Below are 57,671 nucleotides of genomic sequence, written 5' to 3' on the forward strand. Positions count from 1 at the left end.
GGAACATGTGCTCCGCGACTATCATCTTTTTGAGGTGAACGAGGAACGGCAAACTTTTCGGGCTCCTTATCTGGACAGGGTGATGAAACGGCTTGAAGAGAAGTGGCGCATGGATACCGAAAATGGTAAAAAAGGGGGGCGTCCGAGGAAGCCTGTGAAATCTTCTGAAACGCCCGCCAGCAAGGGGCAAAAACCCAACGAAACCCAAGAGAAGAGAGAAGAGGAGAAGAGAAGTATTACTACTGTTGTAACCAACAGCAGTAATACGCGGACGATGCCGGTGGCGGAGACTGTTGCTGCTGTTGTCACTACCTGTATTTCCCCGGTGGAAGTTGTCGATGCTCCTGTCGCCAATGCTTGTGTTCCGATAACGAAGACCGTCACTACTCCTGTCTCCACCTCTGTTCCTGCTACGTCCGGGATACGAATCCGTTCGGTGGATGAAGAAGGGCAACGCCCATTGCAGCCTGTTGTGCCGTGGGAAGTCTTGGTGGACAGGCTTGCCGATTCGCAACTGTATATGGAACTGGCAGGGCAACGTTCCGGCTTGGGACGGCTTTTTCTCGATCATCAGAAAGAGATTATCAAACTGTTCAAAGGTCATATCCGGCTCTACGGGAAAGAAAACGAACTGCTGTTCTACGATGACGTGAAGCGTTATTTCTCTAATTATATCGCTGCCGGTTCCATCACCTGCGGCAAGTTGCGTGAAGCGTTATTGCAGGAAATCAAACTGCGGGAAAACAAGAACATGAACCGTTTTGAGAGCACGGTGGACGGGCAGCGGACGTATCTGGGACATCTCATCCCGAATGACGCACCGCCACGGCCGGACGGCTCGGCGGTGTGGGATGAGGTGAGGAAAAGATGGGGACATTGACGTTGGTTTTTGTCTGTTCATGGACGTAGGCTTATCGTTGTTGCGCCCACGCTTGGCGTATGCTGTGCCCACGCTTGGCGTACGTTGTGCCCACGCTTGGCGAACGCTGTGCCCACGCTTGGCGAACGCTGTACCCGCACTTGGCGTACGCTGTGCCCACGCTTGACATATGCTATACCCATGTATGGCGTATCTTTCCTCTATGTTCAATGGTATTCCAAGCCGATGCCCTGAATCTATTTACTTAGACTTTCATGTTTGTCCGTCCCATTGCCCTCTTGCTTTTAGCATCGGACAAACAACTAAAAATATATTGAAAACGAATAAAAAATTATGAGAAATTTTGCCAGTTATGATGTCGATATTCGCCGAAGAACGAGCGGTGTCGTGAAAACAATTTGTAATAAATGTCTCCCTACAAGGCACAATAAACGCGACCACTCTCTGCGTGTCAATATCGACACAGGGCATTGCCACTGTTACCACTGCGGAGCCGACTTCTACGTCCCCGACGATAACGAAGAACGCGAAAAAGCCGAACACCGTGCAGCCCGCCAGCGTCGTGCGGCCGCTATCCCGCAACACTTTCAGCGTCCTGTATTTGATTCCTCTAAAACCGTGCTTTCCGAAGCCACGGAGCGTTGGCTGGTCGAAACCCGCTGCATCCCGCAATCCGTTATCGCTGCGCTGCGTATCACAGAGCAGGATGAATATATGCCACAATCTGCCAAGAACGAACGTTGTATCTGCTTCAACTATTTCGAGGGAGAGCAACTGATAAACACGAAATTTCGTGGCATCAACGAAAAGCATTTCAAAATGGTGCAGGGAGCCGAACTGATTCCCTACAACATCGACTCCGTATTGGGGCAGACTTCCTGCATTATCCATGAAGGTGAACTGGACGCCGCCTCTTCTATCGCCGCCGGATTCAAAAGCGTAATCTCCGTTCCCGCCGGTGCCAACTCGAACCTTTCCTGGCTCGACCGTTTCATGGAAACCCACTTTGAGGATTTGAAAGAAATTATCATTGCCGTAGACACGGATTCTGCCGGACTGAAACTGCGTGACGAGCTTATCAACCGCCTGGGGGCTGAACGATGCCGCGTCGTGACTTACGGCCCGGAGTGCAAAGATGCGAATGAACATCTCTGCAAATATGGGATTTCGAGTCTTCGTATCGCCATCGAACAGGCTGCGGAAGTCCCTCTCGAGGGTGTTTTCACGGCTGCCGACCTGCATGGTGACTTGCTGGCTCTTTTCGACAATGGTTTCGGTCCCGGTGCGGATACGGGTTGGAAGGAAATGGATGACATCTGCACGTACGAGCGTGGACGTTTCGCAGTAATCACAGGAATGCCCGGTGCAGGAAAATCCGAATGGCTCGACGAACTGGTATTGCGGCTTTGCCTGCGCCATCAATGGAAAATTGCTTTTTTCAGCCCGGAGAATATCCCTATCGTCTATCATCACCGAAAGTTGATTGAGAAACTGACCGCCCATCGTTTTCAGCGAAGTTACGGTATGTCGGAAGGGCTTATGATGCAGGCGGAAGAATTTCTGACCGAAAATGTATCGCATATTTCCTTGAAGGGGAATGTCACGCCGGAACGGGTACTTGGCAAGGCACGTGAGCTTGTTGTCCGCCGGGGATGCCGCATCCTCGTGCTCGACCCTCTGAACCGCTTTGACCATGCTCCGCAACCGGGGCAGACGGAGACGCAATACCTTTCCAACTTGTTGAATAAATTCACGGAATTTGCCGTGCAGTATAATTGCCTGGTGATACTCGTTGCCCATCCCCGAAAGATGAACCGCAACCCGGTGACAAATTCTACTCCGCGTGTGGAGATGTACGACATCAATGGTTCGGCCGACTTTTACAATAAGGCTGACTATGGTATTGTGGTAGAGCGTGATAAGGAAGTCGGCGTCACCCGTGTGTATGTAGACAAAGTGAAATTCAAGCATCTCGGACTAGGCGGCATGGTTACTTTTGCCTATGATCCTGTGAGCGGTCGCTATCTGCCTTGCACGGAATCACATGACCCTGCTGTTCCTGTGGACAGGCGTGTCGGGGGCGTGACGTACGATTCGACTTGTTGGCTGCCGGAGAAAGAGCTGTTTGATTAATCACTAAATCAAGGTTCTTGGAGTACTTCCACGATTAGATGTACTTGGGCAGGGGTATAGTGCCTGCTTCGTGGATTCATGCCGGTGGCGATGAGTCGTTCTTTCAGTCCCGGAGCAGCGTCTATCCATTCGTTGAATCGGTCTACTGCGCTTTGTTGTTGTACGTTGGGAATGTATAGCATGGCTAGTTCGCCTTTCCCGTAGCTGCGGTATTGGAATGTTTTTTCTTCCATTTTCAGTTGTATTTAGTGGCGTTGTAATTGGTATAAAGTTACGCATTTTTACCGGATTTGGCAAGTTTTGTATATACAATTTTCGCTCTAATCCTCTTTAATCCGCCCTCTTTTGCTTTCTTCCATTTTAGTCCGTCTTATCCAGTCTTATCCCGTTTTATTCCGTCTTAATCCGGCGTAGCCCGGTGTAATCCGTTAAGTCGCTATCCTCTTGCCGTACCTTTGTTTCACCATCAGAAAGGGAGAATGTCCTTCCTTTCGTAGAAACAAATAGTTAAGGTATGGCAACAGTTACTGTGGTGCGCTATAAGCGCAGAAAGCGAATCGGAGATGAAGAATCGCCGATGGTATTTGCCCTCAAACCCAAATCGGGGGAAGCGAAAATCTATTCCATTGAATCTTTGGCACGTGAGATTGAGTCTATCGGAGCGCTTTCGGTAGAGGATGTGTCGCACGTTATGAAGTCTTTTGTCCGCGCGATGAAAAAGGTTCTTGTGGCGGGCAATAAGGTGAAAGTGGAGGGGTTGGGTATCTTCTACACTACGCTGACTTGTCCCGGCGTGGAAGTGGAAAAGGAGTGTACCGTGAAGAATATCACCCGTGTCAATCTTCGTTTTAAGGTCGATAATTCCCTGCGGCTGGCCAATGACAGTACGGCAACCACTCGTGGCGGAGATAATAATATGACCTTTGAGTTGTACACGGACAAGAAGTCCGCTTCCGGTGGAAACGGAAGTGGTGATTCCGGTGATCCCGATGATTCGGGCAAGGGAGATGGCGGTGAAACACCGGATCCGGCAGCTTAGTCCGGTTCACGCAGCTTAGTTCTGCTCATGCAGATTAGTCCTGCTCATGCAGTTCAGCCCTGCTCACGCAGTTCAGTCCTGCTCATGCAGCTTAGCGTCTCCCACAAAGAACGTGAATAATAACCTATTAAAAATGCAGAGAAATGATTGACAAAATCTTAGACATTGTATTGGAAGTCCTGTTCTTCTTTCGCAGAAAGAGAAAGGGCAAAAAGAGCGAAAGGACAGGTCGATGAGGAAGATTGACCTGATTGTGATCCACTGTTCCGCCACCAGGGCGGACAGGGATTTCACGGAAGATGATTTGGAAGTGTGCCATCGCCGGCGTGGCTTCAACGGGACAGGTTACCATTTTTACATCCGCAAGAACGGGGATATAAAGACGACCCGTGCGATTGAACGGATTGGCGCGCACGCAAAGGGACACAACCTGAGCAGTATCGGCATCTGCTATGAGGGTGGGCTTGACTGTCACGGGCGCCCTGCGGATACACGTACCGAGTGGCAGGTTCATTCCATGCGGGTACTCATTCTTGCATTGCTCCGTGACTATCCCGGTTGCCGCATTTGCGGACATCGCGACTTGAGTCCCGACCTGAACGGGAACGGGGAGATTGAGCCGGAAGAGTGGGTGAAGGCTTGCCCGTGTTTTGAGGTGAAAGCGGAATGGGGCATGTGTAAAAACATCGGATAAATAAAAAGAGCGAATCTTTCTTTAGATGGAAGTTTCGCTCTTTTTTTATTGGTATTCGTTTTACTTTTTCTGCTTATATGGCTTTTCTGCCCGTTTGATATTTCTATCCTACTTGTTTACTCTTTCTATTTGGCAAATTCTTTATATATCTCCAGCAATGACTCTGCGGTATTTCGCCATGAGAACATTTGGCTGCGTTTGAGTCCGTATTCCACTTGTTGCTGATAGAATGTTTCGTCATCTTCTAATTGCAGAATTTTTGCCGTGATGTCCTCAGAACTGTATGGGTCGGCGAGTAAAGCGCCTTCACCTGCTATTTCGGGCATAGCGGAAGTGTTTCCTGCGATGATGGGTGTTCCGCAGGCCATCGCTTCAAGCATCGGGATGCCGAAACTTTCGCGGAGCGAAGGATACAGGAATGCGAATGCCCCACCATATAGAGCTGCAAGGTCTATATTCGCAATATATCCGGGAGAGCGGAGATAACTCTTGATGCCGGTTATCTTTTCTTCTTCCAATATCCGGTCGATGGCGTCTTCCTTGAGGTCGGCAATGAGTAACGGCAATTTTTGAGTGGATTGTTTCAGGTAGTCGCTGTAAGCCTTCAATACTCGTGGCGTATTCTTTTTCGGATCAGTGTTCCCTAAAAAGAACAGGTAATTATCTGCATCAATATACTTCCGGGTTATTTCGGGAGATTTGGGTTGCAGACGGAAATGGTTGCTGAAACCATTGTACACAGCTACCAGCTGCTCTTCAGGCAACTGAAGTACATCCAGTATTCGTTTTCGCTCAAACTGCGATACCGTAATGATTTTTTTGCATTTAGGGAGTATGCGCGGAACGACAAGGCGACGATAATGCCACCCCATTTCCTGATACCATGAGAAATTGGATGATTGTCTTTTTTCCAGGTAAATGATGTCATGCAATGTCAGTACCAAAGGTACAGAGCAGTGTATGGGAGCTGTATTGCTGGTACAATGCAGCATATCCGGTTGAATACGATTCACAGCACGCGGAAGAACCACTTGTTCCCATAGCGGGTAAGTGGGACATTTCAGTTCGATGATGTGCATGTTGTCCGACTCTTTGAGACATTTGTCCTCGCCGGGACTGACGAATATAAAATATTCGTTTTCGTGGTCTATCTTTTGTAACTCCCGAATACTCTCGAGTGCTACAAAGTCCATTCCATGTTTATTTGTGCGGAAGATACGTTGGGCTTCAATAGCGATTTTCATAAATCTTCTTTATTAGGTCTTTATTGATGGTGTTCGCCATGTTCTGTATGGATAAATTTTTTGTTTGCTCCTTTTAACTTGAATAAATTGCCTACCATGGTGACGGCAAGCATAGGCATTTTCATAATTGCTTTTCCCACCTGCTTGGTGAAGAGTTGTCCGCCCGGTACGGGCAGTGTCATGGCTGCCACTTGGGCTGCCGACAATATCCACCATTTGATGGCCATTGTCCATTCGTATCCGCCATTACGTACACTTAGGATGATGCCAATGGCGGTGAATACAAATGTCAGTCCGAAGACTCCGGCAAGTTGTATCAGGCGTGGTGGAAGCATCCACTGGAGTATCTTGTCGCAATAGTCGAAGTTTCCTTGCAGCAGTGCTTTCGGCAGGTGTGGCAGTGAAGCCCGGAGAGCACCGAATTGTGCGGCTATCCAGCGTTTACGCTGATTGCTGATAGCTTCTTTCTTCTGTGTCTTTTCATCAAATACGGGCAGGTCGGCCAGATATGCAATATAAATGCGTTGTTGTAAAAGCATGGCTTCCAACTCTTTATCCTCACCTGCCGTCTGGAGGTATTTTACATGCTGATGGAACCATTCGGCTTCAAAAGCCATCCCCGAACCTGATAACCCGGCAGAAAGTCCCACTGCATTGTGTCCGCTACGGAAGAAGCCATTGTTTATTTCTTCACTGGCACCGTCGAGAACAGAAATGTCCGTGTTCAGATTCTTGCCGGTGCGATGAGCCTGAATGGCTTTCACGCCGCTGTCGAATGCGCGGTTGATGGTGGACAGAAACTCGGGGGTAGTCAGATTGTCGGCATCCATGATGACTACGATGTCATAGACATTGGTATCTACATTGTCCATTGCCATAGCTAGCGCCTTGGCTTTGGAGCTTTCTGTGTAGTCAGCCATCAGCAGGCGGATGGGAAGCGCACGCAGGGCTTCGTTTGTCTCCGGTTGCATCTGGTCGGAGATGACTATAATCTCGAAGAGCTCTTGCGGGTAGTCCTGTTCGAGGAAACTGCGTATGGAAGAAAGGATCACGCGATCTTCCTTGTAGGCAGGAAAAAGCACGGCAAAACGCCGGAGTGTGCGGGCTTCAGGATAATGGGGAGCCCGGTAAAACTTGGATGCAATAGCGTATAGCAGCAGATAGCCCACGCAAAACACAAGAGGAATGTAAAGAATCCAGTCAATGATGTTCATAGTATTTAGAATTTATGCATTATACAATTAGGAGAAGTCGAAGGCATGAACAGCCCTCTGTTTACTCCGCAATAAACGGCAAAAAACAGGTCGAAACGACCTTTCAGTGCGTATGTCAGACTGTTTTTTCCGGCAGCGACCGTACTTTGGTAGAGTACGGAGAGAAAACGGTCTGTTCCTTTCAGGTTGCGGCGGGCATAGAGCAGGCGGTTGCGCGTCAGGTAATACGTGCGCAATTTGCTTAATTGCCCGGTGCTTTGGCTTTCTTTATGAAAAACGGTGCAGCGTGGTTCGTACCATAGCTCGTAGCCGGCACGTGTCATGCTTGTGCTCCAATCCAGTTCTTCATAGTAAAGGAAGAAGATTTCAGGCATCATTCCGGCCTTTTCGATTACTTCGCGTTTTATCATCATGGCTGCTCCATGTAGATAAGGGGTAGGGTGGGGAGTGTCGTGACTTCCGTCGTCGGGACAGTCGAACCCTAGCATAGTATTGCGCAAGGTAATCTGCGACAAAGGTGTGAATCCCGCAAACTGTATGTGTTGCGGTGGGAAGGCGAAACGTATCTTCGGTGATACACCGCCAATGTCAGGACGGCTTTCCAGGCGTTCTATCAGGCTGGGCATTTCGTCCGATTCGATATACGTATCGTTGTTTATCAGGAAAAGATATTTGCCTTTTGCCGCACGGATTCCGATGTTGTTGCCACCGGAAAATCCTCCGTTTACGTCGCTGCGGATAGCAATGACGGTGGGATACAACTTCTGTATCTTTGCTGCTTCATCTTCATGCGAAGCATTGTCTACTACTATGATTTCATAGCTCACCGACTGCAAGTGCTTATGCAGTGATTCTATCAGTCCACAGGTGTCTTTGAACCCGTTGTAACAGACCGTGATGAATGATATGTCGGGAATATTGTTTGTCATTCTTGTTCGTCAGTTTTTTTGTTGAGTATGCCTGGTTCTTTTTCTTCACTGATCCGCTTGTCAATATGCGGAGCGGCAAAACAGAGTGCAAAACCTATATAAACAGGTAATTGGTTGGGATATTGCATTATATCGTTGACATAGGTGGCTATAAAGAATCCGGCGTCCATACAGAGCCATGCTGCTATCAATCCTCGCAAACTCTTGTTGCGTACTTTAAACATAAGTATCCATGAGCACCAAGCAAAGAGGATGCCATGTATGGAAAGATAGAGTATTAATCCGACAATGCCTGTCTCTACCCATACACTGACCAACCATGAGTCGGGAGGGTAGGGCATCTGTTCTCTTGATTCGAAATTACCGGCTTTGGAAAGACCTATGCCATAGCCGAGGGGCTTTTTAGCCATTAGCTCCTTCATCCTCTGCCGGTTTTCGACGCGGACAAGATAGGACGCGTCTTCAGACGGATGAAAGGAGGAGCGCATCTTATGAATATATTGGTTGCCGCTTCCGATATTGGTAAAATAGAAAAAACAGAATACGGAGATGGATATGAAAATACCTCCCAGCAGGGCTTTCCAGTTTTTTGCGATAATGGTCACCATTAACATTCCACCCATAATAACTCCCATGGCGGCACGAGTTCCGGAGATTCCCATTCCGTAAAGTCCGCACACCGCAATAAAAATAAAATAAATACGCAACCATTTGGAATCCACGAAAAAGGCGGAGATAGCAAACACCACGGCTGACATGGCAGCGTGTACTCCATAATTTGCCGCGTCGGAGAAACAGGCGAAGTAACGAATACCTGACCAAATGATGTGGGTACGCCATCCACCTAACGTAAACAGAAAGTAGAGGTCTTTTGAACTGAAACCGTAATTTTTCTGCCAATAACCTTTTATGGTAAAGATGAGAACGAATACCGACCAGATAATCAGCAGTAGTTCGATGTCTTTTTTACTGCGGACGACAAGCGGGACGACAAAGGCGCATATCAACGGTATGAGTGCATACGGCGTGATATTGATATTCCACGCTGCCATCACATTGTTGGGATTCAGAATCTCGAGAAGATAAAAGAACAGCCAGGTGGAAAACATATAAGTCATAATGTTTTTTCCTGCTTCCCAGTGGGTGTTTTCGTCATTGCTGAGCTGTATCAGGCAGATAGTAGTAAACAACAAGATCATCACCATGGAAAATAGTCCTATCTTGATATTTACTAACATACCTGCTGCCACCAATGTGAACTGTATGGCGAGCAGGATATGGAAAGTCACTATCCTTTTACTCATCGTCGTCCTCTTCTGCCTCCTTTTCTTTTCCTTTCAGATTGAATCTGATTTTTTCGGTGAGCGATAGCTGGCTGAAACGATAGCTGAGTCTGCGTAACAGAGTGTATGGCGGAAGTTGTCCGGTGAAGTCTTCTGTTGCTTCACGGTTGGCATTCGTGAGGCATATACGGAATGGGACATCCGTCTTGCCCAACTGTAACATGAGTTGTTCGCAGAGTTGCTTGTCAATTGTTTTCCACCCGCGATTTGCCGGTGCTACCAGAATGTTTGCATTGGCATCGTGCAATAAGGCACTAGGTATGTTACTGCTTGACAATGGCGGATAGGCAACGATTAGTATATCTTCTCCTTGCAGAGCGTAAAAATCGGTGATCTGCTTAGCCAGCAGATATTGAGTGGAATTGGTATTGAAATCCTCTTTGTAGGTGATGAATCTTGTGTTTAACATACGGCTTTGCATATACCCGCATATCAAGTTTCCCACTTCTTCTTCCCCGGAGTTTTCGCAAGTGCTGAATAGGTTGATTATGAACACACCGGAAGATTTCCGCTTGGTGAGGAAGCGGAGCAGGGAATTGCTCAACTCTCTTACGGAAAACTGTACGTATGTTTTTGCCAGTCCGCCATATCGGGAGGAAGAGGTACTGGGAACGGCACCTATTACTTTGAATCCTGTCACCCGTTTGGTACGGCCGGCATCACGCAACGTTCTGTCAAGCATTTCTATGAGTAGAAGTAATGCTATGATTATTAAAAAACTACCTACGCAAGCCGCGATAACGATCTGCTTCCGGTTGGTAGAGTTAGACGCGATCGGATAGGTCGGCTCATTGAGAACTTTTAGTGTGGCGGAAGTCATCTCCAGATTTTTCTTTCTCAATAAGGCTTCGTTGTAGCTTTGCAACACAGTGAGGTAGCTTCGTTCCGTAAAGTTGATAAGGCGTTCTTTTTGCTTGATAGTAGTTCCTACAGGCGCAAAGAATACATACCGGTTGTTCAACTCTCGGCGGGCGTCTTGTACAATTTGAAGCTCGGCCTTGGCTTTTTCAAACAGCAGTGTCTGTTCAAGCCATTGGTCGATGATGTTTGTTCGTGACGCTCCTTCTTTTGTATATTTGTGACCTATATAAGAGGTGGTCAAGTCATTCAGCTCTTGCTTGAGTTCGCCCAGTCGCTTTTTGTCTCCTGCCAGGGATTGACTGTCTTTCTGCTTGGAATCGGTCATAGCTTCAACCTCAGAGATTTTGCCGGTGATATTGGAGGCTTCTCTCAGTTTGTCTACAAATTCCATATTTTTGAGCACTTGTTTGGCATTGCTGTCCATATGCTTCTCCAGCTCTTCAAGCATGGATTTGGTACTGTTGAACGCAAAAAGTGCATCCTGCTCTCTCAGTTCGTATTCTTTACTGATAGCGGCTATTTCTTTGGTTTCATCAACGTAATTGATAATACGTTTTTCGACATTATACTTGGTCAGGTCATCTTCTTCTGAATTAAGCTTTTTTCCGATGCGTTTCAGTTCTTCTTCGAAGTATTTGATTACCTTATCTGTCTCTCCATAACGAATGCGGCGGTATTCTTCAACAAATTCATCCATCAGGATGCTTACCGTGTTGAAGGCAATGCCGGGATCGCCGGATGTATAGCTGATGTCGAGCAAATCACTGGTTAGCCTACGCTGCACCTTGATACCTTTCAATGCGTTATAGCTATAAAAAGGATGGTTATAGTAGAACATTTCATAGATATAGTTGCCTTTTTTGGGGCGCATATATGCTTCCAGATTGGCTACTGTTTTTTCTTCACTTGACTTGTCGATCAGCTTTAATATCTCTGGCCCGTGTGGGCTGTTTTTCAGGTGATTATAGGTGTAATTGTAGCTTGAAGGAGTGATGCCGTCAGTTTCTTTTTCCGGATTTCCTAAAATAAGGACGCGGGCAAACAGCCGGAGGAATACTCTTTTCAATGTACTTTCGGCTTGCATGATACTTATCAGGTTGTCCATTGAATTTTGCACTGTTGCCCAGTCTGTACGTTTGTCGCTCTCCAGATTGTATCCGGAGGCTACACCTGTGTATAAGGTAGCTTTCACATCATATCCGCCTTGCATGTGGCGGGTATAATAGAAGACAAGTAAGGTAAAGAGTGAGGTGCCCACTAATATCAGCCAGCGATGGCGAAATAGGGTTCGTATGATGGAAATGATAAAATTCATATCTAATGCTTTTATTTTCGTATAATGGGAGTTCGTGAAATAATTTCAAGAATCATCAAACTCTTTGTTAGCTCAAACTTACTATTCTCATATGATTCGCGTGCCGTTGATTGTCTTTCCTTATCAACAGCCAAATCGGAGGATTCTATAGTCCCATTAGCGAAATTCTTTTCAGAAATCTCATACTGCACATTGGCAAGTACCAGGTTCTCACTTCGCATTTTCAGAACTTTCATTTGAGCGGTAGCCATCGCGTACATCTCGATAATGTTTTTCTTTATCTCGTCATACTTAACTTCACGCTCCAGTTCTGCGGTTCTAAGTGTGAGCTTTTGACGACTGACACGTCCTTTCAGATCAAATAAATCATTTAATGGAATATTGACTCCGGCACCCACCGTATAACCGTTCTGTGCCTGGGTGGAGTAGGTGAGGTAAGGGGCAAGTGCTACATCGGTATATGTGGACTCATTGCCGAACATACCATATTGGTAACTCCCTCTCAAACTGAAGAAACCAAGAAATGACCATTTTTCTTTTTGTAGTAATTTGCGCTCTATCGCTGCCTTGACGTCTGCCATCTCATAGGCCGGACTGTTTTTGGCATTCTCGAAGAGTACAGATAATGGTGGAAGGTCAATCTTGCTATACTCAGCGTCGCTTAATTGAGAATAGTCGCTGACTTCCTGTGCTGCCACATGAGTAGTGGAAGTGAATAAAAGTAATAATCCTGAGAAAAGATATATAAATTGCTTCATAAAAAAATCCTATTATTTGCCCTTGCTGTGTTATAGCTTGCGCAAATATAAGGATTAATTTCATTTATGTGCAGACTTTTACTATCTATTTTACATTCTTTCCCTTTAATTGTATGCGAATACTAGCTTGAATTTCTTTCGTTGCACCGGGATGGAATAATTTTCATACCGAACAGGAACGCTTCTCGCTTATGGAATAGAACGCTTCTGTCCTTATGACCTGGGTTTCCATCATTCGGATCAGAATGCCTCTGCCATCCGAATCAGAACGCCTCCGTCATATTAAAGTAGAACAAATTCTGCTTATTCACCATATCTCTACCGAAGTCGAGACGTATATTCATTCGAGGTTGCACCTCAACGCGCAAGCCTAAGCCAAGATTAGGAAGAACGCCCTCTATCTTGCCCGGAGTAGGTCCCATGAATCCGCATCCGCCCCAAGCCACATAACCTACGTGATTGAGCATTCTTTTCACCCATGTACTCTTGTCCGTATTTATCATCTGGCGATATTCTGCCATCATTACATGAGACGACTTGTCGCGAAACTGTCCCATATAATATCCGCGAAGGTCGAAAGGTGTTCCGCTAAGTGCATATTTCGTCAACGGCACATCTCCAAACACATTTTTTGTCTGCACCGTCCATGCGATTACTTTACGTAAACCAACAGTTTTATATTGGCGGTAATCAAACTCCAAACGGTAAAAATTATCATCACTACCGAACACTTTATTATACATCATTCCACGAAAATCCAAGTACATTCCCCGGTAAGCATTCGCCGGAATATCACGTGTGTCATACGTCAGCAGAAAGCCGAGTCCCGAACTGAAATTCTTATATCCATGCTCCGTTCCGCCTGCCGCAATATAGGATGGTTGGTTAATCATTCCTTCTGCCGGTTTAGTAATCTTATCATAATTCAAATCGACTTGAGGACCTGCGAAAAAGTCGCTTTCGCCCAAACGGAAAAGGAACCACGGGTTCACCTGGATACCGCTATAACGATATTCACTGGTATCTTCACCACGAGGATAGTCTTTATTGGTACTATATCCGATACCATAGAAATTCTCAATCGTGTTTTTATAGGAGAATGTCCCGAAGATGCGGAAACGGTCGCCTTTGAAGAATAATTGTGGCTTCGCCATCAAATTCAATCCACCCTTAAACATAAGCGCGATAGCCATCGGCACCACAGACCGTCGCTGAGTGGTATCGCTTGGATTCATCCGGAACGTCATCAACGCACTACCACCTACCAACAAACCGAAATCCGGCGTATAGCTGGGTCCACCTAATATATTATAGTGAAGATTTCGCTTTGCCACACGTTGGCGACGTAATTCGCGTTTGGAGAGGGTAGTCACTGTATCCGACGGAGCGTCTTCAATATTCATTGTCGTATCATCACTGATAGAAATTGCAGACATTGGCAGTTCGTCGCTTCTTACTGCTGTGCTATCGACCGCAGCCGATACAATATTGATAGATGAAAACATCATCAATACACCTATTATATATTTTTTCATAATTTCTTTCTGAGGAATTCGACTGCAAAGAAAACTCTTTTATTTTAATTAGTTTTGATACTCTTAGATAATAATTCTAAAAAAGAATCGTAAATTTGCGATTTTACATTACCATAAATGAACTGTAAGTCCATTAACAAACTATTTATACTAATGAATAAACGAATTTTATCAGTTTTTGTTTTCTGTGCTTTCTATTATTCTACACAAGCGCAAGAAGTGAAAGGCGGCATCAGCGACGACATGATGCAGCAAATCAAACAGAGTTACCAGAACACCCCGAGTGACAAGGCTATCCGCAACGCCATCGGCAACAACGACATCCGCAAACTGGCTCTGAACCAGGACAACCTGAAGGGCATGGACACGCACTTCTCCATCAAAGTGAATTCCAAAGGTATCACCGACCAGAAATCTTCCGGCCGTTGCTGGCTCTTCACTGGTCTGAACGTGATGCGTGCCAAAGCCATCGCCCAGCACAACCTCGGCTCATTCGAATTCTCACAAACTTACCCTTTCTTCTTCGACCAACTGGAAAAGGCGAATCTTTTCCTCCAAGGTATCATCGACACCAGCGACAAGCCGATGGACGACAAAATGGTGGAATGGCTTTTCCGCAACCCATTGAGTGATGGTGGAACTTTTACCGGCGTAGCCGATATCGTAAGTAAATACGGGCTTGTCCCCAAGGACGTCATGCCCGAAACCAACAGCAGCGAGAGCACTTCCCGCATGGCGAGCCTGGTAGCCCTGAAACTCCGTGAACAAGGTCTGCAACTCCGTGACCTCGTCGCCAAAGGTACTAAACCCGCCGCCCTCGAAAAGACTAAGACTGAAATGCTTAGTACCATCTACCGTATGCTTGTCTTAAACTTAGGCGTTCCCCCCACTGAATTTACTTGGACGGAATACAACGCCCAAGGCAAAGCCGTATCAACCGAGACTTACACCCCGCTCTCTTTCCTGAAGAAGTACGGTGACGAAAACTTGATCGGAAATTACGTCATGCTCATGAATGACCCCAGCCGCGAATTTTACAAGTGTTATGAAATAGACTACGACCGCCATCGTTACGACGGCAAAAACTGGACGTATGTCAATCTCCCCATCGAAGACATCAAAGAGATGGCAATAACCTCTCTCAAAGACAGCACCATGATGTATTTCTCTTGCGACGTAGGCAAATTCCTCAACTCCGACCGTGGTCTGCTCGATGTTAAAAACTACGACTACGAATCTCTCATGGGCACTACTTTCGGCATGAACAAGAAGCAACGCATCCAAAGCTTTGCTAGCGGCTCAAGCCACGCCATGACTCTCATGGCCGTAGACCTCGACAAAAATGGAAACTCAACCAAATGGATGGTTGAAAATAGTTGGGGTGCCGGCTCCGGTTATCAAGGACATCTCATCATGACCGACGACTGGTTCAACGAATATATGTTCCGCCTTGTAATAGAAACAAAATACGCCACGAAGAAAGTCTCTGAAATCCTCAAACAGAAACCGATACGACTGCCGGCGTGGGATCCAATGTTTGCGGAATAACAATGTTCTTTCTTTTGTCTTGAAACAAAAGAAAGAACCAAAGAAAAATTCAAGGCTGACTTTTTTCTCCTACTCGTTCCCTTCACTGCGCTAAAGGGCAGAAACTCGCTTCGCTCAAACAGTCTGCCCTTCTTAACGCTCCGTTCCGGTCTCTCGCTTAACGGAGAAAAAAGTAGGCCGGGAACCCTTGCGGCGTGGATGCCCTTGCAGGGTGAATATTTTTGCGGCGTAGAAACCCTATTCTCCAGGGATATTTATCGTAAAAGCTACTCAACTCACCTTGTTTTGACTTTATACTGCACAGGCTTACATGCCGAATGGGGATCGGCCTCGTTTTTCCGGCGTCAAGCGCAGGTGTTTTCTCCGGCGTTAAAAAGGGCAGACTGTTTGAGCGTAGCGAGTTTCTGCCCTTTAGCCGGAGAAAACACCGGAGTAGCCGGAAAAACGCAGCCTTGATCCTTTCTTTTTGGTTCTTTTTCTTTCGTATCAAGACGAAAGAAAAAGAACGTGCACGAACACGACAAGGAATTACGGATTTTTTTCCGTAATTCCTTTCTTTTTTCCTCCCGAATCACATTATTATTTATTACTTTTGCGGCAAATTTATGAAACCATTATTTTATTTATAGCATGGCAAATGTAATAAAGTTACGCAAAGGCCTTGACATAAACCTGAAAGGTACAGCTGCTGAGACGTACACAACAGTGAAAGAGCCGGGATTTTACGCACTCGTACCCGATGATTTTCCTGGAGTGACGCCGAAGGTAGTCGTGAAAGAGCAGGAATATGTGATGGCTGGTGGACCCTTGTTTATCGACAAGTATCATCCTGAAGTAAAATTTGTTTCGCCCGTGAGCGGCGTAGTGACAAGTGTAGAGCGTGGAGCACGTCGTAAGGTACTGAACATTGTGGTAGAAGCTGCTGCTGAGCAGGACTACGAAGAGTTTGGTAAGAAGAATGTTGCGACGATGGATGCAGAAGCAGTAAAGACCGCTTTGTTGGAAGCCGGTATTTTCGCATTTATCAAACAACGTCCTTATGACATCATTGCAGATCCGACAGTGACGCCGAAAGGCATCTTCGTATCCGCATTCGATAGCAATCCGCTGGCACCTGACTTTGAATTTGCGCTGAAAGGCGAAGAAACAAACTTCCAGACAGGACTCGATGCCCTCGCCAAGATGGCAAAAACTTACCTGAACATTAGCGTGAAGCAGAACGCTGCCGCGCTGACACAGGCAAAGAATGTTACAGTTACCGCATTTGACGGGCCGAACCCTGCAGGAAACGTAGGCGTTCAGATCAACCATCTTGATCCCGTATCCAAGGGCGAAACAGTATGGACAATTGATCCGCAAGCTGTAATCTTCATCGGCCGTCTATTCAATACAGGCCGCGTAAACTTCACACGCACAGTAGCCGTGACAGGTTCCGAAGTGTTGAAACCTGCATACTGCAAACTTCAGGTAGGCGCACTGCTCACCAACGTGTTTGCCGGCAACGTGACAACAGGCAAAGACTTACGCTACATCAGCGGTAACGTGCTGACAGGAAAGCAAGTATCTCCGAACGGATTCTTAGGCGCATTCCACAGCCAGGTGACAGTCATCCCCGAAGGAGACGACATTCACGAAATGCTTGGATGGATTATGCCCCGTTTCAATCAGTATAGCGTCAACCGTTCATACTTTAGCTGGTTGATGGGAAAGAAAGAATACACACTCGACGCACGTGTCAAGGGTGGCGAACGCCATATGATTATGTCAGGCGAATACGACAAAGTATTCCCGATGGACATCCTGCCCGAATATCTGATTAAAGCCATCATCGCCGGCGACATCGACCGCATGGAAGCACTTGGCATCTATGAAGTAGCTCCTGAAGACTTCGCACTCTGCGAATTTGTCTGCTCCTCAAAGATGGAACTGCAACGCATCGTTCGTGCCGGACTCGACATGCTTCGCTCAGAAATGGCATAATCTTAGTAAATAGTAATCAGTAATTTGTAATTATATTAATGAAAGCGTTAAGAAATTATCTCGATAAGATAAAGCCGAACTTTGAAGAAGGCGGCAAATTCCACGCATTCCAGTCGGTGTTCGACGGCTTCGAAACATTCCTGTTCGTGCCCAGCAAGACTGCGAAAACGGGAACGCATATACACGACGCGATTGACAGCAAACGCATCATGTCGATTGTGGTTATTTCGTTAGTACCGGCATTGCTGTTCGGTATGTACAATGTAGGTTACCAGCATTTCACTCACACAGGTGCCGCAGGCAGCTTCTTCGAAATGTTCATCTACGGATTCCTGGCAGTACTGCCCAAAATTATCGTATCTTATGTAGTAGGTCTTGGCATTGAGTTCGTCGTAGCCCAATGGAAGAAAGAAGAAATTCAGGAAGGATTCCTTGTTTCAGGTATCCTGATCCCGATGATCGTTCCGGTAGACTGCCCGCTGTGGATTCTTGCCGTAGCTACTGCATTCTCTGTAATCTTCGCTAAAGAAGTATTCGGTGGTACAGGTATGAACATCTTCAACGTTGCGTTGATTACCCGTGCATTCCTGTTCTTCGCATACCCGACCAAGATGTCCGGTGATGCCGTTTGGGTATCAGGCGACAGCATCTTCGGCCTGGGACAGTCAGTAGACGGACTGACCGTTGCCACTCCGCTGGGAGAAGCCGCTACAACAGGCGCTGCCCCTGCATTCAACATGGATATGGTGACAGGTCTTATTCCCGGTTCTATCGGTGAAACAAGTGTGATTGCCATCCTGATAGGTGCCGTTATCCTTCTGTGGACAGGCATAGCAAGCTGGAAGACAATGATTTCTGTATTTGTCGGTGGTGCATTCATGGCTTGGGTATTCAATGCCATCGGCATGGAAAACAACGCTATGGCTAACATGCCTTGGTACGAACACCTCGTTCTCGGTGGTTTCTGCTTCGGTGCCGTGTTTATGGCTACCGACCCTGTAACTTCCGCACGTACGGAAAAAGGTAAATACATCTTCGGATTCCTGATTGGTGTGATGGCTATCGTCATCCGCGTTCTGAACCCGGGTTATCCTGAAGGTATGATGCTTGCCATCCTGCTGATGAACATCTTCGCTCCGCTGATTGACTACTGTGTAGTACAGGGCAATATCGGTCGCCGCGAAAAACGCGCTATCAAGTCTAACCAATAAATACCGAATGAAAATGAATACAAATAGTAATAGTTATACTATCATTTATGCTTCGGTAATGGTTATTATCGTAGCATTCCTGCTGGCATTCGTTAGTTCTTCACTGAAAGAGATACAAGATACGAATGTGCAGCTTGACACAAAGAAGCAAATCCTTGCTGCATTGAACATCAAGAATGTGGAAGATGCGGATGCTGAATATCAGAAATATGTAAAAGGTGACATGCTGATGAACGTAGACGGTACGCTGACTGAAAATACAGGCGAATTTGCTACCAACTACGAAAAAGAAGCAAAAGAACAACAACGTCTGCACGTATTTGTATGCGAAGTAGACGGTCAGACTAAATATGTAGTTCCTGTTTACGGTGCCGGTCTGTGGGGCGCTATCTGGGGATACGTTGCACTGAACGAAGATAAGGATACTGTTTACGGTACTTACTTCTCTCATGCAAGTGAAACTCCGGGTCTGGGTGCTGAAATTGCGACTGACATGTTCCAACAGGAATTTGTTGGTAAGAAGACACTGGAGAATGGCGCTGTCACTCTGGGTGTTGTAAAACATGGTAAGGTAGAAAAAGCTGATTATCAGGTGGACGGAATCTCTGGTGGTACGATCACTTCAGACGGAGTAGATGCCATGTTGAAGGTTTGCCTGAATAGTTACTTGAGTTTTTTAACTAAATAATAAAGGAGAAGAAATAAAGAATATGGGACAACTGTTTTCAAAGAGAAATAAAGAAGTATTCTCTGCTCCGCTGGGAATAGATAATCCGGTTACCGTACAGGTGCTCGGTATCTGTTCTGCACTTGCTGTTACCGCAAAACTGGAGCCTGCTATCGTAATGGGACTTTCAGTAACGGTCATTACAGCTTTTTCTAACGTGGTTATTTCACTGTTGCGCAAGACCATTCCTAACCGTATCCGTATCATCGTTCAGTTGGTGGTGGTAGCTGCTTTGGTTACTATCGTAAGTGAGATTCTGAAAGCGTTTGCTTATGACGTAAGCGTTCAGCTTTCTGTATATGTAGGTCTGATTATTACCAACTGTATCCTCATGGGACGTTTGGAAGCATTTGCCATGCAGAATGGTCCTTGGGAGTCTTTCCTGGATGGTGTTGGTAATGGTTTGGGATATGCCAAGATTCTGGTGATCGTCGCTTTCTTCCGCGAACTGCTGGGTTCGGGAACTCTGCTCGGTTTCAACATCTTGAACTATGAGCCTATTCAGAATATAGGATATGTGAACAACGGTTTGATGTTGATGCCGCCGATGGCGTTGATTATCTGTGCTTGCATCATCTGGTATCAGCGTGCACGTCACAAAGAACTGCAAGAAGAAAGTAATTAATAAAGATGAAGAACTCTTCATTCTTAATTCTTAATTGAAGATATGGAACATTTATTAAGTTTATTCGTCCGCTCTATCTTTGTGGACAACATGATATTCGCATTCTTCCTGGGTATGTGTTCATACCTGGCCGTATCGAAGAATGTGAAGACCGCCGTAGGACTGGGTATCGCCGTAACTTTCGTGTTGCTGGTGACGTTGCCGGTCAACTATCTGTTGCAAACCAAGGTGCTGGCTGCCAATGCTATCATCGAAGGCGTTGACCTCAGCTTCCTGAGTTTTATTCTTTTCATTGCCGTTATTGCCGGTATCGTGCAGTTGGTGGAGATGGTGGTAGAACGTTTCAGCCCGTCGCTGTACGCTTCACTGGGTATCTTCCTGCCGTTGATTGCCGTAAACTGTGCTATCATGGGTGCTTCTCTGTTCATGCAGCAACGTATCAACGTGGGTCCGAGCGACCCGAAATACATTGGTGATATCTGGGATGCGCTTTCTTATGCACTGGGTTCGGGTATCGGTTGGTTGCTGGCTATCGTTGGTCTGGCTGCTATCCGTGAAAAAATGGCTTACTCTGACGTACCTGCTCCGTTGAAGGGCTTGGGTATCACATTTATCACAGTAGGTCTGATGGCAATCGCATTTATGTGTTTTTCTGGTTTGAACATCTAAAAAGAAAGGAATAAAGACAATGGATATGAATTTAATATTAGCGAGCATTGGGGTATTCCTTGTGGTTATTCTGTTGCTTGTTGTAATCTTGTTGGTTTCCAAGAATTTCTTAGTACCATCAGGAGACGTTAAAATAACAATCAACGGTGAAAAGGATTTGGAAGTGGCTTCCGGTTCCACTTTGCTCAATACGCTGGCTGTAAACGGAGTATTCCTGTCATCCGCTTGTGGTGGTAAGGGTTCTTGCGCACAGTGCAAATGCCAGGTGCTCGAAGGGGGTGGCGAAATCCTTCCTTCCGAAGCTCCTCACTTCAGTCGCAAACAGCAACAAGACCACTGGCGTCTGGGCTGTCAGGTGAAAGTGAAAGGTGACATGGCTATCAAGATAGACGAGTCTATACTTGGCGTGAAAGAGTGGGAGTGCGAGGTTATCTCCAACAAGAACGTGGCTACGTTTATCAAGGAGTTTATCGTGGCTCTGCCTAAAGGCGAACACATGGACTTCATCCCGGGTTCTTACGCACAGATTAAGATTCCTAAATATTCAATGGACTATAACAAGGATATTGATAAGAGCCTGATTGGTGATGAATATCTGCCTGCATGGGAAAAATTCGGTTTGATGGGCTTGAAATGTAAGAACGATGAGGAAACCATCCGTGCTTACTCTATGGCCAACTATCCTGCCGAAGGTGACCGTATCATGTTGACAGTACGTATCGCTACTCCACCGTTCAAGCCGAAAGAACAAGGTCCCGGATTTATGGATGTTCCGGCTGGTATCGCTTCTTCTTATATCTTTACCCTGAAACCGGGTGACAAGGTAATGATGAGCGGCCCTTACGGAGACTTCCATCCGATCTTAGATTCCAATAAAGAAATGATGTGGATTGGTGGTGGTGCAGGTATGGCTCCGTTGCGTGCGCAGATCATGCACTTGACGAAGACTTTGCACATTACTGACCGTAAGATGTCTTACTTCTACGGTGCCCGTGCATTGAACGAAGTATTCTATCTGGAAGATTTCTTGCAGATTGAAAAAGACTTCCCGAACTTCACCTTCCATCTGGCACTCGACCGTCCGGATCCTGCTGCCGATGCTGCAGGCGTGAAGTATACTCCGGGCTTCGTTCACAACGTAATCTACGAGACTTACTTGAAGAACCACGAAGCTCCTGAAGATATTGAATACTACATGTGTGGTCCTGGCCCGATGTCGAAAGCTGTTGAGAAGATGCTCGACGATCTCGGTGTACCGGCTCAGAACTTGATGTTCGATAACTTTGGCGGATAATTCTCCGAAAGTTAACTTCCGGTCGACGAAATGAACGGAAAGATAACATAAGAACAGAGCGGGAAATCTGAAAAGCATATCAGCTTTTTCAGATTTCCCGCTTCTTTTTTGTCGTTTTTCCTATGTGTCTTTCCGCTATGCCATACAGCTTTTTTATGTCCGTTTTGAAGATAATTTCCTGTTTTTACCTATACGTATTTATTATATTCGTATATTTGACTGCACAATAGAATTTAAATACATTACAGGTTATGGAATACCATCGTATATCTTTTATTCACAACGATACAGAGTACACGTTTGTCAAAGCTATGAGCTCAGAATTGATCGGATATGCTTTAATATCAGCTTGCCGGGCGGAAGTCACCATTTACATGAGAGAAAATAATCTAAAAGGACGTTATATCTTGACCGGTATGGCTAAAGTTTAACCGCGTTTTCGCCTTCTTACTCTTCCTTTTCGTATCTTTGCCACCATGTTAGAGAAAAATGAAATTATACAGTCGGCTCTTCGCAACCTGAAGATTGAGGAGCTGAACCCGATGCAGGAAGCATCACTTGAACAAGCAACCGGAAGGAAAGACGTTATATTATTGTCTCCGACAGGGTCGGGCAAGACACTGGCTTATCTATTGCCTTTATTACTTACCCTGAAACCGGATGACGGAAATGTGCAGGTCTTGATTCTCGTACCTTCGCGTGAGTTGGCTTTGCAGATTGATACTGTCTTTAAGACAATGGGAACTTCCTGGAAGACCTGTTGCTGCTATGGCGGTCATCCCATTGCGGAAGAAAAGAAGAGTATTCAAGGGAATCATCCCGCTATCATTATCGGTACTCCGGGGCGTATCACCGACCATTTGTCGAAAGGAAACTTCAATCCCGAAACGATTGAAACTTTAATCATTGATGAGTTCGACAAGTCTTTGGAGTTTGGTTTCCATGATGAAATGGCGGAGATTATCACGCAGCTTCCGGGGCTGAAAAAGCGTATGCTGCTCTCGGCTACGGATGCAGAAGAGATTCCCGAATTTACAGGATTGAACCGGACGGTCAAACTGAATTTCCTGCCGGACGTTTCTGAAGAACAGGAATCCCGCTTGACATTAATGAAGGTGATGTCTCCTGCGAAAGACAAGGTTGATACTTTATATAACCTGCTTTGCTCATTGGGAAGCAGCTCAAGCATCGTCTTTTGTAATCACAGGGATGCGGTAGACCGTGTGCAGAAGCTGTTAGCAGATAAAAAATTGTCAGCCGAACGTTTTCATGGCGGCATGGAACAACCGGACCGGGAGCGTGCTTTATACAAATTCCGTAATGGTAGTTGCCATGTACTGATTTCTACCGATTTGGCAGCGCGTGGGCTGGATATTCCGGAGATTGAACACATCATTCATTATCACCTGCCGGTGAATGAAGAAGCCTTTACGCACCGGAATGGACGTACGGCGCGTTGGGACGCTACCGGAACATCTTATCTGATTCTCCATGAAGAGGAAAAACTGCCTGCTTATATTCCCGAAGATATGGAAACAGTCGTTTTGCCTGAAAATCCGTCCCGCCCGCCGAAATCTCTTTGGGCTACTATATATATAGGTAAGGGAAAGAAGGAAAAACTGAACCGGATGGATATTGCCGGATTCCTATATAAAAAAGGAAATCTGACTCGTGAAGACGTAGGTGCGATTGATGTGAAGGAACATTATGCTTTCGTTGCCGTTCGTCGGGCAAAGGTGAAACAACTCTTGAACTTGATTCAAGGAGAGAAGATTAAAGGAATGAAGACCATTATTGAAGAAGCGAAGTAAAGCTCTTTTTGCAGGCTTGCACTAATCGCTCTTGTCAGAAATAATAATCCCCGTGCTCAAAATGAATGAGCTGTACCTCAAAAGTTGGATACAAAACTTTAGAAGTGCAGTTCAGAATCGTGAGCCGGGGATTATTGTTTTTAGTCGGAGAATATTTTGTTTGTCGTCCGATTTACCTGTTATTCTTGCCTAAACCCGCCTTTTTCTTTATAAATATACATTTTTATTGCATTTTACTTTCACTTTATAATCAACTCCCCCTTTCAATATTTATTTTTCGACTATTATCCCTTACTTGACATCTATGGATAACAATATGGTGTATATATCCTGTATAAACCAATAAAAAGAAAGGAAAATCTGCTTTAAAACAGTATTTTTATAAGGAAAGATTTGTGCGCCGGAAATAAATTCGTAAATTCGCAAGGTCAAAAGACAAAAGTAACGAAATTGTTAAACCAAAAACAAACTTCAAATGAAAAAGCATAATTTCAATGCAGGACCTTCCATTCTTCCGCGTGAGGTGATAGAGGATACAGCGAAGGCTATTTTAGATTTCAACGGCTCTGGTCTTTCTATAATGGAAATCAGTCACCGCGCCAAAGACTTCCAACCTGTGGTTGACGAGGCCGAAGCATTATTCAAGGAATTACTTAATATCCCCGAAGGTTATTCGGTGCTGTTCCTTGGTGGTGGTGCTAGTCTGGAATTCTGCATGGTGCCTTTCAACTTCCTTGAGAAAAAGGCTGCTTACCTGAACACAGGTGTATGGGCAAAAAAAGCAATGAAAGAAGCTAAGGGGTTTGGTGAAGTTGTAGAAGTTGCTTCATCCGCTGAAGCTACATATACTTATATCCCAAAAGATTACACAATCCCGACAGACGCAGATTATTTCCACATCACTACTAATAATACGATTTATGGCACGGAATTAAAGAAGGACCTCGATTCTCCGGTTCCAATGGTTGCCGATATGTCTTCTGATATTTTCTCACGTCCGATCGACGTTTCTAAATATATCTGTATCTATGGTGGTGCACAGAAGAACCTGGCTCCTGCAGGTGTTACATTCGTTATCGTGAAGAATGACGCATTGGGCAAGGTGTCACGTTACATTCCGTCAATGCTGAATTATCAGACTCACATTGATAATGGTTCTATGTTCAACACTCCGCCGGTAGTACCTATATATTCTGCAATGCTGAATCTTCGTTGGATTAAAGCACAGGGTGGTGTGAAGGAAATGGAACGTCGTGCTATCGAAAAGGCTGATATGCTGTATGCAGAAATCGACCGCAACAAAATGTTCGTAGGTACTGCTGCCAAGGAAGACCGTTCACGCATGAACATCTGTTTCGTAATGGCTCCCGAATACAAAGACCTTGAAGCTGACTTCATGAAGTTTGCTACTGAAAAGGGTATGGTAGGTATCAAGGGACACCGTTCAGTAGGTGGTTTCCGTGCATCTTGCTACAACGCTATGCCGAAAGAAAGCGTACAGGCTTTGATTGATTGCATGCAGGAATTTGAAAAACTTCATTAATAATATTTTCACCACAGATTACACAGATGGACACAGATTTTTTAATTCTGTGAGAATCCGGGTAATCTGTGGTGAGTCTTTATAAACAGAATTAAATTATGAAAGTACTTGTAGCTACCGATAAACCGTTTGCAAAAGTAGCAGTAGACGGAATCCGTAAAGAAATAGAAGCAGCTGGATATGAGTTTGCTTTACTCGAAAAATATACTGATAAAGCCCAGTTGCTGGATGCAGTGAAAGACGCTAACGCTATCATTATCCGTAGTGATATTATTGATGCCGAAGTGCTTGACGCTGCCAAGGAATTGAAGATTGTAGTTCGTGCTGGTGCTGGATACGATAACGTAGACTTGGCTGCTGCCACAGCTCACAATGTTTGTGTGATGAATACTCCGGGACAGAACTCGAATGCTGTTGCCGAACTGGCTTTGGGCATGATGGTGTATGCTGTCCGCAACTTCTATAACGGAACTTCCGGTACGGAATTGATGGGCAAGAAACTGGGTATCCACGCTTATGGAAACGTAGGCCGCAATGTGGCTCGTGTTGCCAAAGGCTTCGGAATGGAAGTGTATGCTTACGATGCATTCTGCCCGAAAGAAGTAATCGAAAAGGATGGTGTGAAAGCACTTGATTCGGCAGAAGAACTGTATAAGACTTGTCAGTTCGTATCTTTGCATATTCCTGCAACTGCTGAAACTAAGAATTCTATCAATTATGCTTTGCTGAAAGATATGCCGAAGGGTGCAATGTTGGTAAACACTGCCCGTAAGGAAGTTATCAATGAAGCCGAACTGATTAAGTTGATGGAAGACCGTGCCGACTTCAAATACATCACGGACATCATGCCTGCTGCCAACGCAGAATTTGCAGAGAAGTTTGCCGGACGTTATTTCTCAACTCCGAAGAAGATGGGTGCACAGACTGCCGAAGCAAATATCAATGCCGGTATTGCTGCTGCCCAACAAATCGTTGGTTTCTTGAAAGACGGTTGCGAAAAATTCCGCGTGAATAAATAATATTCATAGAAATAGTAGTATATTTGAGCCACAGATTTTCAATAAGTCTGTGGCTTTTATTTTTTACATATTAAATACTAATATCATGGCAATAATTAAACCTTTTAAGGGCATTCGTCCACCGCAAGAATTGGTGGAACAGGTTGCTTCCCGTCCTTATGATGTCTTGAATTCAGAAGAAGCCCGCGTTGAAGCGGAAGGTAACGAAAAGTCTCTTTATCATATCATTAAACCTGAAATTGATTTTCCCGTTGGCACGGACGAACATGACGAGCCGGTATATGCCAAGGCTGCCGAGAACTTCCGGGCGTTCCAGGACAAAGGCTGGCTAGTGCAGGATACGAAGGAAAACTATTATATCTACGCTCAAACGATGAACGGGAAAACACAGTACGGACTGGTTGTCGGTGCTTATGTTCCCGATTATATGAATGGAGTTATCAAGAAGCACGAACTTACCCGTCGTGACAAGGAAGAAGACCGTATGAAGCATGTCCGTGTGAATAATGCGAATATCGAGCCTGTTTTCTTCGCTTATCCTGATAACGATAAGCTGGATACCATTATCAAAAAATATACCGCGGAAAAGCCTGTCTATGACTTTATCGCTCCGGGTGATGGTTTCGGCCATACTTTTTGGATTGTTGACCAGGATGAGGATATTGCTGTCATTACTGCTGAATTTGCGAAGATGCCGGCTCTGTATATCGCCGACGGACATCACCGTTCCGCTGCCGCCGCATTGGTAGGGGCAGAGAAAGCGAAGCAGAATCCGAATCATCGCGGTGATGAAGAATATAATTACTTCATGGCCGTTTGCTTCCCCGCCAATCAACTGACTATCATTGATTACAACCGTGTAGTGAAAGACCTCAACGGATTGACTCCCGAGCAGTTCCTTGCTGCATTGGAAAAGGACTTTGTCGTAGAAGAGAAAGGTGCGGATATTTACAAACCATCCGGTTTGCATAACTTCTCTCTTTACCTGAATGATAAATGGTATAGTCTGACTGCCAAAGCCGGAACATACAATGATAATGACCCTATCGGTGTACTTGATGTCACCATTTCTTCTAATCTGATTTTAGATGAAATCCTGGGAATAAAAGACTTGCGTTCGGATAAGCGTATCGACTTTGTTGGCGGTATCCGTGGATTGGGCGAACTCAAGAAACGTGTGGACAGCGGTGAAATGAAAGTAGCTCTGGCACTTTATCCTGTGTCTATGAAGCAACTGATGGATATTGCAGATACCGGTAATATCATGCCGCCCAAGACCACCTGGTTTGAGCCTAAACTCCGCTCGGGACTGGTTATTCATAAACTGGATTAAAGAATAAATCTAATTTAATAAAATCAAGCGGTCGAACCGTTACAATCATACAGTCGATTGTAGCAGTTCGACCGCTCGTTTGTAATAGAATAACCGTTCGTTTGCAGTAAAACGACCGCTCATTTATACTGAAACGACCGCTCGTTTGCATCAATTCGACCGTATATTGATGAATGAACATCACTTAATATTTCCAAATGATAGATTGAATTTTCTCAATAAAGCCGTATCTTTGCGCCATGACTGCTGAAGATACTTATAAAACCATCACAGAACCTTCCGAAGGTATTTATACAGAAAAGCGAAGCAAGTTCATTGCTATCGCCCTTCCTGTGCGTACTATCGATGAGATAAAGGTACATCTTGAAACGTATCAGAAGAAGTATTATGATGCCCGCCATGTATGTTATGCTTATATGTTGGGTGCGGCACGCAAGGATTTTCGTGCTAATGACAACGGAGAACCTTCCGGCACGGCAGGTAAGCCCATTCTCGGACAGATTAATTCCAATGAACTGACGGATATTCTGATTATTGTAGTCCGTTATTTCGGTGGAATCAAGTTAGGAACCAGCGGATTGATTGTAGCTTATAAAGCTGCTGCTGCCGAAGCTATCGCTACCGCTACGATTATAGAGAAAACGGTAGATGATGATGTGACAGTCATGTTCGAATATCCTTTTATGAATGACATCATGCGCATTGTGAAGGAAGAAGAACCGGAGATTCTCAATCAGTCGTATGACATGGATTGCAGCATGACACTGCGGATTCGCCGTTCGATGATGCCGAAACTGCGTGCACGACTGGAAAAAGTGGAGACGGCACGCATCTTGGATGATGAAGGGAACTAACGTATGGAAAGTAGTTATAGTTGAGACTGAGTGATTAGATTGAATTTGAATGAGAAAGAAATACTATATATTTTTGATCCTGCTTTCGGGCTTCTTTGCATGGAATGGTACTCAACTTCGTGCACAGGACACGAAGAAGCTAGCTCCCAATAATATTCCCGTTCCCTGGTATTCGCAGAAAATCGCGGGATGTCCTTATTCGCATTGTTCCCTGGCTTCTTCTTTAATGGTATTCGATTACTTCAAGGGGATGACTACTGACAAACAACGGTCGGCTCAAGATGCGGAAAAGAAACTGGTAGAATATCAACGGAATTACTTCCTGAAGAAACATGCTCCTTTCCGTCGCCGTACTTCGATAGGGCAGGGCGGTTATTATTCTTTCGAGATAGATTCACTGGCGCGTTATTACGAAAATATGGTAAGTGCCGAGCATTTCCAGCAGAAAGATTATCGGGTATTAAAAGATTATATCGACCGTGGTATTCCTGTGTTAGTGAATGTGAGATATACAGGCGCGGTACGTGGTTTGCGTCCCGGGCCGAGAGGGCATTGGATGGTGCTTCGCGGCATTGATGATAAACATGTGTGGGTGAATGATCCAGGCCGTTCGCCGGAGATGCGGAGTAAAGGAGAAAATATCTGTTATCCTATAAAGAAGCAACCGGGTAATCCCTCTTATTTTGATGGCTGCTGGACAGGGCGTTTTATTGTGGTCACTCCCAGGGAATGGATACGCAATTCGCTCTTTGCACAAGTGGGAAAATTGCCGCCATTGGAAGAGGTGACTTATGTAGTTCCTCCTTTTGTTTCGTCTGTAGAGCTGCCACGGGTTATCAGTCAATAGAAGCAACGCATTTATAAAACATTATTAGTAAAATAAAGAAGAACAAGATATATGGCATTTGAAGCAACTAAAAAAGAATGGTGTGAAATCTATACTTTCTTTCGCTTATTGGCAGACGGAAAGGTTGTATTAGGTACGGCAGAGGTGAAAGCAGGAGAAGTTTCCTGGCCTGTTGCAATGATTCAACGGGAAGAACATGACGGAACACGCCGGTATTATATTGAAGAAGAAACGATTCGCATCGAAGGAGAAACAGGGATTAAGTCCATGCCTCGTGAGGATTTCGGTATTGTAGCCGGACTGATATTGCAGGCCGTTAAATCTTCTTCGGTCAATGACGTTACCTCACCGGACGGAGTGGAAGAGTTTTTGGACGAAGCTGGTATCTTCGATTTGGAAGCAAAGACGGAAGACCGTACAGACTTCTCTGTCGCTTTTTGGCATCCGGAAGCACCGTTGAGAGGATTTAATGTCCGTTCCCGATTGAGTGCAATGAATCCGTTGTTGGATGGCGGACGTGCCGCGAATCTTAAACTGGAACAGAGTGGAGTAAAATTTGCTACTCCGACAGTGAACAAGATTAATGCTTTGCCTGAATCTCCTAATGAGGTAGCCGAGCGAATGATGATGATTGAACGTTTGGGCGGTGTACTCAAATATTCGGATGTGGCCGACCGTGTATTTCGTAGCAATTTGCTGATGATTGACTTGCATTTCCCGCGCGTATTGACGGAAATGGTGCGTATCATGCATTTGGATGGCATATCCCGCATCAGTGAACTAACGGAGATTATCAAACAGATAAACCCATTGAAGATTAAAGACGAACTGATAAACAAGCATAAGTTCTATGAATTTAAGATGAAGCAGTTCTTGATGGCACTGGCATTGGGCATGCGTCCTGCGAAAATCTATAATGGACTGGATTCAGCGGTAGAAGGTATGCTGTTGGTAGATGGAAACGGCAATATACTCTGTTATCATAAATCGGAAAAGCAGGTGATGGAAGACTTCTTGTTCTTGAATACTCGACTGGAGAAAGGTTCTTTGGATAAAGATAAATATGGTTTCCTGGAAAGAGAGAACGGAGTATATTATTTCAAGCTGAATGCGAAGATTGGCTTGGTCAAAAGATAAGTTCTAAACATAGGATAGTATGAAAACAAATGAGATTTTAGAAAACATCAAGGCACGTCGTAGTGTACGGGCTTATACAAATCAGCAAGTCTCTGAAGAAGATTTGCAGGCGATTTTGGAAGCGGCGACTTATGCTCCGAGTGGAATGCATTTGGAAACCTTTCATTTCACGGCTATTCAGAATACCGACAAACTGTCGGAACTGAACGAACGCATTAAGGGAGCTTTTGCAAAAAGTGATGATACTCGTTTGCAGGAACGTGGTCATAGCAAGACTTATTGCTGTTATTATCATGCTCCGGTTTTGGTGATTGTCTCTAATGAACCTACTCAATGGTGGGCGGGAATGGATTGTGCTTGTGCAATTGAGAATATGTTCCTAGCAGCTCAATCTTTGGGAATTGGTTCTTGTTGGATTAATCAGTTAGGTACAACGTGTGATGATTCTGAAGTCCGCGAATTTATTACCTCACTAGGAGTGCCGGAGAATCATAAAGTTTATGGTTGTGTAGCTTTAGGATATGCTGATTTGAAGATTCCGATGAAGGAGAAGAAAGTAAAAGAAGGCATGGTAACCATCGTGAAATAGAAATATCCGGTAACTTACCATTTTTGATACGGCATCTCATCATTCTTGAGACGACACTCCAATACTATTAAGGCAGTGCTTTATACCATGTAAAGCGGCGCTTTAGGACTCCTAAAACGCCGCTTTATTTTTTATAAATCAGGATACTGTCTGCCCTGCTTCAAAAGGACATATTAGTCAAAAGTTCCATATCGGGTTGGCAACAGTTTACGGTCACCCAACGTATTATCTACACGTGCTACATTTATCCAGAATTTATTGTCACGTACACTTGTTATCGGATAAGCAGCCTTTTCACGTGTGTATGAATGTTCCCAACGGTCATTAACCACTTCATATTCGGGATGCGGGGCATTAATCAATACATTGTCATTCTTGTCCGCTTCTCCATTCTTTACTTCTTGGATTTCTTTCCAGATATTCAGCATGACATCTACAAAGTTATCCAGTTCGGCAAGACTCTCGCTTTCTGTTGGTTCAATCATCAATGTACCGTGAACAGGGAAAGATAGGGTAGGAGCGTGATAACCGTAGTCCATCAGACGCTTTGCGATATCATTCTCCGAAATACCGGTTTCTTCGTGTACTTTGCGACATTCCAAAATCATTTCGTGTCCTACAAAACCATTTGCTCCGCAATAGACGACGCCATAAGTATCCTTCAGGCAAGCGGCCAGGTAGTTGGCATTCAGAATAGCAATTTTAGTTGCCTGTGTCAAACCTTCCGTACCCATCATCCGGATATATCCATATGTGATAGGCAGAATACCTGCGCTACCGAACGGGGCGGAAGAAACCTGATTCTGTGAATTGCCGAAGATACCATGTCCGGGCAGGAAGGGCACCAAGTGGTCCACCACACAGATAGGGCCTACTCCCGGGCCACCGCCACCGTGAGGAGAAGCGAAGGTCTTATGAAGATTCAAATGGCAGACATCTGCACCGATGAATCCCGGATTGGTCAATCCTACTTGTGCATTCATATTGGCACCGTCCATATATACTTGTGCACCACAGGCATGAATAATTTCACAAATCTCCTTTATCTCCGTTTCAAAGATGCCGTGAGTGGAAGGATAGGTAATCATTAATGCTGCTAATTCATCCTTATTCTCTTCAGCTTTGGCACGCAAGTCGTTCATATCTACATTTCCTAACTCGTCGCAGGCACAAGTGACGGTCGTAAATCCTGCCTGGATAGCCGATGCGGGATTCGTCCCGTGAGCCGATGCCGGAATCAAAACTTTGTTACGATGTCCCTGACCGATACTTTCAAGATAAGCGCGAATCACGCGAAGACCGGTATATTCTCCGGCAGCACCCGAATTCGGCTGTAAACTGACTCCTGCGAAGCCGGTGATAATCTTCAAGTCTTCACTTAAATTCTTTATTAATTCACGGTATCCCTCTGCTTGTTCTTCGGGAACCAGCGGATGCATACCCATAAATTCGGAGCAGCTCAAAGGCAACATCTCCGAAGCTGCATTCAACTTCATCGTGCAGGAACCAAGGGAAATCATAGATTGAGCCAACGAAATATCCTTGCGGTCCAAGCGTTTGATATAGCGCATCATTTCCGTTTCCGTATGATACTTACTAAATACTTCGTGAGTAAGGAAAGGAGATGTACGCTTCAATGCCTTGTCGATATTACTTCTTTCGGGAATATCCTCTACCTTCTGATAATCCTTTCCGGCAGCAATGGCAAAGATGGAAAGCAATACATTAGCGGCTGCGATATCCGTCGTTTCGTCAATGCTGAAACCCACATTCCCATTCTCATAATAACGTAGATTTACTTCTTTACTAAGTGCAATCGTACGAATCTGCTGTGCCGAAACGTGTTCGGGCAGTTCGAAACGCAATGTATCGAAATATTGTGCGTTAACTTGCGTATATCCGAATTTCTTCAGTTGCTTGTCAAGGAAAACAGTGATACTGTGGATGCGCGAAGCAATGGTTGAAATGCCTTCTTGTCCGTGATAGACAGCATAGAAACCTGCCATTGTGGCCAGCAGAGCTTGAGCCGTACAGATATTCGATGTCGCTTTTTCGCGCTTGATATGCTGTTCACGTGTCTGCAAAGCCATTCGGTAACAGAGTTTACCGTATTTATCTTTCGACCATCCGATGATACGTCCCGGCATATTCCGTTTGTATTCATCCCGTGTGGCGAAGTAAGCAGCGGACGGGCCACCATAGAACATTGGTGTACCCAGGCGCTGAGTTGTTCCGAATACGATATCCGCTCCCCATTCTCCCGGAGGAGTCAGCAGGGCGAGACTTAGAATATCGGCGGCAACGGCTACTTTGCAATCAGCTGCATGTGCTTTTTCTGTAAATGCAGCATAGTCTTCTACACTTCCATTGGAATTTGGATATTGCAGGATGCAGGCGAATACTTCCGGTGAAGGTTCGAAATCTTTATATTTACCTACACGCAGTTCGATACCTTGCGGCACGGCACGGGTAATCATGACAGCCAGTGTTTGCGGAAAAATATTTTCGTCTACAAAGACAACGTTTGCACCTGATTTCTGTTGGGCACGGGAGCGCAGGGCATACATCATGCTGACAGCTTCGGCAGCAGCAGTTCCCTCGTCCAGCAATGAACAGTTGGCAAGCGGCATGGCAGTAAGGTCACACACGGCTGTCTGGAAATTCATCAGTGCTTCCAGGCGTCCTTGTGACACTTCCGCCTGGTAAGGAGTGTAAGAAGTGTACCACACCGGATTCTCGAATACATTCCGTTGGATAACAGAAGGCGTGATTGTATTGTACCAACCTAGTCCGATATATGTGGTATACAGTTTGTTTTTGCTTGCCAATGCGGCAATGTGTTTTCCAAATTCGTATTCCGTCAACGGACTGGCCAATGCTAACGGCTCTTTCAGCCGGATATTGGCAGGAATTGTTTTATCAATAAGTTCATCCAGTGATTCTACTCCAATTTTGCGGAGCATCACGGCTGTGTCTTGTTCATTGATGCCGATGTGACGGCTAGCTAACAAATCGGTTTTCATATTATGAGAGATTTTATGTGTTATCTGAAAAATGGGTTCTCTGCTTTTTCCATTCCGATGGTCGTGGGAGCGCCATGTCCCGGATAAACGACTGTCTCGTTAGGAAGGACGAAAAGACGGCTGCAAATATGCTCTATCAGTTCGTCGAAGTTGCCACCTGTAAGGTCGGCGCGGCCGATGCTGCCTTGGAACAGGACATCGCCGGAGAACATACAGTTGTCTTCTTTGCAATAATACACCAGGCTACCGGGTGAGTGTCCGGGTACATGGATTGCTTCCAGTTGGGTGTGTCCGAAGGTGATAATATCACCATCATGCAGATATTTCCCTAGTGGGACAGGTGCTTCCTGCAACTGGAAACCAAACATCCGGCTTTGTTTCGGTGCTTCGTCAATCCAGTATTCGTCAGCTTTGTTGGCTTCTGCCGACAAACCGAATTCTTTCAGCATGAAAGGATTTCCGAAGATATGATCCAAATGTAAGTGAGTATTCAGAAGATGCTTCACGGTCAGTCCGTTCGTGAGAATGAACTTCTTCAGTGCTTGTTTCTCTTCTTCATAGAAACAGCCCGGATCAATGACGACTGCTTCTTTTGTTTCGTCCCATAATACGTAGCAATTTACGGGAAACATATTAAATTCAAACCTTTTTATTTTCATGGTTCTTTTCTATGATTAAATCTTATTCGGAACTAATAGTCTTTAAATCGGAACATATACCACTTTTTTAGTTTCAAAGAATTCTTCTTCGAAGTTATCGCTCAAACTGTGAATCATTGTCTTATGCTTGAACGGCATTGTCTCATGTTCCAGCTCACCGCCTTTGAGACAGATTAACCCGTTTGGCAACGCGTTCTGCTGTTTGGAAGAAATATTCTTTTTGATAATCTTGATTAAATCCGTCAAAGGCATCACGGCACGGCTTACAACAAAGTCGAATGTACGTTTTTCCTCTTCTGCACGGGCATGGCGGAAAGTGACATTCTTCAGTCCGATGGCATTGGCTACTTCTGTCGCTACACGTACTTTTTTGCCGATGCTGTCCACGAGATGAAACTTTGTTTCAGGAAATAATATAGCCAAAGGAATTCCGGGGAAACCGCCGCCAGTACCCAAGTCCATGACGCTGGTTCCGGAACGGAACTGGATTACTTTGGCAATACCTAACGAATGGAGCACATGATGCTCATACAAATTCTCGATGTCCTTGCGCGAGATAACGTTGATTTTCGAATTCCAGTCGATATAGAGGTCATATAGAGCCGCAAATTGTTTGCGTTGCTCTTCTGTCAGTTCAGGGAAGTATTTTTGTATGATTTCCACTTTTATTAATTACAAATTACTGATTATAAATTATAGTAAATGAATATCCTTTATATATTACTATTTGCGTAGTAACAACAGGATATTCATTGGTGTTCTGCTCTTTTATGAAGTTTAATTATTTCAGTTCTCCTAAAATAGGGTTACTGCCAAGAAGATGTTCCATCATGGAGAATGGAATCGTCACCTTCACCGGCCCCATGGAATAAGGGGTAATATCATATACATTATAATAGAAGGTAACGCCTTCTTTGCTTAGATAGAAATTCTCGGTCGGGGTAATGTCTCCGGTTGAAGCATATCCCATGTCTTCCAAAGCTTCGTGAGTCGTCACTTTGTTGTCAGCCATGAGTTGGTTCCAAATCAGGTCGGTCAATGAGTCTTTGTAATCTCCGACGAAGATGTCGTCAAGATGAAGTGGGCGCATCAGGGTAAGATCCATATTCAGATAAGTTGTCATATAGATGCCGTGTGCACCGCCGGTGTATTCATTATAGTCGATACGATACACAAGCAAGTCTTTCTCATACAGTTGCACATGGCTTTCGATACCCTTATAATAAGAATACCAGGCACCGATGGAAGCTTCGTCTTCCTTGTCCTTTTCGTCCTCAGTATACATCGGCTCTAAGTCACGACGATACTCGCTGACATAATTTTCCGTATATTGTTTTATCACTTCTTCCGGTTTTTCCCCGATATACTTATCGCCGAAACAGGCAGAAATGAAATAAGCATTCAAACTGTCTTTCAGCATATTGTCCGATGACTTGACGGGATAGGCGAAATTGATAATAATATTACAAGCCGGTTTGGCTGTATCGTTGAACAGGTGTGCCGTCTTATTCACCTGAATACTATCGAACTGCAACGCACCTGTATTTTTGTTCATCTTGTCATGACAAGAAAACAAAAAACCGCTTACCGAAAGTATAATAGCAAGCAGACTGACATATTGTTTTTTCATACTCGTTTTTTCTATAAATTACACATTTGCTGTTTCATTCACTATTGACAAATATAGATGAAATTCATGAATCGGACTAATAAAAACAGAAAAATATTCAGATGATTTCTCTGATTGGGTTGGCTTATCGGATAGTGTTGGTCTGGTGAAAGATTCAAGATTGGCAAATTCGACCTGCAAGCTCTCATTTGCCTGTGTTCGTTTGTCGGTTAGAATGCCTTTTTCTAGCCGTATATTAAGTTGTTTATACGGCTTGCTTAAGGTGTTTTTGCGGTTTGCTTAATGTGCTTTTACGGCAATAATAACTTGTTTTACGTACATGAGCCGTTTGCTTCACGTACGAGAGCTTGAAAGTACACGTACGTCATCCGAATACTTCACATACGTGAAACGAGAACGTAGTACCTGCAAAGTACATTAGTAGCGGCATGTATGTATACTAAGCCTACCGGCTTTTGTTTTAATTCCCTGCATCATCTGTAGAGAACATAGCCACAAACGACAGCTTTCATGAAAGAAAAAGACGCAAAAGCTCAATCTTCCGGTCAAAAAGGGTATTCTTAACTAATTGTAATATAGGAACTGGCTTATATGTTAATGTGCTGACAATGAGTTGTATAAATGGCAGGGCGGTGATTGATAAAGTGATAATAGAAAGCTTTGTTTTTTCTATTATCACCTTATTATCACTTTCTATTGTCACCAAATTACTTTTGATTTTCAGTGCGTTAAGCTATAAAAGTGACAAGTGACAATAAAAAGAGAGTTTTGAAACTCTATGAAGCGATGATTGAAAAACAACTTGCCACACTTGAATGAAAGAAAAAAATCAGTGGTTGCAAACCTTTGTTATATCTACCGTAAATCCATTTTCAGCAGGCATAAATTTCCCCTTCATCTTAAGAAATTCTATAAGGGTATCCACATCCATATCTTCTGCCGAACAAGCGTAGAAGTGTTGTTGTTCACCAAACTTTTCAATGATTGCTGCTCGCAATGATGATTCTGAGTAACTATTTCCTTCCATCATGTGGAGGACTTCATGTGCATGTAACTGTTCCATAATCTATCTTTTTGCTGCAAAGATAGGGAAGGACGGACTTATAAATTGTAACATATGTGACATTCTTCTTCTTTTTCGGTAAAATATGCATTTATTTTGATTTTATTATTATCTTTGTCCCTTGATATGAAAAGGTTAGCTTACATAACAGCATTGGTTCTTTCCCTCTTGATTATCTATTCAGGGGCGGGAGTATCTATCGTGCACTATTGTTGTGCCCGTTGCGAGACGGTGCAAAGTTGTTGTGACACAGGCTGTCCGAAATGTAAGAAAACTCATACATGCGACTCAAAGAAAGATTGTAAAGCGAAAGGATGTACGGCTACTATCTATAAACTGGACTTGATGAAACATACTACCGAACTGAATGTTTCTGCTCCGGTAGTTGATCTTTTTTGTGCGCAGTTCTGCTATCTGTTGACTTTTACCTATTCAGATAATCCGGTAGAGTATGATACTCTCACCTCGCCGCCACCTCTCTGTTCTCGACAGAAGCTGGCGCTATATTCCACCTATATTATTTAGCCACTAAATCTTCTTTTTAGGAACTTTACTTTCTGCTGCATTAAAGCAGGAAAGTGAGGTGTAATTGAATGCAACTTAGTTGCATGAGAAATGACTTAATTTTGTATCTCGAAAGAAAGTTTAGAAAGAATGAAATATATGATAATAGGACTGTTCCTGTTGTTTGCCGGCAATATGCATGCGCAAGTACACGGAACGGTAAAAGATAGCACCGGAGAAGTTATTCCGGGAGCAAACGTGTTTTGGATGAATACGGGACAAGGCGTGACTACTAAGGAAGATGGAAGTTTTTCTATTGCCAAACCTTCGAAAAGCCATATGTTGATAGTTAGTTTTATCGGTTTTCAGAACGATACGATTCATGTGAACGGCAGGAATCAGAAGCTGGATGTCGTGCTTCGTGATGGAGTAGAACTGAATGAAGTAAATGTAGTCAGTCGAAAACTGGGAACTATGAAACTACGCAGTAGCGTGATGAATGAAGATATGATAAGCAGTGCTGAGTTGAGCAGAGCCGCTTGTTGTAACCTGGGAGAAAGTTTCGTGACGAATCCTTCGGTCGATGTGAGTTATTCCGATGCGGCAACGGGAGCCAAGCAAATCAAATTGTTGGGGCTGTCTGGTACTTATGTACAGATGCTGACGGAAAATATTCCGAACTATCGTGGGGCTGCTGCTCCTTATGGTTTGGGCTATGTCCCCGGGCCATGGATGCAGAGCATACAGGTTTCCAAAGGAACTTCTTCCGTGAAGAACGGCTATGAAGCCATTACAGGACAGATTAATGTCGAGTTCAAGAAACCCCAATTGCCGGAAGCTGACTGGGTATCCGCCAATCTTTTCGCAAGTACTACCAATCGTTATGAAGCTAATGCGGATGCCACGCTGAAAATCTCCAAACGTTGGAGCACCTCTCTGCTGGCACATTATGAAAACGAGACGAAAGCTCACGATGGTAATGACGACGGATTTGTGGATATTCCGCAGGTAGAGCAATATAATGTGTGGAACCGATGGGCATATATGGGCGACCATTATGTCTTTCAGGCAGGTATCAAAGCCCTTTCCGAAACACGTACCAGCGGACAAGCCAATCATGGCGGAATGCATTTTGACAACCCTTATAAAGTGAACATTGATACGGAACGCTATGAATTCTTCACCAAGAACGCCTATATATTCAATAAGGAGAAGAATACCAACCTGGCTTTGATTCTCTCTGCCAGTTTACATAATCAGGATGCCAATTACGGACTGAAACTCTATAACGTAGACCAAACCAATGTTTACGCTTCATTGATGTTCGAAACGGAGTTCAATAAGCAGAACAGCTTCTCCGCAGGATTAAGTTTCAATTATGATGCTTACGACCAACACTACCGTTTGGAAAACAACGTGGATAACCTTCCTCTCAAAGCCTTTGAGAAAGAAGCCGTTCCCGGAGCTTACGTGCAGTACACTTTGAATCTGAATGACCAATGGATGCTGATGGCAGGTCTTCGCGGAGATTATAGCAATGAGCATGGATTCTTTGTAACTCCCCGTGCGCACCTCAAATACAATCCGAATGAGTATGTAAACTTCCGTCTCTCTGCCGGAAAAGGCTACCGGACGAATCATGTACTGGCAGAAAATAACTATTTGCTCTCCAGCAGCCGTAAAGTAGATATTGCAAAGAATCTGGATATGGAAGAAGCATGGAACTATGGCGCAAGTGTATCTACCTACATCCCGATATTCGGTAAAACACTGAATATAAATGCCGAATACTACTATACGGACTTCCTAAAACAAGTGGTAGTAGATATGGATAGCAATCCCCACGGAGTCTCTTTCTATAACCTGGACGGTCGTTCATATTCGCACGTATTCCAGGTAGAAGCAAGCTATCCGTTCTTCAAAGGATTCACCTTGACAGGCGCTTACCGACTGACGGATGCGCAAACTACTTACAAAGGTGAGCGGATGGAAAGACCTTTGACCAGTAAATACAAAGGATTATTGACTGCCTCATACCAAACTCCACTAGGAATATGGCAATTTGACGCAACGCTGCAATTGAATGGCGGCGGCAGAATGCCTTCCCCTTACGAACTTGGAGACGGGCAACTGTCATGGAGTCGCCGTTATGGCAGCTTTGAGCAACTAAGCTTGCAAGTAACCCGTTATTTCCGTCGCTGGTCTATCTACGTAGGGGGCGAGAACCTGACTAACTTCAAGCAGAAGAACCCGATTATCGACGCAGCCAATCCCTGGGGAGATAACTTTGATTCCACGATGATATGGGGACCGATGCACGGTGCAAAGGCATATATCGGATTGCGTTTCAACCTGGCTAGAAATAGTGAATAAAAATAAAAAGAATAACTTACATTTAAACTAATAAGAAAAATGAGAACAAAAAGATGGATGGTCACTTGCGTGGTGGCTCTTTTGAGTGTAGCTGCCGTAATGGCGAAAGATATTCGTGTAGTAGTATTCAAAGTGACTCAGATGCATTGCGAAAACTGTGAAAAGAAAGTGAAGGACAACATGCGTTTTGAGAAAGGTCTGAAAGATGTTTCCACTGTTGTGAAAGACCGGACTGTCACTATCACATACGATGCTGAAAAGACAAATGTAAAGAACTTGCAAGCGGGATTCAAGAAGTTCAATTATGAAGCCGAATTTGTGAAAGAAACGAAGAAGGACGATAAGAAAGCGGATAAGAAGTAATTGAACAAATACCCGTATTGGCTTGTTTCTATAAGTAAATAATGGTCTTTTCCTGTTCCTCTGACAAGGAATGTGGGAAAGACCGCAAAATAATAATTATATATATGGGTAATATAGTAAAAAAAGCATTTCCCGTGCTCAATATGCATTGTGCGGGGTGTGCTAATAATGTAGAAAAAACAGTAAGGAAATTGCCGGGAGTCACAGAGGCTTCCGTCAATTTTGCCACCAATACGCTGACAATTTCTTACGAGAAAGATAAACTGACTCCCGGAGAAATCCGTGCGGCAGTGCTTTCAGCAGGTTACGACCTGATTGTAGAAGAAGCCCATAAGGAGGAACGTCAGGAAGAAGAGCAGCATAAACGCTACGTTCGCTTGAAACGGAAAGTGATTGGTGCATGGATTTTGGTAGTACCATTGCTGGTATTCTCCATGATATTGATGCATATGCCATACTCTAACGAGATTCAGTTGGTACTAACTATCCCTGTCATGGTCTTTTTCGGTGGTGGCTTCTTTACCGGAGCCTGGAAGCAGGCAAAGATAGGGCGGAGCAATATGGATACTTTGGTTGCACTTAGTACTTCCATTGCATTTCTGTTCAGCTTGTTTAATACCTTCTTCCCCGAATTCTGGTATGCCCGTGGATTGGAGCCGCACGTTTATTATGAAGCTTCTGCGGTAATTATCGCCTTCGTGCTGACCGGAAAACTGATGGAAGAGCGTGCGAAAGGAAATACATCTACCGCTATCCGCAAACTGATGGGTATGCAACCTAAAGTAGCCCGTGTCCTGCGTAACGGAGTAGAGGAAGAGATTCTGATTGAGCAACTGCAAGTCGGTGATTTGGTAGTCGTTCGTCCGGGAGAGCAGATACCTGTAGACGGTAAACTTTCCGAAGGCGATTCATATGTCGATGAAAGTATGATTAGCGGTGAGCCTATTCCGGTAGAAAAGAAGAAAGGCGATAAAGTATTGGCGGGAACTATCAATCAGCGCGGTTCGTTCATTATCAGCGCGGCACAAGTCGGCAGTGAGACGGTATTGGCGCGTATCATCCATATGGTACAGGAAGCGCAGGGCAGTAAAGCGCCCGTACAGCGTATCGTTGACCGTATAACCGGCATTTTTGTACCTGTCGTGCTTGGTATTGCCATCCTGACATTTATCCTATGGATTACCATTGGCGGTAGCGAATATATATCTTATGGAGTTCTGTCCGCCGTGTCTGTTCTCGTGATTGCCTGTCCGTGTGCTTTAGGGCTTGCCACGCCAACCGCATTGATGGTAGGAATCGGCAAGGCAGCCAGTCAGCATATACTGATTAAAGACGCCGTCGCTTTGGAACAAATGCGCAAGGTCGATGTCGTAATATTGGATAAGACCGGAACACTGACCGAAGGTCATCCCACAGCTACCGGATGGTTATGGGCGCAATCGCAGGAACCGCATTATAAAGATATACTCCTCGCTGCGGAAATGAAATCGGAACATCCTCTTGCCGGTGCCATAGTCGCTGCGCTTCAGGACGAGGAAAAGATAACTCCCGCCAAATTGGATAGCTTTGAAAGTATCACAGGAAAAGGCATAAAAGTTTCCTATCAGGGACAAGTGTACTGGGTAGGAAGCCATAAACTTTTAAGGGATTTCAGCGCTACGATGAGTGATGTAATGGCTGATATGTTGGTTCGCTATGAATCGGACGGTAATGGCATCATCTACTTTGGTCGTGAGAATGAACTATTGGCTATTATTGCTGTTTCCGACCCGATAAAGGCGACCTCTGCTGAAGCAGTGAAAGAACTGAAGCGCCAGGGTATCGACATCTGTATGCTGACCGGTGACGGACAACGGACAGCCTTGGCTGTTGCTTCCCATTTGGGAATCGAACGTTTTGTTGCTGACGCATTGCCGGACGATAAAGCCGAATTTGTGCGTGAACTGCAATTACAGGGAAAGAAAGTCGCTATGGTAGGTGACGGAATCAATGACTCGCAAGCCTTGGCATTAGCTGACGTCAGCATTGCTATGGGAAAAGGTACGGATATTGCCATGGACGTTGCCATGGTAACTTTAATGACATCCGACCTGCTGTTGCTTCCTAAAGCCTTCCTGTTATCGAAACAGACAGTCAAACTGATTCATCAGAACCTCTTTTGGGCATTTATTTATAATCTGATAGGTATTCCTATCGCTGCCGGAATCCTGTTCCCATTGAATGGATTGTTGCTGAACCCGATGTTGGCAAGTGCCGCTATGGCTTTCTCCAGTGTGAGTGTGGTGCTCAATTCACTGAGTTTGGGAAAAAGAAGATTATAATTGGCGATGGTTCAAAATAAATAATTCTTTTTTATTAGGCACGGATTACGCGGATTTCACGGTTTTCTGAAATATGGTTGTACAAAGCAACCGCGTATTCCGTGTAATCCGTGCCTAAAAATATTATTATCCATTTCTGAATTCCAATGGCGTCATTCCGACATATCGTCTGAAATATTTGCCGAAGAAAGAAGCACTGGGGAAATTCAGCGAATAAGCAATTTCCTGAATAGTCATATTCGTACCCTTCAATTTTGCTTTGGCATCCATGATAACGATATAAGCAATCGTATCCAATACGCTTTTTCCTGTCACTTGTCTCACCGTAGTACTCAAATGCTGAAGAGATACCCCTAACTTGTCCGCATAGAACTGCGCACGACGTTCGTTTTTGTAATTCTCGGTGATAGATTGAATCAGTTCCCGGCATATTTCCTTTTTACGGTTTGAGCTATTGCTCTCTCCCGGATAATTATGATATATCAGCCGTATGCTTGTCAGGATAGTCTGAAGTGCCAATTCTACCAGTTCAGGGTCCATCTCGAAGTTCTCATTGCAACTGGCTCGTGATAACAGACCGAAATAATCTTTCAGATAACTGGCTACTTCCTCATTAAGCGGAACCACCGGTTGCTCGATAAGTTTAGGATAAGCATTGCCGATATTCTTCATCAGATTGATGCGTCCGGCGCAATGAGCGGAGAAACCTGCGAAACAGAGACATACTTTTTCAGTCTTTTCCCGGAACTGAATGATGGTTCCCGGCAATAATGTAATCAGATCATTAGGACGTATTTCATAATCAAGCAAGTTGATGGAAGCTTTCATTGAGCCTTCGGTACAAATAGCTACGATACATGCTTGCAGTCGGCAGGATTGCTTATAAATGTTCAAAATGTCTTCCGTGACATTTGTCCATGCTAATACTTCGGTAGGCAAGTCTACCTGTGGAAAGTCCATTTTCATAGTTGTGTTTGTTATATTCGGCCAACAAATGTACACATTTTCTTTTTATTTCTTACCTTTGTTTTTATGAAAACAGTTTTTGTCGATTGGAATTTGATACCGTATGCCGAAGCATGGCAACGGCAGACGGAATGGTTTGACGAAGTTGTCCGTGCAAAAGCACAGGATGAAACCTATGAGAACCGTATTGTTATGTGCGAGCATCCCCACGTCTATACTTTGGGACGTAGCGGGAAAGAAAATAATATGTTGCTGAGTGACGAACAGTTGAAAGCGATTGACGCAACCCTCTACCACATAGACAGGGGAGGAGACATCACTTATCACGGTCCGGGGCAATTAGTGTGCTATCCGATACTGAATCTTGAAGAATTTGAATTAGGACTGAAAGAATACGTTCATCTGCTGGAAGAAGCAGTGATACGTGTCTGCGCATCTTATGGCATTGAAGCAGGGCGGCTGGAGAAAGCGACAGGCGTATGGCTGGAAGGTGATACACCCCGTGCCCGTAAGATATGTGCAATAGGAGTAAGAAGTAGCCACTATGTCACAATGCACGGACTGGCTTTGAATGTAAATACGGATTTGCGATATTTCAGCTATATCCACCCTTGCGGATTTATAGATAAAGGCGTCACTTCACTTCGTCAGGAACTGAAGCACGATGTGCCTGTGGACGAAGTGAAGCAACGCCTCGAAGAGGAACTTAGAAAACTATTCCGACTCCCAGTTGCCAAGTTTGGTGCATAAAGCAATCCTTATCAGCCAATGCGTAAGAGAAATCGGCACGTATAGGCCAGAAGTTGATTCCACAGCCTAGAGTGCCGTAGTTGCCTACTCCTTTGTCTTTATCTCCGAAATGATATCCGGCGCGGACTACCCCGTATTTAAGGAAATTATATTCCGCTCCTACACCTGCCTGCAAATGGCGGATCTCGGAAGGGAGCAGATAATTGAAGTCAAGTGCAACCTGCAAACGGTTCTCTATGCTGAACGGAAGGTCGATAGCTCCCCCTAATCCTAATCTTGCGGGCAGCTTCTGTCCATCCAGCTTTTTACCTAAATTAGCAGCCTGAAAACCGATACTCCAGGAAGACATTCCATCCAGAAGCGCCATGCTGCGGTAATAAGTAGCGCCGAAGTCCAGTGAAACACTGTTCTTGCTGTCCGCACTTTCGGCAGCCTTTGCCTGCATATATCTGAATGTCAGCGAAAGCGACAGATTCTTGGCTATATTTCTGAAATAAGCAGCTTCCAAGTCCCATACATGAGGACGGTAATCCATTATTTTCGGGTCTTTGAAGTGACGGAATCCCAAAGCAAATCCGTGAATACCTTCCCTTCCTATCCGATAGAACAGGGAGGCACTGTGCAACGCATAATCTTTGTTTATATCGGCGTATGAATAACTAGCGCCCATCACTTCCTGCGAGAAAGCGATAGTAGAGGCGTTATGAAAGATAGCTGTACTTCCGTTATCGGTGATAGCTAATCCCGTACCTGCCATACCTGCCGATTGTGCATCGGGAGTAAGGTCCAGAAAGTTGGCGTTTGCCACTCCTTGTGCTCCCGCCAGGGCGGGGAATAAGCACGAGGCGAGAAGGAAATGTTTTACTCGTTTCATAATCAGTTATTTTTTTGTGTGAGACATCCGAACGACACGTATGCCTGTCCACGATTTATTGTTGTTAAGCATGTTGCGGAGAGAGGTATCGCTGACAACTACTTTCCCTAGCGTGGAAGAAGCATGCAGCAAATGTAACTTTCCCTGTTTATATTCCGCTATTCCTACATGGGCAATGTCCAGTCCGGGCAATTTTGTCGTAATAGCAATAATATCTCCATCCATAATCCATGGCAATCCGTTTTCCGGCAAATTGCTTTTCGGCAACCAATGTACTGTTTTTTCTGATAAAACTTTCTCGTATTCCGCCATCCGTAACACATTTTCCGGCGAATCAGCCAATTTCTTGTATTGTTTGGGATGGGTGGACATATATGAAAGGGACAATTTCAGGGTAGGCGTATTATTCTCGGCAGTGACATCTGTCAGGAAACCGTTGCGGATACCATTATCAATCCAGTCGGACGTATAATGCAACCGTGAAGGATAACCGTTGATGATACCGTCCCGATACCGTATCTTTTGCAGATTTTCTGTAAAGGAAGGACTGATAGCCTGCGCCAACGTATATTCCACGAACGTGAGACAATCTACCGCATCCGTCCGGATGACCAGTTCTTCCTCTCCATCCCGGTCTAAAGTATTGGCTACATATTTTGTCCCCAGGTAAGACTTTCCGATTCGCAACATATCGCCGGAGTCCTGCGGAGCAAGCTCCGCAGACTGTTTCTGTGCAAAGGTGATTACACTGACAAGCGATACTATGACGGATAAAAGTCTCCTCATACTATTTATTTAACTTTCATTGAAGCCTTGATAAAGTAAAGAATCAGTAGCGCATATGCTCCTAATGCTAACACTTCCGACCATGTATTGTTCAACCATGCTTCATTCACCAGGTTAACTCCGCCGAAACGCATAGCAGCACTGATAACACCCATTAATGCGCCGCCGGCGATGAAACCGGAAGCCAGCAATGTTCCTTTTTCTCCTCTTTCCGTATTCAGCGTTGCATCTTTGCTGCGGCTTGTAACAAACCAATTGACAGCTCCACCCACTACCAACGGCACATTCAGTTCCAATGGAATAAACATACCCAATGCGAAAGCTAATGCAGGAATTTTACAAAGAGTCAGAATAATAGCTAAGACAGCACCGATGCCATATAGCAACCAGGGCGCACCTACACCGCTCATCAACGGTTCGATAACGGCTGCCATCGCGTTTGCCTGCGGAGCAGCCAGTGCGCCGCTTGTAAATCCGTATGTCTTGTTGAGGATAATCATCACACCGCCTACGGTTGCAGCCGATACGATAGTTCCCAGGAACTTCCATGTCTCCTGTTTGGCAGGAGTACTTCCCAGCCAGTAACCGATTTTCAAGTCAGTGATGAAACCACCCGCCATTGAAAGTGCGGTACATACAACACCACCCATCACCAATGCGGCAACCATTCCCGAAGGGCCTTTCAGACCGACAGCCACCATCACTACGGAAGCCAGAATCAGTGTCATCAAAGTCATTCCCGATACAGGATTCGTACCTACGATGGCAATCGCATTGGCAGCTACTGTGGTAAACAGGAAAGAAATGCCTGCCACCAGGACAATCGCTACTATTGTATGCAATAGATTACCCTGCATTACATCAAGGTAGAAGAACAAAGTAATCAATATCAACGTGATGACAGAACCTATTGCGATAATCTTCATTGAAAGGTCACGCTGTGTACGCATAACGCTTTTTTCCACATTACCCTTGCCGCCCATTTCCTTGGCGGCCAGTCCGACAGCGCTTTTGATAATTCCCCAGGAACGGATGATACCAATCACACCCGCCATGGCGATACCGCCGATACCGATACTCTTCGCGTAATATTTGAATATCTCTTCCGGGCTCATCATTCCTACGGTAGTCGTAATCTCGGGATTCCATGCATTCAGCACACTGTCTCCCCAAATAGCAGACATTCCCGGAATGATAATCCACCATACAGCCAGTGAACCGGCACAAATGATAGAAGCATATTTTAATCCGACGATATATCCCAAACCCAACACGGCAGCACCCGTATTCACTTTAAATACCAGCTTCGCCTTTTCAGCCAACATCTCTCCGGCACTGCATACACGCGTCGTGAAATTCTCGTTCCACCAGCCGAATGTAGCTACGATAAAGTCATACAATCCACCAATCATACCCGCCATCAACAACGGTTTGGCCTGGCTTCCGCCTTTCTCGCCGGAAATCAACACCTGTGTGGTGGCCGTTGCTTCCGGGAAAGGATATTTGCCATGCATATCACTGACGAAATATTTCCGGAAAGGAATCAGGAACAGAATACCCAATACGCCACCGAGCAGAGAACTGATGAACACCTGCATGAAAGTAACCGTCATTTCGGGATATTTGGCCTGAAGAATATAAAGAGCGGGAAGGGTGAAGATAGCTCCCGCCACAATCACTCCCGAGCAAGCTCCGATAGATTGGATAATTACATTTTCTCCCAACGCATTTTTTCTTTTGGCTGCTCCTGATACACCTACCGCGATAATCGCAATCGGAATAGCAGCTTCGAATACTTGCCCCACCTTCAAGCCCAGATAGGCTGCGGCGGCGGAGAAAAGGATTGCCATGGCGATACCCCATGCTACTGACCAGAAATTAACTTCCGGATAATTTTTCGAGGGACTCATCAACGGGTTGTATACTTCCCCTGGTTTCAACTCTCTGAACGCATTCTCGGGTAACCCGGTGAATTTGTCTTCTTCTTGTTTCATAGTTTTATAATTTGCTAATGTGTCAATTTACATTTCCGTCCTCAAAGTAAACAAAAAAAAAGGAGAACCGAAAGATTCTCCTTTATGTAATAGTCTATTTTTTTCTACTTTGCATCTTTTGCTTCCATATCGCCCTCGATATACAATCTTACCATCTCAGTTTTGGCATTGGTACGCAGGGTGATTGACTTCTTGAAGTGTCCCGGATATTTACCAGTTCCGTTATAAGTCACTTTAATTGTGCCTTTTTTGCCTGGCATAATCGGTTCTTTCGTATATTCGGGTACTGTACATCCGCAAGAAGCTACTGCCTGGTGAATTACCAAAGGAGCATCACCTATATTAGTGAAAGTAAACGTGCAACTAACTACCGGACTGTTTTCTGAAAACTTGCCGAAATCGTGAGTTGTCTTGTCAAACTTGATGTCTGCATTTGTTTGCGCAAATGCAAAACTTACACCCATAACTAATAAGGTCATTAAAAAAAGTATCCTTTTCATTTTTCCTTCTCTTTATTGATTACAAGTGCCAAAGGTAATGCTTTTTCCCCTAAAATATACTCTATGGAGTGCGAAATAGTATTAAACGCTCCGTTTTTGCTATTTGGTGAGTTGGAATCCCAGCATCATTCCGTCATAGTTTTCGGCCAGAGAACTAACAGTTTTCAGTGCGGTGCTGTTGCTCTTGCTGCCGATAAAAGCCATCAGTTTCAACAACTTGTCCGAGTTGAACAGTAATTCCAGTGAGCTGGAACTGCAATTCACTTTTGCGTGCAGGTTCAGTAACTTCAGATATTTCAAGTCTACCTGTTTGGTCGAAGCATTGTAGGAATAAGTGCCATTCAGCTTTTTCTTTCCTACTGTACTGGTGAAAGTACTGTCGGCATTAAAAGTAAAGCTCATCTGTCCTTCCTTGATACCGATTTTGCTCAACTGTTCGTTCAGTTTGCTTTCCGCCATGGTAGCCGCGGCAGCTCCGCCTGCTTTCATCAACAGGTTTTCCGACTCGAACTCAACGGCAGAACCTTGATAATTCCATGTTCCGGTCATGTCGATAGCTTCGGTAGTTCCGGTAATGGCGTTCACTACTTTTGAGATGTTGTCCTTATTGAATAAGTCCGACCATGATTGTGCCTGGCTGTTAGTAGCCATCAGCATAAATGCTGCCATAAAGGCAAGTGATAAAAAACTCTTTTTCATTTTCATTCTCTTTTTCATTTAATATTGATATCCTTGTTTATGTTTTCTATATAGTCAAGTATTTCCGTCCGTCCCATACGGTCTTCCGAGGAAGAGATAAAATAGGGGGGGAGTTCTTCCCATTGTTTGCCCAATTCGCGCAGATATGAGTTGATATTCATCTTCAGACGTCCGCCTTTGAGCTTGTCCGCCTTAGTGAAGATGATAGCGAAAGGAATACCGTTTTCGCCCAGCCATTCCATAAATTCCAGGTCTATCTTTTGCGGTTCCAGTCGGCTGTCTATCAGGACAAACAGATTCGTCATCTGCTCCCGTTCCAGGATATAATCTTCGATTATAGTACGTATCTGGTCTTTTCCTTTCTGTCCGCGGCGTGCGTATCCATATCCGGGAAGGTCGACGAGATACCAGTTCTTATTAATCAGAAAGTGATTGATAAGCATCGTCTTTCCCGGGGTAGCGGAAGTCATAGCCAGTCCCTTGCGTGAGGTCAGCATATTGATAAGACTGGACTTACCCACGTTGGAACGCCCGATAAAGGCGTATTCTGGGAAAACACCTGTCGGACATTTCTTTACGTCCGTATTACTAATCACAAATTCTGCACTTGTTATTTCCATTTTCTTTGCTTGTTTTAATTGACATCATCCAAAGTCCTGCAAAGGTAAGAGTTCCATTTAATATTAGCAATTCATAGCCGAATTTATATCCGGTTTCCCTTTCTATCCACCAGTTGGCGGCATAGCAAAGTATCGGTGAAAGAATAGCTATTAGAGGAACCCAGCGGTCGTTAGTCTGCCTGCGGGTAAACAGTCCGAAAGCAAACATTCCAAGCAGCGGCCCGTATGTATAGGAAGCGATGATGTAGATAGCATCAATTACACTTTTATTATTCAGTATTTCGACCAGGCAGATGAAGAAAGCCAGTAGAACCGAAAGCGATAAATGTACCTTGTCTCTTTTGCGCCGTGCTACTTCTTCGGTATCCTTTTCAGTGTCGAGCAGGTCGACACATACGCTGGTTGTCATCGCTGTCAGGGCGGAGTCCGAATTGCTGAAAGCAGCCGCAATGATTCCGATTGTAAAAAGTATCAGAACGGATTGTCCCAAATAACCTTGTGTAGCGAACATCGGCAGAATATCATCGTTCATGGCAGGTAGCTCCAGTTGCATTTGTCCGGCTAGCGCTATCAGCAGGATTCCCAAACACAGGAAAAGAAAGTTCAGCGGGATGAATGAGAATCCGTAACAATACATATTCTTTTGCGCTTCGCGCAGGTTGCGGCAGGAAAGATTCTTCTGCATCATGTCCTGGTCAAGTCCCGTCATCACAATCACGATAAAGATACCACTAAAGAATTGCTTGAAGAAGTTTTGCCGGGATACCCAGTCGTCGAGTACGAAAATCCGGCTGTATTCACTGTTCTGAATCGTCTGAACAATACCGCTGAAATTCAAGTCCAATTTCTGAATCGTGAAATAAATAATGAAAATCAGCGCGGCAATCAGGCAGAAAGTTTGCAAGGTATCTGTCCATACAATGGTTTTTATTCCGCTTTTATGAGTGTATATCCATACCAATGCCACTGAACCGACAGCAATCGCCCAAAAAGGAACATGCATCTCCTGAAATACATAAGTATGGAGAATCAGACAGACCAGGTAGAGCTTTGCGGCCGTTCCCAGCATACGCGATAATAGAAAGAAAAACGACCCCGTGCGATAGGCACGTGTTCCGATACGTGTGCCGAGATAGCCATATATACTTGTCAGGTTGAGCTTATAATATAAAGGAAGCAGTACATGTGCCACTACCATGTATCCGAAAAAGAATCCGAATACCGTCTGCATATAGGTCATGTCCATTCCGCGTACCATGCCCGGCACAGAGACAAAAGTAACCCCGGATATAGAAGCGCCAATCATTCCGAAGGAGACTACATACCAGGGCGATTTATTCTCTCCCTTGAAGAACGCTGCGTTCGAACCGCCTTTGCGTCCGGTGATACGGGCTATTAATAATAATACCGCAAAGTAACATATAATAGTAATAAGTATCATCATAACGGCTGCAAAGGTAGTATTTTTTGCAGGTATTAAAACAATAATCTGTATCTTTGCGCCAAAATATCGATAGAATAGCAATTATTATCTATGAACCAACAATATCCTTCCGTACTGCTTGAAAAGGCAGTCGGCGAATTTTCAAAACTTCCGGGCATCGGGCGTAAGACGGCTATGCGGCTTGTCCTGCATCTGCTCCGCCAGGACACGGCTACCGTGGAAGCGTTCGGAAGTTCCATTATCACTCTGAAACGTGAGGTGAAATATTGCAAAGTCTGCCATAATATATCCGATACCGAAACTTGCCAGATTTGCGCTAATCCGCAACGAGACGCATCTACTGTCTGTGTAGTAGAAAATATCCGTGACGTGATGGCGGTAGAAGCAACCCAGCAATACAGGGGACTGTATCATGTCTTGGGTGGCGTCATTTCCCCGATGGATGGGGTAGGGCCGAGCGACCTGCAAATTGAGAGTCTCGTGCAACGAGTATCCGAAGGGGGCATCAAAGAAGTAATCCTTGCCTTGAGCACTACAATGGAAGGGGATACCACGAACTTTTATATCTACCGCAAACTGGATAAACTGGGAGTCAAACTGAGTGTAATCGCCCGGGGTATATCTGTTGGTGACGAACTGGAATATGCCGATGAGGTAACTTTGGGGCGTAGTATTGTGAACCGTACCGTTTTCACCGGAACTATATAATCAAATCAACTTTAGAATTAAGAACGTTAGAATTTAGAACGAACATGGAAGAACAGATAAAACGCGCTGTCAGAAATTTGAATATCAGTTATGTTTTCTTTTGGGTGCTCCCGGCATTTCTGCTTGGGGCAGGGGAGTTTGAACTCATTCCTGTAGGAATCCTTGAAGGGAATGTGCAATCTACTTATTATTTTGAAACGGCCGGCATCCTGCTGACAGCCTTGTGCATACCTCTTTCTCTGAAACTATTCAGCCTTGTACTGAAAAAGAAGATAGACAACATGACCATAACGCTTGCACTGAAGCGTTATGTGCAGTTAAGTATCGTCCGACTGGGAATACTCGAAATTGCTATCGTTGTAAATCTCCTGTGTTATTATCTGACGTTGAGCAGCACAGGCAACCTCTGTATGTTGATTGGACTGACGGCTTCTCTTTTCTGCCTGCCCAGCGAGAAAAGACTGCGTAATGAACTTCACATCGCAAAAGAAAAAGACCAATGAGAGCATCTTTCTTAATGAACGACCGCATCTATCTCCGTGCAGTAGAGCCGGAAGATATGGATATTATGTACGAGATGGAGAATGATCCTTCGATGTGGGATATCAGTAACTTTACAGTTCCTTATTCCCGCTACGTGCTGCGCCAGTATATCGAGGGGTCGCAATGCGATGTATTTGCAGATAAGCAACTGCGTCTGATGATTGTCGGCAAAGCCGATCATCGCATACTTGGTACGATTGACATTACGGATTTTGTTCCTCTCCATTCACGTGGAGAAGTGGGAATTGCCATTCATAAAGACTACCGCCAACAAGGATATGCCACCGATGCATTGAAATTACTTTGCGAATATGCTTTTGATTTCCTGTCTTTAAATCAGCTCTATGCACACGTAGCGGTAGACAATGAAGTCTGTATGAAACTATTTACATCTTGTGGCTTCATTCAATGCGGATTATTAAAGAATTGGTTGCAAGTGGAAGGCTGCTACAAAGATGCAGCGCTCCTTCAGTGTCTGAATCCAAAGAAATAAGAAATTAATTGAGAGTAGGCACTTGTGGGAAGCGTGACCACGTTTCATACTTGCTGCCTAGTTTCTCCAAGGCTCTCCGCCACATGTCTTTTGTGTTATCTTTCATCAGATAAGACTTCTCCTCTTCAGAAACCAGCCATGTGTTCTCTTTAATCTCATTGTGTAACTGTTCGTTTTCCCAACCGGAATATCCCAGGAAAAAACGGATACATTCACTTATCTTATTCCCTTGTAATATATATTTCTTTATTTCGTCAAAGTCTCCATTCAGATAAAGACCTTTGCTGATAGAAATAGAACCGGGAATTTCTGCTAATGTATGGAGATAAAATAAAGTATCAGTGGCAACAGGACCTCCTTTATATAAAGGAATCTCATCGAGATACTTGAATTCCATGATAATATCATTGAGTAGAAGCGGCAATTGCTTGTTGATAACCAGCCCCATACTACCTTCCTCGGTATGGTCGACCAGCAATATCACAGACCTGCCAAATGTTGCGTCGCGTAAAAAAGGTTCGGATATTAAAATCTTTCCTCTTGACGGAAGCACATTATTCGATTGAATCTTAAATATATCAAGGTCTATATTCATGCCACTAAAGTAATAAAAAAAACGGAAGAACAATCATTCTTTCCGTTTTTTTTCATTTTAAGTGTAGCTTTTATGAATATCTTCTGTCAAACGATTAGCCTACCGGATGATTTTCTGCAAATAGTTTCATTCTTTCGTCAAGCTGCGCGTATTGATGGTCTTTAATAAAAGAGGTGCATGCCCGCAGACCTTCCTGATGGCTTCCCGTGGTAACTAACGAGATGGCGCTTACACCATAATACATTAATTCCTTAGCCAATTCACCGCTAGTCATCCCCGGATATCCGATAGTAAAATAAAATCCATCTGCAATCGGGTCGCCCAAATCGTTGTCATATACCAAATGGAATCCATGACGAAGGAAAATATCTTTTAATTTCTTCGCTCTTTCACCATATATCTTCACTTCGTCGAGGAAGTTGTATTGTCCCTCATTGGCAGCTTTCAACATCGCAGCCATGGCGAACTGTGCAGAATGACTTGTTCCTGAAGAAAGCGCATAAAGTACCCGGTGGATAAAGACAGTACCGAATGTACCGCCACCATAACGCTTGGTCAGTCCCGGATAGCTACGATGATAGAGCTTATCTGAAATACAGCTCACGCCAATACGTTGTCCGGCATAACTGAATGCTTTGGAACCAGAAATCAGTAATACATAATTATCTGTATAGTGCGCAACCGATGGCTGGAACGGTGCCTGATACGGCTTACTCAAATTCTGACGGAAATCCATAGCAAAATAGGCCAAATCTTCCAAAACGATTACATCATATTGTGTAGCCAATTCCCCAATGATTCTCAATTCTTCATCTTTCAGGCAAATCCAACTGGGATTATTCGGATTTGAATAGATAATCGCCGATATATTTCCTTTCTTCAGATAGCTTTCCATTTTTTCCCTTAGCTTCTCACCGCGATAGTCATATACATCAAACGTCTCATATTTCTGTCCCATCACTACCAACTGCTGTTTCTGCACCGGAAAGCCCGGGTCAATAAACAGAATCGTATCTTTCTTCTCATCACATTGACTGCAAGTAAGGAAAGAAGCGAATGTTCCTTGCATAGAACCTGTCACGGGTACACATCCTTCCGGGCTCAAGTCTACATTAATAAATGCCTTGATAAAGTTGGAAGCCTCCTTTTTTAGCTCCGGCAACCCGTTAATGTCAGGATATAAGCTGGCGATACCCTTCTGTAATGCCTCAATCTCTGCTTTAACGCCTACGGCGGATGGAGGAAGTCCCGGAACGCCCATTTCCATCTTGATAAATTCAATTCCCGATGCTGCTTCCGCTTTTGAAGCAATAGCTTTCACTTCCCGAATAGTCGCCTTAGAAAAATCGACAATTTGAAACTCATTGATGGTTTCATCAATCAGATGTCGCTCAATTGGTGTATTTTTCATTCTATTTTCTATTTTATGTAATAGCTGCAAATGTACACGATAATTCTTAATAAACCCACTTTTTCAGAAAAAAGATATGAAAGCTATTGCAGGTTTCAAAAAAATATCTACCTTTGCATCCGCAATCGAGAGAGAGATGCGATTTAAAAAGAAATTTTGGTGCGTTAGTTCAGTTGGTTAGAATACCTGCCTGTCACGCAGGGGGTCACGAGTTCGAGTCTCGTACGCACCGCTTCTTAAAGGAAATAAAAAAATAAAATCCTCTGATTCTTAATGAGTCAGAGGATTTTATTTTTATGCTGAATGTACTTGTTTTTTTATTCTTTCTTGCCATCATATCCCCACTTCAGATAAATAGCTCCCCAGGCAAATCCGGCTCCGAATGCTGTAAGAATCAGATTGTCTCCTTTCTTTAGTTTATCTTCAAAATCCCAGATGCAAAGCGGAAGTGTTCCTGCACTTGTGTTCCCGTAGCGTTCAATATTAACCATCACTTTTTCTGATGGAATTTCCAGGCGTTGGGTTACGGCAGTGATAATACGTTGGTTGGCTTGATGAGGAATCACCCAGTCGATATCCTCCTTGCTTAAATGATTTCTTTCGATAACAGCTTCACAGGCACTAGCCATATTGGCTACCGCATACTTATATACGGTACGTCCTTCCTGATAGATATAGTGCATTTGATTATCCAATGTATAATAAGAAGAGGGGCAAACAGAACCACCGGCTTTTATATGTAAGAAAGGCAATCCTTTGCCATCTGTCCTTAATACGGCATCCATGATACCTAAGTCTTCAGTCGTAGGCTCCAACATAACGGCCGCTCCACCGTCACCCAAAATCGGGCAAGTCGCACGGTCTGTATAATTGATGATGGACGACATCTTTTCAGCTCCTACAACTATAATCTTCTTGTAATTTCCCGAACGAATGAAATTCGCTCCCGTTTCCAATGCATATAAGAAACCGCTGCACACGGCTTGAATATCAAATGCGAAAGCATTTTTTAATCCTACCCTTTCACATAGAATAGCCGCAGTGGAAGGAAGACGATAGTCAGGTGTAGTAGTAGCGACAATTATCAGGTCAACATCTTCCGGATTAGTTTTTGTACGCTGAATCAATTGTTTCACAGCTTTGCGCGCTATGTATGAAGTTCCGAGTCCTTCCCCTTTCAAGATATGCCTTTCCTTGATTCCGATGCGTCCCATAATCCATTCGTCAGTGGTATCAACCATCTTAGAAATCTCATCATTAGTCAAGATATAATCGGGCACATATCCCCCAACTCCTGTAATTACTGCGTTTATTTTCTCCATCGGTTCTATTTTATTTAGCTAGTTTTTGAATAAGGCGGTTAATACCAAATGATAAATGCGGGCGCAAATATATGGAAAAGAGATTGAAATACAATAAACGGTTGGTAAGCAGTTGCCTTTTTAATTAATAAAAAGGAATATTAGACCAAATTTTGCCAAAATATTTGGTCACATTTTTTTATTTGACCGCTAAAATAGCATATAATGAGTTTCTCGTGTCTTGCTGCCTTTTTCTTGAGTATTCTATATAAAGAGTAAAGGCGGTCATAACTCACGACCGCCTTTTCTCTTAGATTCCGCCTAAAACCTCTTACAAGTCCGAATATTCAGAGCGTGCATCATAGCAAGGACAAGATTTATGCACATCCGCACTCAATTGATAATGCCCTACAATCTTAGCCTCGGGATAGAGTCCTTTCAACTCGCTCAATACCCGCCGAAGCGTCTCTTTTTGCAAATATGTCCTCGTATCAGCCGGCTTTCCCAGTTCATCCAATCCACCTTCATAACAAATACCTAAACTATGCAGATTGAATCCCAGCGCATGCGCTCCGATTTCACTCATCGGGCGGGTATGGTGCAACACACCATCTTTCGTCACATAGAAATGATACCCGATACATTTGAATCCCCGTTTTAAATGGCATTGGAGCAACTGCTCTTCCGTGAAAGGAATATTTACCCGTGTGGCACTGCAATGTACAACAATGTACTGGATGCTCCGTGGCACATATTCCTCTTTCAATGAAAATTCTTTCAACTCTTTCATGATGATACTATCAATATTCGTACGTTTAGATATGAGCTACACAAGATGTTGCGCCCAAGGCGGACACGATTGAAGTGGCTACTGTGATAAAGATCTGCAAGATTTGTTTCCAAATAGATTTTTTCATGA

54 protein-coding genes and 1 tRNA gene (1 of these 55 running past the window's edge) are annotated in these 57,671 nt (G+C 44.4%); 29 read left to right on the forward strand and 26 right to left on the reverse strand.

All coding sequences use genetic code 11. The features are described from left to right. Together HC965_RS13440 and HC965_RS13445 are read left to right on the forward strand one after the other, a co-directional pair. A protein-coding gene (locus HC965_RS13440) for a Lin1244/Lin1753 domain-containing protein (RefSeq protein WP_191031928.1) crosses the window boundary here: on the forward strand, positions 1-880 show its 3' portion. Its footprint begins 212 nt before the window's first position; the window shows 880 of its 1,092 coding nt (coding positions 213-1,092); the start codon falls outside the window, past its left edge; the stop codon is at positions 878-880. A gap of 333 nt (positions 881-1,213) precedes the next feature. Further along, on the forward strand, positions 1,214-3,013 hold the full coding sequence (locus tag HC965_RS13445) for a bifunctional DNA primase/helicase (RefSeq protein WP_191031929.1): 1,800 nt from the start codon (positions 1,214-1,216) through the stop codon (positions 3,011-3,013). 8 nt (positions 3,014-3,021) lie between these two features. Here HC965_RS13445 and HC965_RS13450 read toward each other — a convergent pair whose 3' ends face one another. Beyond that, on the reverse strand, positions 3,022-3,246 hold the full coding sequence (locus tag HC965_RS13450) for a DUF4248 domain-containing protein (protein ID WP_167964617.1): 225 nt from the start codon (positions 3,244-3,246) through the stop codon (positions 3,022-3,024). 281 nt (positions 3,247-3,527) lie between these two features. On the opposite strand from HC965_RS13450, the gene HC965_RS13455 reads away from it, so the two are divergent. Next, on the forward strand, positions 3,528-4,052 hold the full coding sequence (locus HC965_RS13455) for an HU family DNA-binding protein (RefSeq protein ID WP_191031930.1): 525 nt from the start codon (positions 3,528-3,530) through the stop codon (positions 4,050-4,052). A gap of 232 nt (positions 4,053-4,284) precedes the next feature. Next, a complete protein-coding gene (locus HC965_RS13460; RefSeq protein ID WP_191031931.1) occupies positions 4,285-4,746 on the forward strand; it encodes an N-acetylmuramoyl-L-alanine amidase in 462 nt (153 codons plus the stop codon). Positions 4,747-4,871: 125 nt separating this feature from the next. Here HC965_RS13460 and HC965_RS13465 read toward each other — a convergent pair whose 3' ends face one another. From HC965_RS13465 to HC965_RS13495, 7 genes are all read right to left on the reverse strand, one after another. Beyond that, entirely contained in the window at positions 4,872-5,990 is a 1,119-nt protein-coding gene (locus HC965_RS13465) for a glycosyltransferase family 1 protein (RefSeq protein ID WP_191031932.1), read from the reverse strand. A gap of 20 nt (positions 5,991-6,010) precedes the next feature. Continuing rightward, positions 6,011-7,204, reverse strand: a complete 1,194-nt coding sequence (locus HC965_RS13470) for a glycosyltransferase family 2 protein (protein WP_191031933.1) — start codon at positions 7,202-7,204, stop codon at positions 6,011-6,013. 5 nt (positions 7,205-7,209) lie between these two features. Next, positions 7,210-8,133, reverse strand: coding sequence for a glycosyltransferase family 2 protein (locus HC965_RS13475; RefSeq protein ID WP_191031934.1), 924 nt, complete (start codon positions 8,131-8,133; stop codon positions 7,210-7,212). Further along, positions 8,130-9,437, reverse strand: a complete 1,308-nt coding sequence (locus HC965_RS13480) for an O-antigen ligase (RefSeq protein WP_191031935.1) — start codon at positions 9,435-9,437, stop codon at positions 8,130-8,132. Before HC965_RS13480 ends, HC965_RS13475 begins: the two co-directional genes overlap by 4 nt. Continuing rightward, complete coding sequence (locus HC965_RS13485) at positions 9,430-11,652, reverse strand: hypothetical protein (protein ID WP_191031936.1); 2,223 nt, start codon at positions 11,650-11,652, stop codon at positions 9,430-9,432. Before HC965_RS13485 ends, HC965_RS13480 begins: the two co-directional genes overlap by 8 nt. An 11-nt stretch (positions 11,653-11,663) precedes the next feature. Further along, positions 11,664-12,410, reverse strand: coding sequence for a TolC family protein (locus HC965_RS13490; protein ID WP_191031937.1), 747 nt, complete (start codon positions 12,408-12,410; stop codon positions 11,664-11,666). A gap of 263 nt (positions 12,411-12,673) precedes the next feature. After that, positions 12,674-13,945, reverse strand: coding sequence for a BamA/TamA family outer membrane protein (locus HC965_RS13495; protein WP_191031938.1), 1,272 nt, complete (start codon positions 13,943-13,945; stop codon positions 12,674-12,676). 153 nt (positions 13,946-14,098) lie between these two features. Between HC965_RS13495 and HC965_RS13500 the strand changes: the two genes are divergently transcribed. The 16 genes from HC965_RS13500 to HC965_RS13575 all read left to right on the forward strand — a co-directional run bounded on the left by HC965_RS13500 (position 14,099) and on the right by HC965_RS13575 (position 31,132). Next, positions 14,099-15,493, forward strand: coding sequence for a C1 family peptidase (locus HC965_RS13500; RefSeq protein WP_191031939.1), 1,395 nt, complete (start codon positions 14,099-14,101; stop codon positions 15,491-15,493). 630 nt (positions 15,494-16,123) lie between these two features. Continuing rightward, positions 16,124-17,473, forward strand: coding sequence for a Na(+)-translocating NADH-quinone reductase subunit A (locus HC965_RS13505; RefSeq protein ID WP_191031940.1), 1,350 nt, complete (start codon positions 16,124-16,126; stop codon positions 17,471-17,473). 38 nt (positions 17,474-17,511) lie between these two features. Beyond that, a complete protein-coding gene (locus HC965_RS13510; protein WP_191031941.1) occupies positions 17,512-18,684 on the forward strand; it encodes an NADH:ubiquinone reductase (Na(+)-transporting) subunit B in 1,173 nt (390 codons plus the stop codon). A gap of 13 nt (positions 18,685-18,697) precedes the next feature. Next, positions 18,698-19,372 carry a Na(+)-translocating NADH-quinone reductase subunit C gene (locus HC965_RS13515; protein WP_191031942.1) on the forward strand — a complete coding sequence of 225 codons (675 nt, stop codon included), beginning with the start codon at positions 18,698-18,700 and terminating at the stop codon, positions 19,370-19,372. A gap of 22 nt (positions 19,373-19,394) precedes the next feature. After that, a complete protein-coding gene (locus HC965_RS13520; RefSeq protein ID WP_191031943.1) occupies positions 19,395-20,036 on the forward strand; it encodes an NADH:ubiquinone reductase (Na(+)-transporting) subunit D in 642 nt (213 codons plus the stop codon). 42 nt (positions 20,037-20,078) lie between these two features. Beyond that, positions 20,079-20,705, forward strand: coding sequence for an NADH:ubiquinone reductase (Na(+)-transporting) subunit E (gene nqrE / locus HC965_RS13525; protein ID WP_055217625.1), 627 nt, complete (start codon positions 20,079-20,081; stop codon positions 20,703-20,705). Positions 20,706-20,724: 19 nt separating this feature from the next. Beyond that, positions 20,725-21,999 carry an NADH:ubiquinone reductase (Na(+)-transporting) subunit F gene (gene nqrF / locus HC965_RS13530; protein WP_191031944.1) on the forward strand — a complete coding sequence of 425 codons (1,275 nt, stop codon included), beginning with the start codon at positions 20,725-20,727 and terminating at the stop codon, positions 21,997-21,999. A gap of 251 nt (positions 22,000-22,250) precedes the next feature. Continuing rightward, positions 22,251-22,430 (forward strand): hypothetical protein, encoded by a 180-nt coding sequence (locus tag HC965_RS13535; RefSeq protein WP_191031945.1) that lies wholly within the window; start codon positions 22,251-22,253, stop codon positions 22,428-22,430. Positions 22,431-22,475: 45 nt separating this feature from the next. Continuing rightward, positions 22,476-23,810 carry a DEAD/DEAH box helicase gene (locus tag HC965_RS13540; RefSeq protein ID WP_191031946.1) on the forward strand — a complete coding sequence of 445 codons (1,335 nt, stop codon included), beginning with the start codon at positions 22,476-22,478 and terminating at the stop codon, positions 23,808-23,810. Between the two features lie 475 nt (positions 23,811-24,285). Then, positions 24,286-25,353, forward strand: coding sequence for a 3-phosphoserine/phosphohydroxythreonine transaminase (gene serC / locus HC965_RS13545; protein ID WP_191031947.1), 1,068 nt, complete (start codon positions 24,286-24,288; stop codon positions 25,351-25,353). Between the two features lie 98 nt (positions 25,354-25,451). Next, the gene (locus tag HC965_RS13550) at positions 25,452-26,372 is read left to right on the forward strand and encodes an NAD(P)-dependent oxidoreductase (protein WP_191031948.1); all 921 of its coding nucleotides are present in this window, start codon (positions 25,452-25,454) and stop codon (positions 26,370-26,372) included. 85 nt (positions 26,373-26,457) lie between these two features. Beyond that, positions 26,458-27,705 carry a DUF1015 domain-containing protein gene (locus HC965_RS13555; RefSeq protein WP_191031949.1) on the forward strand — a complete coding sequence of 416 codons (1,248 nt, stop codon included), beginning with the start codon at positions 26,458-26,460 and terminating at the stop codon, positions 27,703-27,705. A 239-nt stretch (positions 27,706-27,944) separates the two neighbouring features. After that, positions 27,945-28,559, forward strand: coding sequence for a YigZ family protein (locus HC965_RS13560; protein ID WP_191031950.1), 615 nt, complete (start codon positions 27,945-27,947; stop codon positions 28,557-28,559). 49 nt (positions 28,560-28,608) lie between these two features. Next, positions 28,609-29,406: a C39 family peptidase gene (locus HC965_RS13565; protein WP_191031951.1), complete on the forward strand. Its 798-nt coding sequence runs from the start codon at positions 28,609-28,611 to the stop codon at positions 29,404-29,406. A 51-nt stretch (positions 29,407-29,457) separates the two neighbouring features. After that, positions 29,458-30,543: an HpaII family restriction endonuclease gene (locus tag HC965_RS13570; RefSeq protein WP_191031952.1), complete on the forward strand. Its 1,086-nt coding sequence runs from the start codon at positions 29,458-29,460 to the stop codon at positions 30,541-30,543. Positions 30,544-30,562: 19 nt separating this feature from the next. Beyond that, complete coding sequence (locus tag HC965_RS13575) at positions 30,563-31,132, forward strand: nitroreductase (RefSeq protein ID WP_191031953.1); 570 nt, start codon at positions 30,563-30,565, stop codon at positions 31,130-31,132. Between the two features lie 173 nt (positions 31,133-31,305). Here HC965_RS13575 and gcvP read toward each other — a convergent pair whose 3' ends face one another. The 5 genes from gcvP to HC965_RS13600 form a co-directional block, all read right to left on the reverse strand. Then, positions 31,306-34,155 (reverse strand): aminomethyl-transferring glycine dehydrogenase, encoded by a 2,850-nt coding sequence (gcvP, locus tag HC965_RS13580; protein ID WP_191031954.1) that lies wholly within the window; start codon positions 34,153-34,155, stop codon positions 31,306-31,308. A 20-nt stretch (positions 34,156-34,175) separates the two neighbouring features. Next, positions 34,176-34,814: an MBL fold metallo-hydrolase gene (locus HC965_RS13585; protein ID WP_044655322.1), complete on the reverse strand. Its 639-nt coding sequence runs from the start codon at positions 34,812-34,814 to the stop codon at positions 34,176-34,178. Between the two features lie 42 nt (positions 34,815-34,856). Further along, on the reverse strand, positions 34,857-35,477 hold the full coding sequence (gene rsmG / locus HC965_RS13590) for a 16S rRNA (guanine(527)-N(7))-methyltransferase RsmG (protein WP_191031955.1): 621 nt from the start codon (positions 35,475-35,477) through the stop codon (positions 34,857-34,859). Positions 35,478-35,595: 118 nt separating this feature from the next. Beyond that, positions 35,596-36,444 carry a DUF3298 and DUF4163 domain-containing protein gene (locus HC965_RS13595; RefSeq protein WP_191031956.1) on the reverse strand — a complete coding sequence of 283 codons (849 nt, stop codon included), beginning with the start codon at positions 36,442-36,444 and terminating at the stop codon, positions 35,596-35,598. A gap of 829 nt (positions 36,445-37,273) precedes the next feature. Next, the gene (locus HC965_RS13600; protein ID WP_191031957.1) at positions 37,274-37,507 is read right to left on the reverse strand and encodes a YecH family metal-binding protein; all 234 of its coding nucleotides are present in this window, start codon (positions 37,505-37,507) and stop codon (positions 37,274-37,276) included. A gap of 126 nt (positions 37,508-37,633) precedes the next feature. On the opposite strand from HC965_RS13600, the gene HC965_RS13605 reads away from it, so the two are divergent. The 4 genes from HC965_RS13605 (at position 37,634) to HC965_RS13620 (ending at position 43,068) form a co-directional block, all read left to right on the forward strand. Beyond that, positions 37,634-38,032 (forward strand): hypothetical protein, encoded by a 399-nt coding sequence (locus tag HC965_RS13605; RefSeq protein ID WP_191031958.1) that lies wholly within the window; start codon positions 37,634-37,636, stop codon positions 38,030-38,032. 129 nt (positions 38,033-38,161) lie between these two features. Continuing rightward, positions 38,162-40,384: a TonB-dependent receptor gene (locus HC965_RS13610; RefSeq protein ID WP_191031959.1), complete on the forward strand. Its 2,223-nt coding sequence runs from the start codon at positions 38,162-38,164 to the stop codon at positions 40,382-40,384. 39 nt (positions 40,385-40,423) lie between these two features. Next, positions 40,424-40,747 carry a heavy-metal-associated domain-containing protein gene (locus HC965_RS13615; RefSeq protein ID WP_191031960.1) on the forward strand — a complete coding sequence of 108 codons (324 nt, stop codon included), beginning with the start codon at positions 40,424-40,426 and terminating at the stop codon, positions 40,745-40,747. Positions 40,748-40,851: 104 nt separating this feature from the next. Continuing rightward, on the forward strand, positions 40,852-43,068 hold the full coding sequence (locus tag HC965_RS13620) for a cation-translocating P-type ATPase (protein ID WP_191031961.1): 2,217 nt from the start codon (positions 40,852-40,854) through the stop codon (positions 43,066-43,068). Positions 43,069-43,194: 126 nt separating this feature from the next. Here HC965_RS13620 and HC965_RS13625 read toward each other — a convergent pair whose 3' ends face one another. Further along, positions 43,195-44,034: a helix-turn-helix domain-containing protein gene (locus HC965_RS13625; protein ID WP_191031962.1), complete on the reverse strand. Its 840-nt coding sequence runs from the start codon at positions 44,032-44,034 to the stop codon at positions 43,195-43,197. Positions 44,035-44,100: 66 nt separating this feature from the next. Here HC965_RS13625 and lipB point away from each other — a divergent pair, with 66 nt between their 5' ends. After that, a complete protein-coding gene (gene lipB / locus HC965_RS13630) occupies positions 44,101-44,784 on the forward strand; it encodes a lipoyl(octanoyl) transferase LipB (RefSeq protein WP_191031963.1) in 684 nt (227 codons plus the stop codon). Here lipB and HC965_RS13635 read toward each other — a convergent pair. The 7 genes from HC965_RS13635 to HC965_RS13665 form a co-directional block, all read right to left on the reverse strand. Continuing rightward, on the reverse strand, positions 44,741-45,658 hold the full coding sequence (locus HC965_RS13635) for a PorV/PorQ family protein (RefSeq protein ID WP_191031964.1): 918 nt from the start codon (positions 45,656-45,658) through the stop codon (positions 44,741-44,743). The two genes, lipB and HC965_RS13635, sit on opposite strands and share 44 nt — an antisense overlap. A 6-nt stretch (positions 45,659-45,664) precedes the next feature. Next, positions 45,665-46,444, reverse strand: a complete 780-nt coding sequence (locus tag HC965_RS13640; RefSeq protein WP_191031965.1) for an N-acetylmuramoyl-L-alanine amidase-like domain-containing protein — start codon at positions 46,442-46,444, stop codon at positions 45,665-45,667. A 5-nt stretch (positions 46,445-46,449) separates the two neighbouring features. After that, positions 46,450-48,438, reverse strand: coding sequence for an OPT family oligopeptide transporter (locus HC965_RS13645; protein ID WP_191031966.1), 1,989 nt, complete (start codon positions 48,436-48,438; stop codon positions 46,450-46,452). Positions 48,439-48,542: 104 nt separating this feature from the next. Then, positions 48,543-48,938 (reverse strand): DUF1573 domain-containing protein, encoded by a 396-nt coding sequence (locus HC965_RS13650; protein ID WP_191031967.1) that lies wholly within the window; start codon positions 48,936-48,938, stop codon positions 48,543-48,545. 99 nt (positions 48,939-49,037) lie between these two features. After that, positions 49,038-49,643, reverse strand: coding sequence for a DUF4923 family protein (locus tag HC965_RS13655; RefSeq protein ID WP_370539978.1), 606 nt, complete (start codon positions 49,641-49,643; stop codon positions 49,038-49,040). A gap of 8 nt (positions 49,644-49,651) precedes the next feature. After that, positions 49,652-50,257: a ribosome biogenesis GTP-binding protein YihA/YsxC gene (gene yihA / locus HC965_RS13660; RefSeq protein ID WP_191031969.1), complete on the reverse strand. Its 606-nt coding sequence runs from the start codon at positions 50,255-50,257 to the stop codon at positions 49,652-49,654. Continuing rightward, positions 50,226-51,701: a sodium:solute symporter gene (locus HC965_RS13665; RefSeq protein WP_191031970.1), complete on the reverse strand. Its 1,476-nt coding sequence runs from the start codon at positions 51,699-51,701 to the stop codon at positions 50,226-50,228. Before HC965_RS13665 ends, yihA begins: the two co-directional genes overlap by 32 nt. Before the next feature lie 90 nt (positions 51,702-51,791). On the opposite strand from HC965_RS13665, the gene recR reads away from it, so the two are divergent. From recR to HC965_RS13680, 3 genes are read left to right on the forward strand one after another with little or no spacing between them, the layout of a single operon-like run. After that, complete coding sequence (gene recR / locus HC965_RS13670) at positions 51,792-52,409, forward strand: recombination mediator RecR (RefSeq protein WP_022139783.1); 618 nt, start codon at positions 51,792-51,794, stop codon at positions 52,407-52,409. Positions 52,410-52,453: 44 nt separating this feature from the next. After that, on the forward strand, positions 52,454-52,912 hold the full coding sequence (locus HC965_RS13675; RefSeq protein WP_191031971.1) for a hypothetical protein: 459 nt from the start codon (positions 52,454-52,456) through the stop codon (positions 52,910-52,912). Beyond that, entirely contained in the window at positions 52,909-53,445 is a 537-nt protein-coding gene (locus tag HC965_RS13680) for a GNAT family N-acetyltransferase (RefSeq protein ID WP_191031972.1), read from the forward strand. Before HC965_RS13675 ends, HC965_RS13680 begins: the two co-directional genes overlap by 4 nt. Before the next feature lie 4 nt (positions 53,446-53,449). Here HC965_RS13680 and HC965_RS13685 read toward each other — a convergent pair whose 3' ends face one another. Together HC965_RS13685 and HC965_RS13690 are read right to left on the reverse strand one after the other, a co-directional pair. Further along, on the reverse strand, positions 53,450-54,040 hold the full coding sequence (locus HC965_RS13685) for a YqgE/AlgH family protein (protein ID WP_191031973.1): 591 nt from the start codon (positions 54,038-54,040) through the stop codon (positions 53,450-53,452). A 94-nt stretch (positions 54,041-54,134) separates the two neighbouring features. Continuing rightward, positions 54,135-55,451 (reverse strand): pyridoxal phosphate-dependent aminotransferase, encoded by a 1,317-nt coding sequence (locus HC965_RS13690; RefSeq protein WP_191031974.1) that lies wholly within the window; start codon positions 55,449-55,451, stop codon positions 54,135-54,137. Positions 55,452-55,609: 158 nt separating this feature from the next. Here HC965_RS13690 and HC965_RS13695 point away from each other — a divergent pair. Next, positions 55,610-55,683, forward strand: a tRNA-Asp gene (locus HC965_RS13695). Positions 55,684-55,768: 85 nt separating this feature from the next. Here the strand turns inward: HC965_RS13695 and HC965_RS13700 are convergent. The 3 genes from HC965_RS13700 to HC965_RS13710 form a co-directional block, all read right to left on the reverse strand. After that, on the reverse strand, positions 55,769-56,773 hold the full coding sequence (locus HC965_RS13700; RefSeq protein ID WP_191031975.1) for a beta-ketoacyl-ACP synthase III: 1,005 nt from the start codon (positions 56,771-56,773) through the stop codon (positions 55,769-55,771). Between the two features lie 310 nt (positions 56,774-57,083). After that, on the reverse strand, positions 57,084-57,542 hold the full coding sequence (locus tag HC965_RS13705; protein WP_191031976.1) for an N-acetylmuramoyl-L-alanine amidase: 459 nt from the start codon (positions 57,540-57,542) through the stop codon (positions 57,084-57,086). A 25-nt stretch (positions 57,543-57,567) separates the two neighbouring features. Next, positions 57,568-57,669, reverse strand: coding sequence for a smalltalk protein (locus tag HC965_RS13710; protein WP_191031977.1), 102 nt, complete (start codon positions 57,667-57,669; stop codon positions 57,568-57,570). Positions 57,670-57,671: the final 2 nt, after the last annotated feature.

The organism is Bacteroides sp. GM023, assembly GCF_014750685.1.
Taxonomy (GTDB): domain Bacteria; phylum Bacteroidota; class Bacteroidia; order Bacteroidales; family Bacteroidaceae; genus Bacteroides.

Bases quoted from the DNA above. Each gene is read 5' to 3' on its own strand.
- HC965_RS13540 (WP_191031946.1), top strand. From the start codon at position 22,476: ATGTTAGAGAAAAATGAAATTATACAGTCGGCTCTTCGCAACCTGAAG.
- HC965_RS13635 (WP_191031964.1), bottom strand. From the start codon at position 45,658: ATGAAACGAGTAAAACATTTCCTTCTCGCCTCGTGCTTATTCCCCGCC.
- nqrF (WP_191031944.1), top strand. From the start codon at position 20,725: ATGGATATGAATTTAATATTAGCGAGCATTGGGGTATTCCTTGTGGTT.
- HC965_RS13455 (WP_191031930.1), top strand. From the start codon at position 3,528: ATGGCAACAGTTACTGTGGTGCGCTATAAGCGCAGAAAGCGAATCGGA.
- HC965_RS13535 (WP_191031945.1), top strand. From the start codon at position 22,251: ATGGAATACCATCGTATATCTTTTATTCACAACGATACAGAGTACACG.
- HC965_RS13555 (WP_191031949.1), top strand. From the start codon at position 26,458: ATGGCAATAATTAAACCTTTTAAGGGCATTCGTCCACCGCAAGAATTG.
- HC965_RS13450 (WP_167964617.1), bottom strand. From the start codon at position 3,246: ATGGAAGAAAAAACATTCCAATACCGCAGCTACGGGAAAGGCGAACTA.
- nqrE (WP_055217625.1), top strand. From the start codon at position 20,079: ATGGAACATTTATTAAGTTTATTCGTCCGCTCTATCTTTGTGGACAAC.
- lipB (WP_191031963.1), top strand. From the start codon at position 44,101: ATGAAAACAGTTTTTGTCGATTGGAATTTGATACCGTATGCCGAAGCA.
- HC965_RS13520 (WP_191031943.1), top strand. From the start codon at position 19,395: ATGGGACAACTGTTTTCAAAGAGAAATAAAGAAGTATTCTCTGCTCCG.
- HC965_RS13490 (WP_191031937.1), bottom strand. From the start codon at position 12,410: ATGAAGCAATTTATATATCTTTTCTCAGGATTATTACTTTTATTCACT.
- HC965_RS13510 (WP_191031941.1), top strand. From the start codon at position 17,512: ATGAAAGCGTTAAGAAATTATCTCGATAAGATAAAGCCGAACTTTGAA.
- HC965_RS13675 (WP_191031971.1), top strand. From the start codon at position 52,454: ATGGAAGAACAGATAAAACGCGCTGTCAGAAATTTGAATATCAGTTAT.
- HC965_RS13685 (WP_191031973.1), bottom strand. From the start codon at position 54,040: ATGAATATAGACCTTGATATATTTAAGATTCAATCGAATAATGTGCTT.
- HC965_RS13460 (WP_191031931.1), top strand. From the start codon at position 4,285: ATGAGGAAGATTGACCTGATTGTGATCCACTGTTCCGCCACCAGGGCG.
- HC965_RS13445 (WP_191031929.1), top strand. From the start codon at position 1,214: ATGAGAAATTTTGCCAGTTATGATGTCGATATTCGCCGAAGAACGAGC.
- HC965_RS13475 (WP_191031934.1), bottom strand. From the start codon at position 8,133: ATGACAAACAATATTCCCGACATATCATTCATCACGGTCTGTTACAAC.
- HC965_RS13655 (WP_370539978.1), bottom strand. From the start codon at position 49,643: ATGAAAATGAAAAAGAGTTTTTTATCACTTGCCTTTATGGCAGCATTT.
- yihA (WP_191031969.1), bottom strand. From the start codon at position 50,257: ATGGAAATAACAAGTGCAGAATTTGTGATTAGTAATACGGACGTAAAG.
- HC965_RS13570 (WP_191031952.1), top strand. From the start codon at position 29,458: ATGGCATTTGAAGCAACTAAAAAAGAATGGTGTGAAATCTATACTTTC.
- HC965_RS13600 (WP_191031957.1), bottom strand. From the start codon at position 37,507: ATGGAACAGTTACATGCACATGAAGTCCTCCACATGATGGAAGGAAAT.
- HC965_RS13565 (WP_191031951.1), top strand. From the start codon at position 28,609: ATGAGAAAGAAATACTATATATTTTTGATCCTGCTTTCGGGCTTCTTT.
- HC965_RS13700 (WP_191031975.1), bottom strand. From the start codon at position 56,773: ATGGAGAAAATAAACGCAGTAATTACAGGAGTTGGGGGATATGTGCCC.
- HC965_RS13625 (WP_191031962.1), bottom strand. From the start codon at position 44,034: ATGAAAATGGACTTTCCACAGGTAGACTTGCCTACCGAAGTATTAGCA.
- HC965_RS13505 (WP_191031940.1), top strand. From the start codon at position 16,124: ATGGCAAATGTAATAAAGTTACGCAAAGGCCTTGACATAAACCTGAAA.
- gcvP (WP_191031954.1), bottom strand. From the start codon at position 34,155: ATGAAAACCGATTTGTTAGCTAGCCGTCACATCGGCATCAATGAACAA.
- serC (WP_191031947.1), top strand. From the start codon at position 24,286: ATGAAAAAGCATAATTTCAATGCAGGACCTTCCATTCTTCCGCGTGAG.
- HC965_RS13665 (WP_191031970.1), bottom strand. From the start codon at position 51,701: ATGATGATACTTATTACTATTATATGTTACTTTGCGGTATTATTATTA.
- HC965_RS13650 (WP_191031967.1), bottom strand. From the start codon at position 48,938: ATGAAAAGGATACTTTTTTTAATGACCTTATTAGTTATGGGTGTAAGT.
- HC965_RS13575 (WP_191031953.1), top strand. From the start codon at position 30,563: ATGAAAACAAATGAGATTTTAGAAAACATCAAGGCACGTCGTAGTGTA.
- HC965_RS13585 (WP_044655322.1), bottom strand. From the start codon at position 34,814: ATGAAAATAAAAAGGTTTGAATTTAATATGTTTCCCGTAAATTGCTAC.
- HC965_RS13620 (WP_191031961.1), top strand. From the start codon at position 40,852: ATGGGTAATATAGTAAAAAAAGCATTTCCCGTGCTCAATATGCATTGT.
- HC965_RS13595 (WP_191031956.1), bottom strand. From the start codon at position 36,444: ATGAAAAAACAATATGTCAGTCTGCTTGCTATTATACTTTCGGTAAGC.
- HC965_RS13640 (WP_191031965.1), bottom strand. From the start codon at position 46,444: ATGAGGAGACTTTTATCCGTCATAGTATCGCTTGTCAGTGTAATCACC.
- HC965_RS13495 (WP_191031938.1), bottom strand. From the start codon at position 13,945: ATGAAAAAATATATAATAGGTGTATTGATGATGTTTTCATCTATCAAT.
- HC965_RS13470 (WP_191031933.1), bottom strand. From the start codon at position 7,204: ATGAACATCATTGACTGGATTCTTTACATTCCTCTTGTGTTTTGCGTG.
- HC965_RS13605 (WP_191031958.1), top strand. From the start codon at position 37,634: ATGAAAAGGTTAGCTTACATAACAGCATTGGTTCTTTCCCTCTTGATT.
- HC965_RS13500 (WP_191031939.1), top strand. From the start codon at position 14,099: ATGAATAAACGAATTTTATCAGTTTTTGTTTTCTGTGCTTTCTATTAT.
- HC965_RS13680 (WP_191031972.1), top strand. From the start codon at position 52,909: ATGAGAGCATCTTTCTTAATGAACGACCGCATCTATCTCCGTGCAGTA.
- HC965_RS13615 (WP_191031960.1), top strand. From the start codon at position 40,424: ATGAGAACAAAAAGATGGATGGTCACTTGCGTGGTGGCTCTTTTGAGT.
- HC965_RS13690 (WP_191031974.1), bottom strand. From the start codon at position 55,451: ATGAAAAATACACCAATTGAGCGACATCTGATTGATGAAACCATCAAT.
- recR (WP_022139783.1), top strand. From the start codon at position 51,792: ATGAACCAACAATATCCTTCCGTACTGCTTGAAAAGGCAGTCGGCGAA.
- HC965_RS13515 (WP_191031942.1), top strand. From the start codon at position 18,698: ATGAATACAAATAGTAATAGTTATACTATCATTTATGCTTCGGTAATG.
- HC965_RS13560 (WP_191031950.1), top strand. From the start codon at position 27,945: ATGACTGCTGAAGATACTTATAAAACCATCACAGAACCTTCCGAAGGT.
- HC965_RS13610 (WP_191031959.1), top strand. From the start codon at position 38,162: ATGAAATATATGATAATAGGACTGTTCCTGTTGTTTGCCGGCAATATG.
- HC965_RS13465 (WP_191031932.1), bottom strand. From the start codon at position 5,990: ATGAAAATCGCTATTGAAGCCCAACGTATCTTCCGCACAAATAAACAT.
- HC965_RS13485 (WP_191031936.1), bottom strand. From the start codon at position 11,652: ATGAATTTTATCATTTCCATCATACGAACCCTATTTCGCCATCGCTGG.
- HC965_RS13550 (WP_191031948.1), top strand. From the start codon at position 25,452: ATGAAAGTACTTGTAGCTACCGATAAACCGTTTGCAAAAGTAGCAGTA.
- HC965_RS13645 (WP_191031966.1), bottom strand. From the start codon at position 48,438: ATGAAACAAGAAGAAGACAAATTCACCGGGTTACCCGAGAATGCGTTC.
- HC965_RS13710 (WP_191031977.1), bottom strand. From the start codon at position 57,669: ATGAAAAAATCTATTTGGAAACAAATCTTGCAGATCTTTATCACAGTA.
- HC965_RS13480 (WP_191031935.1), bottom strand. From the start codon at position 9,437: ATGAGTAAAAGGATAGTGACTTTCCATATCCTGCTCGCCATACAGTTC.
- HC965_RS13705 (WP_191031976.1), bottom strand. From the start codon at position 57,542: ATGAAAGAGTTGAAAGAATTTTCATTGAAAGAGGAATATGTGCCACGG.